At 54.0% G+C, this 57671-nt stretch carries 52 protein-coding genes, 1 tRNA gene and 1 pseudogene (1 of these 54 running past the window's edge); 15 read left to right on the forward strand and 39 right to left on the reverse strand.

Annotation, left to right across the window (positions count from 1 at the left end; all coding sequences use genetic code 11):
• Positions 1-79: 79 nt before the first annotated feature.
• A complete protein-coding gene (locus tag J7J49_RS12395; protein ID WP_064233024.1) occupies positions 80-844 on the forward strand; it encodes a DUF3750 domain-containing protein in 765 nt (254 codons plus the stop codon).
• 91 nt (positions 845-935) lie between these two features.
• Here the strand turns inward: J7J49_RS12395 and mntR are convergent, their stop codons facing one another.
• Positions 936-1415 carry a manganese-binding transcriptional regulator MntR gene (gene mntR, locus J7J49_RS12400; protein ID WP_064233023.1) on the reverse strand — a complete coding sequence of 160 codons (480 nt, stop codon included), beginning with the start codon at positions 1413-1415 and terminating at the stop codon, positions 936-938.
• A 197-nt stretch (positions 1416-1612) separates the two neighbouring features.
• Here mntR and J7J49_RS12405 point away from each other — a divergent pair, with 197 nt between their 5' ends.
• The 3 genes from J7J49_RS12405 to J7J49_RS12415 are packed head-to-tail and all read left to right on the forward strand — an operon-like array spanning position 1613 to position 4311.
• The gene (locus J7J49_RS12405) at positions 1613-2533 is read left to right on the forward strand and encodes a metal ABC transporter substrate-binding protein (protein WP_064233022.1); all 921 of its coding nucleotides are present in this window, start codon (positions 1613-1615) and stop codon (positions 2531-2533) included.
• 6 nt (positions 2534-2539) lie between these two features.
• Complete coding sequence (locus tag J7J49_RS12410; RefSeq protein WP_215092995.1) at positions 2540-3370, forward strand: metal ABC transporter ATP-binding protein; 831 nt, start codon at positions 2540-2542, stop codon at positions 3368-3370.
• A 17-nt stretch (positions 3371-3387) separates the two neighbouring features.
• Complete coding sequence (locus J7J49_RS12415; RefSeq protein ID WP_064233020.1) at positions 3388-4311, forward strand: metal ABC transporter permease; 924 nt, start codon at positions 3388-3390, stop codon at positions 4309-4311.
• Positions 4312-4313: 2 nt separating this feature from the next.
• On the opposite strand, the gene J7J49_RS22690 is transcribed toward J7J49_RS12415, so the two are convergent.
• The 3 genes from J7J49_RS22690 to J7J49_RS12425 form a co-directional block, all read right to left on the reverse strand.
• Entirely contained in the window at positions 4314-4442 is a 129-nt protein-coding gene (locus J7J49_RS22690; protein ID WP_276204768.1) for a hypothetical protein, read from the reverse strand.
• Positions 4439-5647 carry an MFS transporter gene (locus J7J49_RS12420; protein ID WP_215092997.1) on the reverse strand — a complete coding sequence of 403 codons (1209 nt, stop codon included), beginning with the start codon at positions 5645-5647 and terminating at the stop codon, positions 4439-4441. The genes J7J49_RS22690 and J7J49_RS12420 overlap by 4 nt, the downstream gene beginning before the upstream one ends.
• A gap of 61 nt (positions 5648-5708) precedes the next feature.
• Complete coding sequence (locus J7J49_RS12425; RefSeq protein WP_064233018.1) at positions 5709-7100, reverse strand: GntP family permease; 1392 nt, start codon at positions 7098-7100, stop codon at positions 5709-5711.
• A gap of 206 nt (positions 7101-7306) precedes the next feature.
• Between J7J49_RS12425 and J7J49_RS12430 the strand changes: the two genes are divergently transcribed.
• Positions 7307-8656 (forward strand): Na+/H+ antiporter family protein, encoded by a 1350-nt coding sequence (locus tag J7J49_RS12430; protein WP_215092999.1) that lies wholly within the window; start codon positions 7307-7309, stop codon positions 8654-8656.
• 53 nt (positions 8657-8709) lie between these two features.
• On the opposite strand, the gene J7J49_RS12435 is transcribed toward J7J49_RS12430, so the two are convergent.
• From J7J49_RS12435 to J7J49_RS12455, 5 genes are all read right to left on the reverse strand, one after another.
• A protein-coding gene (locus J7J49_RS12435) for an IS3 family transposase (protein WP_215093001.1) occupies positions 8710-10277 on the reverse strand; the annotation gives its coding sequence in 2 pieces (ribosomal slippage) (positions 8710-9812 and positions 9812-10277; 1569 coding nt in all).
• Positions 10278-10448: 171 nt separating this feature from the next.
• Positions 10449-11183 carry an RNA methyltransferase gene (locus tag J7J49_RS12440; RefSeq protein WP_215093003.1) on the reverse strand — a complete coding sequence of 245 codons (735 nt, stop codon included), beginning with the start codon at positions 11181-11183 and terminating at the stop codon, positions 10449-10451.
• A 194-nt stretch (positions 11184-11377) separates the two neighbouring features.
• The gene (groL, locus tag J7J49_RS12445) at positions 11378-13021 is read right to left on the reverse strand and encodes a chaperonin GroEL (RefSeq protein ID WP_215093005.1); all 1644 of its coding nucleotides are present in this window, start codon (positions 13019-13021) and stop codon (positions 11378-11380) included.
• 83 nt (positions 13022-13104) lie between these two features.
• Positions 13105-13398: a co-chaperone GroES gene (locus tag J7J49_RS12450; RefSeq protein WP_027959273.1), complete on the reverse strand. Its 294-nt coding sequence runs from the start codon at positions 13396-13398 to the stop codon at positions 13105-13107.
• Between the two features lie 235 nt (positions 13399-13633).
• On the reverse strand, positions 13634-14119 hold the full coding sequence (locus tag J7J49_RS12455; protein ID WP_215093007.1) for an FxsA family protein: 486 nt from the start codon (positions 14117-14119) through the stop codon (positions 13634-13636).
• A gap of 190 nt (positions 14120-14309) precedes the next feature.
• Here J7J49_RS12455 and J7J49_RS12460 point away from each other — a divergent pair, with 190 nt between their 5' ends.
• Positions 14310-15071, forward strand: a complete 762-nt coding sequence (locus tag J7J49_RS12460) for an SDR family oxidoreductase (RefSeq protein ID WP_215093009.1) — start codon at positions 14310-14312, stop codon at positions 15069-15071.
• A gap of 92 nt (positions 15072-15163) precedes the next feature.
• Here J7J49_RS12460 and J7J49_RS12465 read toward each other — a convergent pair whose 3' ends face one another.
• The 3 genes from J7J49_RS12465 to J7J49_RS12475 form a co-directional block, all read right to left on the reverse strand.
• Complete coding sequence (locus tag J7J49_RS12465; protein WP_215093011.1) at positions 15164-16150, reverse strand: hypothetical protein; 987 nt, start codon at positions 16148-16150, stop codon at positions 15164-15166.
• 51 nt (positions 16151-16201) lie between these two features.
• The gene (locus J7J49_RS12470; RefSeq protein WP_215093013.1) at positions 16202-16831 is read right to left on the reverse strand and encodes a hypothetical protein; all 630 of its coding nucleotides are present in this window, start codon (positions 16829-16831) and stop codon (positions 16202-16204) included.
• Positions 16832-17167: 336 nt separating this feature from the next.
• Positions 17168-17252, reverse strand: a tRNA-Leu gene (locus J7J49_RS12475).
• Positions 17253-17335: 83 nt separating this feature from the next.
• Between J7J49_RS12475 and J7J49_RS12480 the strand changes: the two genes are divergently transcribed.
• Positions 17336-18040 (forward strand): ComFC family protein, encoded by a 705-nt coding sequence (locus tag J7J49_RS12480; RefSeq protein WP_251048290.1) that lies wholly within the window; start codon positions 17336-17338, stop codon positions 18038-18040.
• A 54-nt stretch (positions 18041-18094) separates the two neighbouring features.
• Positions 18095-19069 carry a serine/threonine protein kinase gene (locus J7J49_RS12485; RefSeq protein ID WP_215093015.1) on the forward strand — a complete coding sequence of 325 codons (975 nt, stop codon included), beginning with the start codon at positions 18095-18097 and terminating at the stop codon, positions 19067-19069.
• 36 nt (positions 19070-19105) lie between these two features.
• Here J7J49_RS12485 and J7J49_RS12490 read toward each other — a convergent pair whose 3' ends face one another.
• The gene (locus J7J49_RS12490) at positions 19106-19672 is read right to left on the reverse strand and encodes a TraB/TrbI/VirB10 family type IV secretion system protein (RefSeq protein ID WP_215093017.1); all 567 of its coding nucleotides are present in this window, start codon (positions 19670-19672) and stop codon (positions 19106-19108) included.
• Between the two features lie 423 nt (positions 19673-20095).
• On the opposite strand from J7J49_RS12490, the gene folE reads away from it, so the two are divergent.
• Positions 20096-20647, forward strand: coding sequence for a GTP cyclohydrolase I FolE (folE, locus tag J7J49_RS12495; RefSeq protein WP_215093018.1), 552 nt, complete (start codon positions 20096-20098; stop codon positions 20645-20647).
• A gap of 120 nt (positions 20648-20767) precedes the next feature.
• Positions 20768-22225, forward strand: coding sequence for an NAD-dependent succinate-semialdehyde dehydrogenase (locus J7J49_RS12500; protein WP_064233006.1), 1458 nt, complete (start codon positions 20768-20770; stop codon positions 22223-22225).
• A 127-nt stretch (positions 22226-22352) separates the two neighbouring features.
• Here the strand turns inward: J7J49_RS12500 and purH are convergent, their stop codons facing one another.
• The 8 genes from purH to ppa form a co-directional block, all read right to left on the reverse strand.
• Positions 22353-23951: a bifunctional phosphoribosylaminoimidazolecarboxamide formyltransferase/IMP cyclohydrolase gene (purH, locus tag J7J49_RS12505; RefSeq protein ID WP_215093020.1), complete on the reverse strand. Its 1599-nt coding sequence runs from the start codon at positions 23949-23951 to the stop codon at positions 22353-22355.
• A gap of 62 nt (positions 23952-24013) precedes the next feature.
• Entirely contained in the window at positions 24014-24379 is a 366-nt protein-coding gene (fis, locus tag J7J49_RS12510) for a DNA-binding transcriptional regulator Fis (protein WP_064233004.1), read from the reverse strand.
• Positions 24376-25413: a tRNA dihydrouridine synthase DusB gene (dusB, locus tag J7J49_RS12515; RefSeq protein ID WP_215093022.1), complete on the reverse strand. Its 1038-nt coding sequence runs from the start codon at positions 25411-25413 to the stop codon at positions 24376-24378. The genes fis and dusB overlap by 4 nt, the downstream gene beginning before the upstream one ends.
• 127 nt (positions 25414-25540) lie before the next feature.
• Positions 25541-26455 carry a 50S ribosomal protein L11 methyltransferase gene (gene prmA / locus J7J49_RS12520; protein ID WP_064233002.1) on the reverse strand — a complete coding sequence of 305 codons (915 nt, stop codon included), beginning with the start codon at positions 26453-26455 and terminating at the stop codon, positions 25541-25543.
• Positions 26456-26612: 157 nt separating this feature from the next.
• Positions 26613-27953: an acetyl-CoA carboxylase biotin carboxylase subunit gene (accC, locus tag J7J49_RS12525; RefSeq protein WP_064233001.1), complete on the reverse strand. Its 1341-nt coding sequence runs from the start codon at positions 27951-27953 to the stop codon at positions 26613-26615.
• A 31-nt stretch (positions 27954-27984) separates the two neighbouring features.
• The gene (gene accB, locus J7J49_RS12530; protein WP_064233000.1) at positions 27985-28458 is read right to left on the reverse strand and encodes an acetyl-CoA carboxylase biotin carboxyl carrier protein; all 474 of its coding nucleotides are present in this window, start codon (positions 28456-28458) and stop codon (positions 27985-27987) included.
• A gap of 346 nt (positions 28459-28804) precedes the next feature.
• Complete coding sequence (gene dsbD, locus J7J49_RS12535; RefSeq protein ID WP_215093024.1) at positions 28805-30658, reverse strand: protein-disulfide reductase DsbD; 1854 nt, start codon at positions 30656-30658, stop codon at positions 28805-28807.
• A gap of 182 nt (positions 30659-30840) precedes the next feature.
• Positions 30841-31371, reverse strand: a complete 531-nt coding sequence (gene ppa / locus J7J49_RS12540; protein WP_064232998.1) for an inorganic diphosphatase — start codon at positions 31369-31371, stop codon at positions 30841-30843.
• 312 nt (positions 31372-31683) lie between these two features.
• Here ppa and J7J49_RS12545 point away from each other — a divergent pair, with 312 nt between their 5' ends.
• The gene (locus J7J49_RS12545) at positions 31684-33399 is read left to right on the forward strand and encodes a bifunctional protein-serine/threonine kinase/phosphatase (RefSeq protein WP_215093026.1); all 1716 of its coding nucleotides are present in this window, start codon (positions 31684-31686) and stop codon (positions 33397-33399) included.
• 91 nt (positions 33400-33490) lie between these two features.
• Here the strand turns inward: J7J49_RS12545 and J7J49_RS12550 are convergent, their stop codons facing one another.
• Both J7J49_RS12550 and rnt read right to left on the reverse strand, forming a co-directional pair.
• A complete protein-coding gene (locus J7J49_RS12550) occupies positions 33491-34750 on the reverse strand; it encodes a 6-phosphofructokinase (RefSeq protein ID WP_215093028.1) in 1260 nt (419 codons plus the stop codon).
• A gap of 163 nt (positions 34751-34913) precedes the next feature.
• Positions 34914-35582, reverse strand: a complete 669-nt coding sequence (rnt, locus tag J7J49_RS12555; RefSeq protein ID WP_064232995.1) for a ribonuclease T — start codon at positions 35580-35582, stop codon at positions 34914-34916.
• A 283-nt stretch (positions 35583-35865) separates the two neighbouring features.
• Here rnt and J7J49_RS12560 point away from each other — a divergent pair, with 283 nt between their 5' ends.
• The 3 genes from J7J49_RS12560 to J7J49_RS12570 all read left to right on the forward strand — a co-directional run bounded on the left by J7J49_RS12560 (position 35866) and on the right by J7J49_RS12570 (position 38685).
• Positions 35866-37086 carry an argininosuccinate synthase gene (locus tag J7J49_RS12560; protein ID WP_064232994.1) on the forward strand — a complete coding sequence of 407 codons (1221 nt, stop codon included), beginning with the start codon at positions 35866-35868 and terminating at the stop codon, positions 37084-37086.
• 90 nt (positions 37087-37176) lie between these two features.
• Positions 37177-37509, forward strand: coding sequence for an HlyU family transcriptional regulator (locus J7J49_RS12565; RefSeq protein WP_064232993.1), 333 nt, complete (start codon positions 37177-37179; stop codon positions 37507-37509).
• Between the two features lie 33 nt (positions 37510-37542).
• The gene (locus tag J7J49_RS12570) at positions 37543-38685 is read left to right on the forward strand and encodes a DUF294 nucleotidyltransferase-like domain-containing protein (protein WP_215093030.1); all 1143 of its coding nucleotides are present in this window, start codon (positions 37543-37545) and stop codon (positions 38683-38685) included.
• 6 nt (positions 38686-38691) lie between these two features.
• Here J7J49_RS12570 and J7J49_RS12575 read toward each other — a convergent pair whose 3' ends face one another.
• From J7J49_RS12575 to J7J49_RS12595, 5 genes are all read right to left on the reverse strand, one after another.
• Positions 38692-39918 (reverse strand): EAL and HDOD domain-containing protein, encoded by a 1227-nt coding sequence (locus J7J49_RS12575; RefSeq protein WP_240488148.1) that lies wholly within the window; start codon positions 39916-39918, stop codon positions 38692-38694.
• An 89-nt stretch (positions 39919-40007) separates the two neighbouring features.
• A complete protein-coding gene (locus J7J49_RS12580) occupies positions 40008-42761 on the reverse strand; it encodes a sensor histidine kinase (protein WP_215093032.1) in 2754 nt (917 codons plus the stop codon).
• Between the two features lie 2 nt (positions 42762-42763).
• Positions 42764-42973, reverse strand: a complete 210-nt coding sequence (locus J7J49_RS12585) for a hypothetical protein (RefSeq protein ID WP_064232989.1) — start codon at positions 42971-42973, stop codon at positions 42764-42766.
• Complete coding sequence (locus J7J49_RS12590; RefSeq protein WP_215093035.1) at positions 42973-45033, reverse strand: 3'-5' exonuclease; 2061 nt, start codon at positions 45031-45033, stop codon at positions 42973-42975. Before J7J49_RS12590 ends, J7J49_RS12585 begins: the two co-directional genes overlap by 1 nt.
• On the reverse strand, positions 45030-45404 hold the full coding sequence (locus tag J7J49_RS12595) for a response regulator transcription factor (protein ID WP_064232987.1): 375 nt from the start codon (positions 45402-45404) through the stop codon (positions 45030-45032). Before J7J49_RS12595 ends, J7J49_RS12590 begins: the two co-directional genes overlap by 4 nt.
• A 202-nt stretch (positions 45405-45606) precedes the next feature.
• Here J7J49_RS12595 and J7J49_RS12600 point away from each other — a divergent pair, with 202 nt between their 5' ends.
• The gene (locus tag J7J49_RS12600) at positions 45607-46671 is read left to right on the forward strand and encodes a tRNA-queuosine alpha-mannosyltransferase domain-containing protein (RefSeq protein ID WP_215093037.1); all 1065 of its coding nucleotides are present in this window, start codon (positions 45607-45609) and stop codon (positions 46669-46671) included.
• Here the strand turns inward: J7J49_RS12600 and J7J49_RS12605 are convergent.
• The 11 genes and pseudogenes from J7J49_RS12605 to J7J49_RS12655 all read right to left on the reverse strand — a co-directional run.
• Positions 46654-47724, reverse strand: a pseudogene (locus J7J49_RS12605) (hypothetical protein). The gene J7J49_RS12600 and the pseudogene J7J49_RS12605 overlap by 18 nt on opposite strands.
• 12 nt (positions 47725-47736) lie before the next feature.
• The gene (gene nth, locus J7J49_RS12610; protein ID WP_215093039.1) at positions 47737-48375 is read right to left on the reverse strand and encodes an endonuclease III; all 639 of its coding nucleotides are present in this window, start codon (positions 48373-48375) and stop codon (positions 47737-47739) included.
• A 56-nt stretch (positions 48376-48431) separates the two neighbouring features.
• Positions 48432-49133, reverse strand: a complete 702-nt coding sequence (locus tag J7J49_RS12615) for an electron transport complex subunit E (RefSeq protein ID WP_215093041.1) — start codon at positions 49131-49133, stop codon at positions 48432-48434.
• Positions 49130-49813, reverse strand: coding sequence for an RnfABCDGE type electron transport complex subunit G (locus J7J49_RS12620; RefSeq protein WP_215093042.1), 684 nt, complete (start codon positions 49811-49813; stop codon positions 49130-49132). Before J7J49_RS12620 ends, J7J49_RS12615 begins: the two co-directional genes overlap by 4 nt.
• Positions 49810-50859 carry an RnfABCDGE type electron transport complex subunit D gene (locus J7J49_RS12625; RefSeq protein WP_215093044.1) on the reverse strand — a complete coding sequence of 350 codons (1050 nt, stop codon included), beginning with the start codon at positions 50857-50859 and terminating at the stop codon, positions 49810-49812. Before J7J49_RS12625 ends, J7J49_RS12620 begins: the two co-directional genes overlap by 4 nt.
• On the reverse strand, positions 50856-52517 hold the full coding sequence (gene rsxC / locus J7J49_RS12630; protein WP_215093046.1) for an electron transport complex subunit RsxC: 1662 nt from the start codon (positions 52515-52517) through the stop codon (positions 50856-50858). Before rsxC ends, J7J49_RS12625 begins: the two co-directional genes overlap by 4 nt.
• A complete protein-coding gene (gene rsxB, locus J7J49_RS12635) occupies positions 52501-53112 on the reverse strand; it encodes an electron transport complex subunit RsxB (protein WP_215093048.1) in 612 nt (203 codons plus the stop codon). The genes rsxC and rsxB overlap by 17 nt, the downstream gene beginning before the upstream one ends.
• Before the next feature lie 5 nt (positions 53113-53117).
• A complete protein-coding gene (rsxA, locus tag J7J49_RS12640; RefSeq protein WP_215093050.1) occupies positions 53118-53699 on the reverse strand; it encodes an electron transport complex subunit RsxA in 582 nt (193 codons plus the stop codon).
• Positions 53696-55297, reverse strand: coding sequence for a sensor domain-containing diguanylate cyclase (locus J7J49_RS12645; RefSeq protein WP_215093052.1), 1602 nt, complete (start codon positions 55295-55297; stop codon positions 53696-53698). Before J7J49_RS12645 ends, rsxA begins: the two co-directional genes overlap by 4 nt.
• A 99-nt stretch (positions 55298-55396) precedes the next feature.
• Positions 55397-57433 carry a methionine--tRNA ligase gene (gene metG, locus J7J49_RS12650; protein WP_215093054.1) on the reverse strand — a complete coding sequence of 679 codons (2037 nt, stop codon included), beginning with the start codon at positions 57431-57433 and terminating at the stop codon, positions 55397-55399.
• 105 nt (positions 57434-57538) lie between these two features.
• Positions 57539-57671 carry the 3' end of a hypothetical protein gene (locus tag J7J49_RS12655; protein ID WP_064232975.1) on the reverse strand. The gene runs 149 nt beyond the window's last position, so only the last 133 of its 282 coding nucleotides appear in the window; the start codon falls outside the window, past its right edge; its stop codon occupies positions 57539-57541.

A 57671-nucleotide genomic window follows, 5' to 3' on the forward strand; every position in this document is an offset into this window, starting at 1 on the left:
CTGAGAACGGGGTGACGTCGCTTGCACCAAGTCAGCTATCGCGGTAACAAACAGATAACTTTCAGTTACGGATGATACGATGAGAATGCTACTGCGTTGGCTGCTTTTTCTAGTGGCGCTTTTGACGCTACTACTGGCGGGGCCTGTTTGGATTTTGGCGAGTAATCAAGTAGTGACTGATGGTCATTGGTCATCACTGGATCGTTCATCCGCGGGTATAGCGCCTGACCCCATGGTGAGTTTTGAAGCCGTGGTTCAGGTCTATTCCGCCCGTGCTTATAACTGGCGTGGTGCGTTTGGCGAACATATCTGGATTGCAACCAAGGCGGAAAGTGCCGATAGCTACCGACTCCATCAAGTGCTGAGCTGGCGCCGTCCCACAGTGGTATCTTCAATCGATACGCCTGATCGAGCCTGGTTTGGCAATCCACCCACACTATTAGCGGACTACCGCGGCGATGCGGCTACGCAGTTAATACCGCAGATAGAGGCTGCCGTCGCTGAGTACCCTCAAGCTGAGCTGTATCGAGTATGGCCTGGCCCGAACAGCAACAGCTTTATTGCTTGGGTAATACGCGAGGTGCCGGATTTCGAAGTGGCGCTCCCGGTAACGGCTATTGGCAAGGACTATATGTTCAATAGCGTGTTTGCGGCTGCGCCGAGTGGCACCGGTTATCAGCTCTCATTGGGCGGGGTGGTGGGCGTGATGCTGGCGCTGGAGGAGGGCATTGAACTCAACCTCCTCGGCTTAAGCTTTGGTGTCGACGTGATGCGACCTGCTCTGAAACTGCCAGGCGTCGGGCGGCTGGGGATGCCCGCTAAAGTAGTGGGAAGCTCATCATGACATTAAAAGCCGTGGCGTTTATTTTTATGCTGTAGCGTCTTTAATTCAGGTAAATCATCTGCACTTTGTCTACCGTTGTGCAGCCGCGGTTTTAGTTGTTTTGCTGCTGCTCAGTAAAGCGCTGCATGATAGCAAGGGTTTCGTCGCTAACATGGTGTTCCATGCCTTCAGCGTCAATTCTCGCAGTGGCATCTTTCACCCCCAGGGCACGTAAAAAGTGCAGCACGATATCGTGGCGTGCGCGTGACGTTTCCGCCATTTTTTGGCCCGCTTCGGTTAGAAACAGCGAGCGATAAGGCTTACTAGTAACCAACTCCAGCTCATTTAAACGCCGAATCATTTTTGAAACCGTCGCCTGGCTGACCGCCATACGGTTGGCAATGTCCGCCGCGCGTGCTTCGCCGCGGTGTGCCAGCAGGTCGCCAATTAGCTCAACGTAGTCTTCAATCAGTTCGGTTTCGTGGGCATTACGCACCGTTGCATACTGCTGAGCATGCTGCTCCACGGGCGGTAGGGCATCACCAGGAATGCTTGGGGCGGTCAATGCAGCGTTCGGATTAGAATCAGTCATTGGCAAATTATATCGGAAGCAGTGTTAATAATCATTGGATAGTAATTGGAACAGTATTTGTAATGGTACTAGGTGTAGCACTCGAAATAGTAGCGTATTTTTTTTGCAATATTGTTAGCCAAGGCTAAACTGTTTGCACAATGCTTTTTTGTTGAGCTACAGTCTACTTATCGGTCATGCACAAAAAAGGAGAGACAATGAGTAAGCGCAATCTGGGTATAGCCTTAAGCCTACCGCTATGGCTGAGCGCCGCGCTAACCAGCGCAGAAGCGCAAGAGAGTGCGACGTCTCCCTTGAATGTGGCCGTCACGTTTTCTGTGCTTGGCGATATAGTTGCTCGCGTGGCAGGGGAGAATGCCAATATCTCGGTATTAACCCCGGTTGGCGCTGAAGTCCACGAATGGGAATTAACCCCCAGTAATTTCGCTGCGTTAGAAACGGCAGACATAGTATTTTACAACGGCTACCAGTTAGAGCAGTGGATGCCCCAGGTCGAAGCAACGGTAGTTGATGGAACCCCGCTGGTGGCGGTTGCTGAAACCTCTGAATACCCGACTCAGACAATCATTACCGGCGACATGGAAGGCGATGTAGATCCCCATCTATGGATGGATCCACGTGCAGTGTCAGCCTATGTCCAGGTCGTCGCTAATGAGCTAGAGCATTTACTTCCCCAGCGAGCTGAAGAGTTTCAGCAGCGTGCTGAAGCGCTGAAAGAAGCGCTGCATGCGCTGCATGTTGAGCTACAAGAGCGCTTAGAAGCGATACCTGAAGGGCGCCGCGTGCTGCTCAGTAGCGAAGCCGCATTTTTATACTTCTCTGATGCCTACCATTTTGAACACGACGGTATCTGGGGTACCAACGCCGAAACCGAAGGTTCACCGCGTCAGCTTATGCGGGTAGTGGATATGATTAATGAACGCCAACCGGCGGCGCTGTTCTGGGAAAGCACGATTTCTGACCGCCACGTCACCAGCCTGGCACGGGATACCGGCGTTAAAGTCGCGGGGCCGCTATACGTGGACTCGCTTAGCGAGCCAGAGGGTGAAGCGGGTGATTATTTCACCATGATGCGCCACAACGTTGAGCTGTTGCGCCAAACGTTGGCAACTGAGTAAACGATTATGGCAACCACTTTTGGCGACGCCCCAGTGGCGATTAATATAAAAGGTCTTTACGCCGCCTATCAGCGTCAGCCGGTCTTGGAAGACATTAATTTGCAGTTCCCCGCGGGGAAATGGACGGCCATTGTGGGGCCGAATGGCGCAGGAAAATCCACCCTTTTCCATGTGCTTACCGGTAGCATGAAAGCGTTGCGCGGGAGTGTTCAGGCGTTTAATCAGCCGATTGAGATACACCGAAAAGCGGGACATATCGCCTACATGGCCCAGCGCGAAGCCATTGAGTGGGATTTCCCTGTTTCCGTATGGGAGACCGTTATGGGCGGTCGCTATGGGCATATGCGCAGTGATCCACTGTGGCGACGTTTGTTGCCTTCACGTTGGTACCATTCCCGCCATGGTGAGGCTGTGTGTGAAGCGCTGCGGGCAGTTGATATGTTGGCATTGGCGGAGCGTCCTATTGGCGCGCTCTCAGGAGGGCAGAAAAAACGTGTATTACTAGCCCGTGCTCTCGCCCAGCAGGCCAATATTTTGCTCCTTGATGAGCCGTTGGCAGGCGTGGATCCGCCCAGCGAGCGATTGATTTTAAGCGTACTTGCTCGGGAGCGAGAGGCAGGGCGTACGGTTATTATGGTGACTCACGATATGCCCGGTGCTCGCCGGCATGTTGATCATGTGGTGCTGATTAACCGCTTTATCCGTGGGGTAGGGACGCCTGACGACATGCTCAATGATGCCAAATTGGCTGAGCTGGCGGTGAGCTCGATTGAGCAGTCGGCGAACAATGTACGCGTCGCTGAAGCATCTTCTACCTTTATGGCGGCTCAGGGGTAAGTAACGTGACAGAACTAATGACGACACTGAGCCTGTTTGGCGACACCTTGGTGAGTGGGCTCATCGCTGCGTTGATGGTCATTGTCAATCTGCTGCCTAGCGCTGTTTCAGATGCATTCCAGTACGCCTTTATGCAGCGTGCCTTATTAACCTCGGTGCTGGTGGGTGCTATTTGCGGCATTTTATCCTGCTATGTGGTGCTTAAACGCTGGTCGCTGCTGGGGGATGCTATCTCTCATGCGGTGCTGCCCGGGGTGGCGATTGCCTACCTGTTGGGCTGGCCGTTCTTTATTGGCGCTTTTATTACCGGTGCGCTGACTTCGGTGGGTATTGGCGCTATTGAGCGACATACGCGGATTAAGTCTGATGCGGCCATGGGCCTGATGTTTACCGGCGCTTTTGCGCTGGGTATTGTGATCATCAGCAAGATCGCCTCCAGTACCCACCTCATGCATATCCTGTTTGGCAACGTGCTGGGTGTTCAGCAATCGGCGCTCTTGCTAACGTTAGTGTCCAGTGTGATTGCCCTGTTAGTCGTGTGGCTCGCCTATCGCCCGCTGCTGCTATACGCCTTTGACCCCCAGCAGGCTCAAGCATTGGGGTTTAATACCAGCATTATTCACTATGGTTTGATCTTGCTGTTAACACTCACCATCGTCGCGAGCTTGGAAACGGTGGGTATCATTTTAGTAGTTGCAATGCTGATTACCCCTGGTGCAACGGCGCACATGCTGACCGACCGCTTTAAAACCATGATGCTGATTTCAGTGGGCGTTGGGGTAAGCTCGGCGGTCATAGGGCTATGGCTTTCGGTAGTAATGGACGTTGCCTCTGGTGGCACCATTGTATTGGTTGCTACCAGTTGGTTCTTTCTTGCCCTACTATTCTCACCTAAACACGGTTTGATACTTCGCCAGTGGCGTCGCTGGCGTATGAGTTAGCGCTAACACAGCCGACTGCCCAATAGCAGCAGCGACGGGTCTAAACTGTGCCAACCCCACCAAGCTAATGCCAAGCTGGCAAGCAGGGCGACTGCTAAGAGCAGAATAGACAACGTTTTGGCAGCATTCATGGCCTTACCTTGGTTGGCGTTGCACGCTCAAGTGGTTTTTCACTTATAAAACAATGTAGCGCAGCTGCCACAACAGAGAGCACGATAGCCATTTGCCAGACCGTATTGTAGTTGCCAGTAAGGTCATAAAAATAGCCGCCCAGCCAGACGCCCATAAAAGAGCCAAGCTGGTGAAATAGAAATACGATGCCACCCAGCATGGAGAGGTGACGAACACCAAACACGGAAGCCACGATGCCGTTGGTTAGTGGCACGGTGGAGAGCCATAGCAACCCGATGACGATACCGAATAGGTAAGCGCTGATAGGGCTTAACGGCAAATAAACAAACGCGGTAATCACCACGCCACGAATCAAATAGAGCCAAGTGAGCAGCTTGGGTTTTGACCAGATGCCGCCCATCCAGCCCGCAGTATAAGTGCCAACAATATTAAACAGTCCCACTAACGCTAAAACCGTCGTGCCCACCTGCACCGCTAGGCCGTTATCGAATAAGTAGCCGGGTAGGTGCACGGCAATGAAAACCACCTGAAAGCCGCAGACAAAAAAGCCTAAACAGAGCAACCAGAACCCTTTTTGGCCTGCCGCTTCGTTGAGTGCATCTTTCAAGCTTAAATCGGAGGCCGTTTTGGCGGAGGGCTTATCGCGGAGCATTGCCCCCAGAGGAATGATGATGGTTGCGATAGCCGCCATCGCCATAAGCGCTGCCGCCCAGCCTAGCCACTCGAGCAGGCCAAGGGTGCCGGGCAGCATGGCGAACTGACCAAACGAGCCTGCCGCGCTGACAATACCCATAGCCATACTACGCTTTTCAGGCGCCACTGCGCGGCCCACTGCGCCTAAAATGACCGAGAATGTAGTGCCAGAGAGGCCAAGGCCAATCAATAGCCCGGCACTGACTGTCATGCCTAGCTCTGAAGTAGAGAGGCTCATAAACAGCAGTCCCAAGGCATACAGTGAACCGCCAGCAACAATAATTCTGGCTGCACCGAAGCGATCCGCCAGTGCCCCGGTAAAGGGTTGCGATAAGCCCCAAACCAGGTTTTGTAAGGCGAGGGCAAAGGCAAATACGCCACGTCCCCAGCCCAGCTCGCTGCTGAGTGGTTCCATAAAGAGCCCGAAGCCATGGCGTAAGCCCATGGCCGTCGAGATGACCAGGCTTCCTAATATAATCAACAGCAGTGAGTGGTTGCGAACGAATGCCATGGTGTTCTCTTTATTGGCAGGCTAACAGTTAGTTAGTCACTATCGCATGCGTTGTGAGCTTTTAGAAGCTACCAAAAAGTGTTCCTAGGATAATGACGCTAACCAGCGCGATGACGGGTAGAGCGATGGTCACCATGGCAACGTTGCCGTAGGACTGACGATGGTTTAGACCGCAAATAGCCAGCAGCGTGATAACGGCACCCGAGTGGGGCAGCGTATCCATGCCGCCTGCAGCAAGCGTCGCCACCCGGTGCATTAGCTCAGGGCTAATGCCAGCTTGTTGCGCCATGGCTAAGTATTCGCTGCCCAAGGTTTCTAGCGCAATTGATAGCCCGCCGGAAGAGGAGCCGGTGATCCCCGCCAGCACGCTCATCGCCATGGCTTCTGAAATCAATGGGTTGCCAGGTGAAGCCGTAAGCACCGCATCGCGAATGATGGCAAAGCCTGCCAAACTTGCGATGACCGCGCCGTAACCTACCTCGGAAGCAGTGTTAAAAATTGGTAGTAGCGAACCCAAGCAACCTTTATTCACGCTCTCCTTAAGATCCAGCCAGTGCTTCCAGCGGGTAATGATTAGCCATGCAGAAGCGCTCAGCAGGGCAATTAAAATAGCCCAAAGCCCGCTCTGACCCGACGGGGATACGTTTTCAAACTCGTCGCTGATAAAGCTTAAATCAAGGGCAGGAAACACACCGTAGGTAAACAGCGCATTCAAACCAATTACCATAATGATGGGTATCAGTGCCAGCCACAGGGGGAGGCTGGTAGTTGCTTGTTCTTCATTGGCAACTGCTTCGCGCTCAGTATGCTGGCCGTATCCTTCCCCATTGGATGCCGCTTTTTTTACCCGTGACTGAAGATAGAAAGTTCCCAGCCCAAGCATAATCAGCCCGGCGATAATACCCAGGCCAGGCGCTGCAAAGCTGTTGGTTTCATAATAAGGAATGGGGATCGCGTTCTGTATTGAAGGTGTACCCGGTAGAGCTGTCATGGTGAAGGTAAAAGAGCCAAGCGCAATAGAAGCCGGAATCAGCCGCTTCGGCACATTGGCGCTGCGAAACAGCTCGCGACTGATCGGATAAATGGCAAAGGCGACCACAAACAGCGATACGCCGCCATAGGTGAGCACCGCGCAGGCCATGACGACAGTGAGCACAACATGGTGAGTGCCCAGCTTTTTGACAATTCCGTTCGCAATCGATTGAGCGGCACCAGAATCGGCCATTAGCTGACCAAAGAGAGCCCCTAATAAAAACAGTGGAAAGAACTGAATAACATAGTTGCCCAGCGCGCCCATGAAGGTGTCGGTGTAGATCGGCAATAAAAACGCAGCATCGCCAGAGAGCAGCACCGCTAAACATGCCATGAGAGGCGCCAGCAGCAGCACTGAAATGCCTCGGTACGCGAGGAACATTAATAAAAGCAGTGAAATGACAATCGCAAGTATGCTCATGCGAGCTCCTAAGCAAACGGTAAAGTAGCCGACGCTGAAATTAAGCAGATGATCGATGGTAGGTAGTGTGGTGCAATGCAGCAATGGTGTCGCGACTAAAGTCGTAATGCGTGAAGCATTAAACGTGGCCTTAGGTTTACCTATTTAATCTGCTAAAATCCGCCACCTTCGCCGTTAATGACCTCTCAATAGCTCTAGGAATTTTCATGAATGCAGTAATTCTTGCGGTGCTGGTGATGGTGGCACTGTCGCTTGCACGTGTCTCGGTGGTATTTGCTCTTGTGGTGGGTGCTTTAGTTGGTGGTCTAGTGGGCGGATTGTCATTAGAACAAACTCTGGATGCCTTTAATCAAGGCGTTGGTGGCGGGGCGCAAGTGGCGCTGGCGTATGCCACCTTGGGCGCCTTCGCGGTGGCGATCTCCCGCTCCGGATTGCCGGATATGCTGGCGAATCGTTTGATTACGCTGCTGGGGAAAGAAGAGGCCACCGCCGCGCAACAGGCGAGGGTCAAAATGTTGCTGCTCACGGCGGTATTGCTGGTAGCGATTTCTTCACAGAATGCAATCCCGGTGCATATCGCCTTTATTCCCGTGTTAATTCCGCCGCTGTTAACCGTAATGAACCGCTTAAAGTTGGATCGCCGTGCGGTAGCGTGTGCACTCACCTTTGGTTTAACGGCGCCTTATATGCTGCTGCCAGTAGGGTTTGGGGCGATCTTTCTAAATGATATTCTCTTGGCCAACTTAAATACCGCCGGGGAGCCGTTAGGATTGGAAATTACCCGGGGTATGGTGCCTATGGCAATGGCGATACCCGTAGGCGGCATGGCGCTGGGGTTAATCGTTGCGCTGTTTTGGAGCTATCGCCGCCCGCGAGAATACCAGGCCCAAGATATGGCTAACGCCAACGTGACTGAAGGGCATACGCCTGCTCAGCCGCATATGCTGGGGTTGGTAATGTCAGGAATGGCCATCGTCGCGGCACTTGGTCTTCAACTTTATAGCGGTTCGATGATATTGGGTGGTTTGGTTGGGATTGGCCTGCTTTCAATGGGCGGGATCTTTAAATGGCGTGAAGCGGACGATCTGTTTACCAGTGGTATGCGGATGATGGCACTGATCGGTTTTATCATGATTTCTGCTGCGGGCTTCGCGGAAGTCATGAAAACCACCGGTGAGATTGACGCTTTGGTGTCAGGGGCCTTTGCGCTATTTGGCGATAACCGTGGTTTAGCAGCGTTGGTGATGCTGCTGGTAGGGCTATTTATTACCCTGGGGATTGGCTCATCGTTCTCAACGATTCCGATTATTGCCGCCATCTTTGTGCCCTTGGCGGTACAGTTTGGCTTCTCGCCCATGGCCACTGTTGTATTGGTGGGCACGGCGGCGGCATTGGGCGATGCGGGTTCACCAGCGTCTGATTCAACCTTGGGGCCCACTTCAGGCCTTAATGTTGACCGTCAGCATGATCATATGTGGGATAGCGTCGTGCCGACATTTTTGCACTACAACATTCCGTTAGTGGGCTTTGGCTGGTTAGCGGCGATGATGCTCTAAAAGCGTTGTTGGTAAACGGTAATCGTCAAGTAAGTTGTCGTCTCTGACTATATTTATGCAGCCTTCTTTTCTGATTCGTTTACCGTAACACTCAGCTCTCTTTCTGGGTTAAGTGATACTGTCTTCACAGGTGTCCAGTTTCGGGTGTTCCCGCTCCATCGCGCTGGGTTGGCGTTGCGCGCCGCTCGGTTGATTTGGTCGCGCTTAATCAGTATTTCCGTGTCCTGACTCGCGTGCCTCTGTGCGGGGGTGACGAGGCGGATTCCGCTATGGCGGTGCTCGTGGTTGTACCACTGAACGAAGCCAGCTACCCACTTCCGTGCAGCATCGACATGGGCGAAGCCATTGGTTGGATAACAGGGACGATACTTGCACGTACGAAACAGCAACTCCGAGTAGGGGTTGTCGTTGCTGACCCGTGGGCGACTGAACGAGGGGGTGATGCCTAGTTCATGTAGCTTCTCTAGTAACGTGGCCCCCTTAAACGGACTGCCATTATCGGCATGAAGTACCAAGGGTTGATCGACGACCTTCTCAGCCAGCACCGCACGTTCCAGAACCGTGCGGGAGTTATGGGCCGATTCCGCGAGGAAGACTTCCCAGCCGATGATTTTGCGGCTGTAAATATCGAGCATCATGACAAGATAGTAATACTCACCTTTGATGGGGCCACCCAGCCAGGTCGCGTCCCACGTCCAGACGCGGTTAGGTGCCGTCGCCTGATACGTCGTTGATCGGGCGTGACGCTTCGGCGACTTGGCACGACCCCGATGGATCACTTCTTTATGTTTATGCAACACGCGATAGAAGCTGGAAGGTGAGGCAAGGTAGCGCGCTTCCTCATCGAACAGCCTTACCACGATCTGTTCCGGTGGCAAGTGGGCATAGTCTGGCCGGTGGCAGGTGTCGAGAATTTCCTGCTCCTCTATCGGCGTGAGCGCATTCGCCGGTGTGGGCCGCTCAACCAAAGGCCGCTGATCTTCGCGAAGTCCACCGTCGCGTGTCCAGCGTTGATACGTCCGAGCACTCATGCCCAGTTCATGGCAGGCGGCTGCCAAACGTGCACCTTGAGCACGGGCATCATCGATCAGCGCAATGGCATGTCGGCGATCAGGGGTGCTAATCATTCGTCCTCGTCCCCCCAGATCGCCGCTGCTTTTTTTCGCAGCGTTAACAAGGCCGCTGTTTCGGCTAACGCACTGTTCTTGCGAGCCAGTTCTTTCTCCAGTGCTTTAATGCGTTTGCGCTGCTGTTTGAGCTCATCTGCCTCACGCTGGCGTTCTGACTGTGACAAGCTGGCCGCCTGTTCACAGTCATGGCGCCATTGCTCCAAGTGTTCCGGATAGAGGCCGCGACGGCGGCAATACTCAGCCACGTCGTGAGCATTCATTGAAGCCGTCTCAACAACAGCGCTAAATTTATCACGGGAAGACCAGCCATCAGCGCCTTTGCCCAAGGCATCTGGTAAGCATTTTCCATTAGCCCGCGCTTCTTTACGCCATTTATAAACAGTGGCTAACGAGATGCCTTCCTGTGCTGCAATCACATGGGGTGACAGATGATGGGGCGGCAGTAACTTGGCCACCACCGCTTGTCGACGTTCATCTGAATAGCGAGGCATGAGTGTCTCCTTTGGCCCCCTGATCAATGTTTAAGAAAGAATATCAGAGGGTGCGACACTTATCCTGACACTGGGGGTAAACAAGACACTGTTAAAACTAAAAAGGGGCAACCACGGGTGTTGTCCCTTATAGTTTTAGTAAATTAGTTTTAGTGAATTAGCTTTAGTGAATTATTTTTGAGGAATATGACTTTCAAACGCACTTAATAGCCCTCGCAAAAGCGAAAGCTCTTTGCGGCTGGGCTGAGCGCGGGCAAAGAGGGCTTGAAGCTGTTCTTCAGTGCGGGCGTGGGGCTGGGTTAAAAAGCCGCTCTCCTGCATCAAGCGGCCCAGATGTGCTTGAAAGTGTAGGAACTGTTCGCGGCTGGGCGGCGTTGCCTCCAGTGGGCGCTGATAAGCAAAGCCGCTCTCCTCACCTTTACGCCAGGCGCGGTGTACTTCGTAAGCCAGTATCTGTACCGCCTGGGATAAATTCAGAATGCCGTAATCAGGATTGGCGGGAATGCTGACTTGGTGCGTGCAGCAGCGGATCTCATCATTTGTCAGTCCCGAGCGTTCGCGCCCAAATACCAGCGCGACCTGTGCAGTCACAGCGTTTTGAATAACGTCCGCCGCCATCTCATCGGGTTCGTCAAAATGCGGTAAGGGCAGGCTGCGTAAGCGGGCACTAGCCCCCACGACTTGAACGCAGTCGCTGACAGCCTCTTCCAACGACGTAACCACCCGTGCGTTTTCGAGCACATCGGTAGCCCCAGCAGCAAGCCGGGTAGCCTCTTCATCCGGGAACATGCGTGGATTAACCAATACCAGCTCGGTTAAGCCCATGGTTTTCATGGCGCGCGCGGCTGCGCCAATGTTGCCAGGGTGGAAGGTCTGTACGAGTACGATACGAATATGCTGCAGCATGCGCTGATTTCGCCCTATAGCCTTAATAAAAATCGCGCTGATAGTACCATGTAAGCGCTAAGCAGTGGGTGGGGTATATAGTGCGTGGAGTCGTTAGTAGCGACCTATAAAAACGCAAGAACCCCGCACAAGGCGGGGTTCTTGGTGACAGCTAAAAGGCTAGCCGTCAATAGAGCAAAGAGCTCAGGGGTGCATCACATCATGCCGCCCATGCCACCCATTCCGCCCATGCCACCCATATCAGGTGCAGCGTCTTTCTCTTCCGGATCTTCTGCGATCATGCACTCGGTGGTGATCATTAAGCCAGCAACAGAACCAGCGGACTGCAGTGCAGTGCGGGTTACTTTAGCAGGATCCAGAACACCCATTTCGAACAGATCGCCGTACTCGCCGGTCTGTGCGTTGTAGCCGAAGTTGCCGGTTTCATCTTTCACACGGTTGATAACAACGGCGGGCTCTTCACCAGCGTTAGCAACGATCTGACGCAGCGGTGACTGCATAGCGCGTAGCGCCATGTTGATACCGTGGTTCTGGTCTTCGTTGTCGCCCGTCAGGCCTTGTACTTTCGCCATAACGCGAACCAGTGCGGTACCGCCACCAGGTACGACGCCTTCTTCAACGGCTGCACGAGTAGAGTGCAGGGCGTCTTCAACGCGGGCTTTCTTCTCTTTCATTTCCACTTCGGTGGCAGCACCGACGCGGATAACGGCAACACCGCCTGCCAGTTTGGCAACGCGCTCTTGCAGCTTCTCTTTGTCGTAGTCAGAAGAGGTGTCTTCGATTTGCGCGCGGATTTGGTTAACGCGTGCTTCGATATCGCCTTCTGCACCAGCGCCATCAATGATGGTGGTGTTTTCTTTCGACATGGTCATACGCTTAGCGGTACCCAGGTGATCCAGGTTCGCTTGCTCAAGCGTTAGGCCGACTTCTTCAGAGATGACCGTGCCGTTGGTCAGAATAGCGATATCCTGCAGCATGGATTTACGACGGTCACCGAAACCAGGCGCTTTAGCAGCGGCTACTTTAACGATACCGCGCATGTTGTTAACAACCAGCGTTGCCAGTGCTTCGCCTTCGATGTCTTCAGCGATGATGGCCAGCGGCTTGCCTTGCTTAGCAACGGCTTCTAATACCGGCAGCAGTTCACGGATGTTGGAGATCTTTTTATCCACTAACAGGATATAAGGATCTTCCAGTTCAACCGTCATGGTGTCCTGGTTGGTAACGAAGTAAGGAGACAGGTAGCCGCGATCAAACTGCATACCTTCAACCACTTCCAGCTCGTCTTCAAAACCACGGCCTTCATCAACAGTGATGACGCCTTCTTTGCCGACTTTTTCCATCGCTTCAGCGATGATTTCACCGATGCGCTTGTCACCGTTAGCAGAGATAGTACCTACCTGAGCAATCGACTTGGTGTCGGTGCACGGTACAGACATTGCTTTGATTTCTTTAACGGCAGCAGCAACGGCTTGGTCTATGCCGCGCTTAAGATCCATCGGGTTCATACCCGCTGTTACGCCTTTCAGGCCTTCTGCGATAATCGCCTGGGCAAGAACAGTAGCGGTGGTTGTGCCGTCACCTGCAGCATCAGAAGTCTGTGAAGCGACTTCTTTAACCATCTGAGCGCCCATGTTTTCAAACTTGTCTTTTAGTTCGACCTCTTTGGCGACCGAAACACCGTCTTTAGTCACGGTGGGGGAGCCGAAGGATTTTTCCAATACTACGTTACGGCCTTTCGGGCCGAGGGTAACTTTTACCGCGTTGGCAAGAACGTCGACACCGCGTGCCATACGTTTACGGGCATCATCTGAAAACTTAACTTGTTTAGCTGACATATCTGCTACTTCCTAAATTGAATGCAAAAACGTGAAAGTTATGATTCGAGGCGCCCACTAAAAATTGTGAGCAACAGCGATTATTAGCCTTCAACAACGGCAAGAATATCGGCTTCGCTCATGATCAAGACTTCTTCGCCGTCGATTTTTTGCTTTTCGACGCCATAGCCATCTTTAAAGATCACGTTATCGCCAACCTTAACGTCTAGCGGACGGACATCGCCATTTTCCAGAATGCGACCATTACCGACGGCGAGGATTTCGCCACGCGTCGGTTTTTCTGCTGCATTGCCCGGAAGCACGATGCCGCCTGCGGTTTTCTGCTCTTCTTCAACGCGACGGACGATGACACGATCGTGCAAAGGACGGATATTCATTCACGTTCTCCTGAGTATGGTTGAAGCCCTGACAAGGGCGGTTAGCTAAAAAGTGTTCTCGAGGGAGTAACCCGCGAGAAGCGAAGACCTCACAGTCTTCATTGTTAATGGCAGCTACCGTTTGGATTGCCACCGAATTTGTGTGCTGGATGAAAAATGGGGGCTACGGATGACCTTTCAAGGGGGGAGGGTAATAAAAAATTGCTTTTTCGCTGATTTTCTTTCGAAGGAAACCTTAACGACGGCGCGGGGGCTCATCTCTGCTTATAAAATCCCCCTCAATTGGGCCATCCTGTTGTGACGATTGACCGTTTTGATATTCATCAGGCCGAACTGATGAAGCACTTGGGCCTTGTTGTTGCCCGACAACTTTTTTAAGCCCCAGCCAGGTCAGGGCCTTGAGCATCAACTGGCGTGCGTTGGGAATTAAGCACGCCAAACCTAGCGCATCAGACAAAAAGCCTGGCGCCATTAATAAGGCACCGCCGAAAATAAGCGCAGCGCCGGTTAATAGCTCGCTGGAAGGGATTTCGCCAGCCTGCATGCGCTGGCGTGCTCGCGCAAAGGTGGAGACCCCCTGTTTGCGAATCAGGTGAAGCCCGACAAAACCGGTGCCAAGCACCAAAAGTAGCGTCGTGAGCAAGCCAATATGGCTACCAATAGAAAACAGAACCACAAAATCAAGTAGCGTAAACAGTGATATAAAAATAACAATAGGCATGGCTAACTCCCAAAAACGCCAGAAAGCGGCTCGATAACCGTCGTCATTACGTAATATGGTGGCATAAATATAAATAGCAAGCAGTACGCATTGTGCATTCCAGCGGGGGATGTAACTCGATTTATGCCAATAAATCTTCTATGCTGCAGTGCACAATGAAGCTGATTTCATCTGCTGTAAGGAGTCACAAATGGTACTTAACGATAAGGTAATTGCAGTCACGGGTGGGGCACGCGGGTTGGGCTACGCCATGGCGCTGCGTTTAGGCAAGCAGGGCGCACGTATGGCGCTCTTGGATATGAGCGCTGAAGCACTTGATCAAGCGGTATCTCAGCTTTCCGCTGAAGGTATCGATGCCCAGGCGTTTATTGTCAACGTCGCCGAGGAGACCTCCGTGACTCAGACGTTTGCGGATATCGCGCAACGTATGGGCCCGATCAGCGGCTGTGTTAATAATGCAGGCATCACCCAGGATGCGCTGCTGGTAAAGGCCAAAGAGGGGAAAGTGGAAAAACGCATGTCCTTGGATGCTTGGCAAAACGTTATTAATGTCAATTTAACCGGTGTTTTCCTATGTGGCCGCGAGGCCGCTACCCAGATGATTGAAGCTGGGCATGAGGGCGTGATTGTCAATATCTCCAGTATTTCTCGGGCGGGCAATATGGGGCAAAGTAACTACGCTGCCTCCAAATCGGGTGTGCATGCGCTGACGGTTACCTGGAGCCAGGAGTTGGCCCGCTATGGTATCCGTACCGGCACGGTAGCGCCGGGGTTTGTAGCAACCGAAATGACCGCTGCGATGCGCCCTGATATGTTGGAGCGTATTTCTTCAAGCGTACCGTTAAAGCGTTTGGGTGAGCCCGATAATATTGCCCAAAGTGTTGCCTTCATTATGGAGAACGACTACTTCACCGGACGCATCATTGAGTGCGATGGTGGGTTGCGGCTATAGGATTGTCGTTGGGGCCACGCGGTGTTTGCTGAATAGTTTGCTGAATAAGTAGGCGGCCCAATACGGCCGCCCACAAGGATGACTTTATTGACTTAAAAATAGTCGCGGCTAATTTTGCGCTGAAAGTACATCTCCAAGCGCAGTGTCATTGCCCAGCGAGAGTCGTAGCTAACATCGCGCTGGAAATGTAGCTCTGGAATCACATCGGCGAATAGAATGCCTTTATGAATATCGCGGCGGTAGCGTGTCTGCAGGTAGTAATTGGTCATGCGGGGGTTGGAGGCGCTTTCACCGATGGCTATGGCTGAGTAGCGCAGTGCGCTGCGCCGGTTGATGCGGTGATTGATTTCGGCAACTTCACTGTACTCCAGTTTATCTTCTTCCTCTCGCCACTGGACGGTAGTGATAAAGCGCAAGTGACGACGTTCGCTCAGCGGGCGGCCGATATCCCAGCGTGTGCGAGCTGAGTAGCCGTCATTGTTGAACCATGAAACACGGTTATTCGACTCAAGTTGCCACGGCCCTTCGCCCAGTTGCCACAGACGCTCGCTGGTAAAGCGCACATAGGGGTCAAGGGGGAGGCGCAGGCGAACACCGGCACCCACCCGATTGCTCCAGCTTTCGCGTTTGTCGCGGCTTTCTAGCCAATCCAGGCCGAGCGTAGAACTGCGACGGTCACGCTGGTCATTGGCAAGGCGTCCGGAGCCTTGCTCTTCTAGAGTGCCTTGTGACTCTTCGGGATCACTCTCGATGACCAGTCGCAGACGATCCTCTGAGGTAGGTAAATCAATACGGTAACGAAGGGTGGTATCGCCACGAGTGCCGTCGCCCTCCATCCAATCAATTTCTTGGCCAAAACGAAGATAGGACTCGTTGTTGACCTGCATATGATCGTCAGTGCCAAAGAATCCATCAATGCGGCGCGATGTGTTGTCTACCCAGTTGCCTACGCTCTCACGAAACGGCTCAATGCGCTCTTCCGCCCACTCGGGTAAGTCACTATCTTCCTCTTCGGCATACACATTTATCGATACCGTAGTGAGTATGCCAAGCCAACAGAGGGTTACTAGTTTATGCATCGTCGATAGTCTCGTTATTGGGGCGCGTCGCCGCTTAGCGATAGTGAGGTTTCAGCGTGCTTTGTGGGTTTCAATCTCTTTCGCCCACTCCAGTACACGCTTACGTTGACCACGGCTATTGAGTCGATCGGTATCGACACTAGCAGGAATCAATTGATGATTGGGTGGTGCGTGCAAGTCAAGGTTGAAGGTTCGCGCTGCCCCGGTCGGCATATCTTCGGACCCGTAAATGGCGATAACGCGAATTTCAAGTTGAATATTTTGCTCTTGCAGCAGGCTATCCTCAATTTCCCAATAGTCTCTGACCTGATTGACAATATCGCCAAAGGATTGAATGTTGAGATAATCCCCAGAAGCTAGTGGGCCTTGATGGGTGCGATAGTCGGCTTCTTGCTGTTTGCCACCATGCTGCTGATACTCCACTACATCCAGGGAGTAGCTGCGCTTTAGGGTATGCAGTACCGCTACCAGATGCTGAACGTAGATCGCTTCACTGCTCATATTGCTGATTAAGCAGACAGAGTTCATGCCAATACCTCTGCCACGATTAATGATCACGCGAGGTCGGCGTTGCCGCACATAGCCGTTATAAAGCAGTTGGGCATAAAATACCCATACAAAGAGCGTGCAAATACTTGCTACCGCCGAGATTGCTTGAGCGTTATTGTTGAGCCATTCCATTATTTGAGATCCTTCTCATCTATATGGACGATCATCCCCGAATATAGCGTTGGGTGATAGCCATTGAGAGAAATTTTGTAGCATTATTTAATGTAGAGATTAGCGGAAAAGCACGAGCAAGTCAGTCAAATTGGCTGCTGCTAGAAATAATTGTAGGTAAATGCCAGACATGCAAATGCATGGCGTTAAGCCATTCAAGTTTTCGAAGGAAGATTATGAGTCATGCGAAAAATGTTGGTCAAAAAAGTTATTCATAAAGCGCTAAATTTAAGCTGTATGAAAACCATTTGAGAAAAGAGAGGGGTAAAGCTAAAGGCTTGAAAAATAACAAGTAATTGGTGCGGATGGGGAGACTCGAACTCCCACACCTTACGGCACTAGAACCTAAATCTAGCGTGTCTACCAATTCCACCACATCCGCTAAGACGAGGAGTATATTATCAACTTTGTGCTGGAAGTCAATCAATGATTTGATCTTTATGTATATAATCTTAAGGAGATAGCATGGCGTTGAAGCAGTGGCTACAGCGCGGAGGACACTGGATCAAGCAGGCCATGCCTGGCTATTGCGCATTTTGCCTGGCACCGGCATTAGCGGGGCGAGGGTGGTGCGCGACCTGTTTGGACGAGCTGCCATGGAACTTACATGCCTGTCGCCAATGTGGTGACCCTGTTTCCCATGGCGAGAGCTTGTGTGGATACTGCTTAATTGACCCGCCGGCATTTTCGACCACCCAGGCGGGGCTGCTGTATCAAGGGGCGATTAAACAGCTGATGCATGATTTCAAATTTCATGCTTCGCCACGGGCAGGCATGCTACTGGCTGAATTGATGCTGCTGACCCCGCCGGATAAACTCGGCGATGCTTTTTTACCGGTGCCCATGACGCCTATGCACGCTCGTATCCGGGGGTTTAATCAGTCGCACTGGTTAGCCGAACGGCTTAACCGGCAGCTCGGAACTCCAATGGTGTCTGCCAGACGGATAAAAAACGCTCCATCTCAGCGTACCTTGAACCGCCGCCAACGGGCTGCCAACCTGACGGGCGCTTTTGTATTTGAAGCACCGCCTCCGGCGCATTTGTTAATAATTGATGATGTGGTGACCACTGGCTCCACAGGCCATGCATTGGCGCGTGCAGCGCTGGATGCAGGCGCCAAGCGTGTTGATATTTGGGCGGCCGCGCGTACACCGTTAGGCAAGGATTGATAGAATAGCGCTTTCGCTGATTCAAACGCCTTTTTGCCAACCCAGGAGTGACCGATGTCACACCCGTTTAGCTCTCTTTCGCCTGATTTAGTGATGTCTGCCGTAGAGTCGCTGGATATTTGGCCTGCAGGCGAGCCTTTTGCGTTAAATAGCTATGAAAACCGCGTGCTGATGTTTCGTGATGATGACGGCAAAAGCTGGATCGTTAAGTTTTATCGCCCTGACCGCTGGTCGGATAGTGTGATTCAGGAAGAGCACGATTTTCTGCAGGAACTGGTAGATCAGCAGGTGCCAGTAGTCGCGCCTTGGCGAAACGAGGCGGGGGCGTCGTTGCACTTTTTCAAGGATTTTCGATTTACGCTGTTTCCTCACTGCTCCGGCCAGGCACCGGAGTTGGATAAACCTTCGCATCTGTTTGCGATGGGGGAGTTGCTGGGGCGGTTGCACGACGTATCGGCTAAAAAAACCTTTCAGCACCGCCCGCGATTAGAGATGGCCAGCGGTATTCTCGATGCTCAGCAGCGGGTGCTGGCCAGTCATTGGATGAATAGCCATCAGCGGCGGGCCTATGACCGGGTGATTGAAAAGGTGCATCAGCAGCTTATAAAACATAACGTGCCCACCGGTAGCCTTATTCGCTGCCACGGCGATTGTCATTTGGGTAATGTGCTGGGGCGTGACGAGCAGTTCACCCTGGTCGATTTTGACGACTGCACCATGGCCCCTGCCATGCAAGATATCTGGATGCTACTACCCACCGATGACCCGCAGGGATGGCGATCCCAGTTAAGTGAAATTATCGAAGGGTATGAAGAGACGCGTTCATTTCCTAATGAGCAAATGGCGCTTATTGAGCCGCTAAGAAGTTATCGGCTGATAAGGCATTCGGCGTGGCTGGTGTCACGTTGGGATGACCCGGCTTTTCCTCGGGCGTTTCCCTGGCTGGCGGATAGCGGCTATTGGGATCAGCATATCCGCCAATTAGAGCAGCAATGCCTTCAGCTAGAGAACCCGCGCTGGTTGGCATAGCCGCTCATGGTATAGCAACAGAATACAATCAATGCACTACTCAACTTCAGGGTCAGCGGCTTCACGCGGTATGGGGTTGGCGACGCCTTCCCCATTGGCTTGCTGGCGCTGCTGATTAAGCTCTTCAGAGGGGTTGTCCAGTTCTTCAATTTCAACGGGTTGATCCAGCGTAAGCAGGAACGTCTGGCCAGGAGCAAGCGTGCATGGGCTGCCTTCGCAAGCGATACCGTATTGGCCATCTTCGCCATAAGCGCTGGCACTAAATTCGCCTGTGAAAATATCGCTGTTAGCGTCGTGGGTTTCAATACAGGTCGCTTCTTGGGTGGTCACGCGAATGCGCTCGTCGACCAATTGCGCACTGCCTACGATAACGCAGTATTCAGGTAAAGAGTGCGAGGCGCTGGCTGCTTGAGTGGGGTGTAACAAAATATCGTTGAGGCGCGCTTGGTTTGACTCAAACACAAGCTCTTCAACAACCTCGACGCCGACGGTTGCTTCATTGGGCAGCGATAGTGTGGCTTCGGAGGCTACAGCCAATAGCGGCGTAATAAAAAAGGGGGCCGCAAGGGCTGTTAACCAAAAAGGTGTTGGTTTAAATGACATGGCGAGCTCTCAATGTTGGCGTCTGCGATACAGGCAGTAAAATAAAACCGATTAATCATATCACAGGCCCCTCGGTTACAAAGTTAACGACGCGGCGCTCTGCCGCAGGTAAACGAGCCATAGGCAGCCCAGATGCGGTAAAATACACGTTTTGCTTAATACTCGTTGTGTGGACTTCAGTAAAAGTATACCTTTTGTACAATGTGTGTAGAGGGAGGCTGTTGTCTAGCATCGCTTCTACAACCATCTTGCTTTTCATGCGCCCAAGGGAATAGACCTTGATGACCGTTTGGACGCGATTGTGCATGGTTTTCAAGATAGTTGTTGAGATAGATTTTGAGATGGTTTTTGAGAAAGTTTTTGAGAAAGTTTTTGAAATGATTTTTAGAATGGTTTTTGAAACAGATTTTGATGAGGCTAAACATGTCCGATGATATCGCCGAGCACTACCGCCAGATAATCTCAGCACTTGGCGAAGACCCTGAACGCGAAGGGCTAAGAGATACGCCGAAGCGTGCGGCCAAGGCCATGCAGTTTCTCAATGCGGGCTACACTCAGTCATTGGAGGAAATTATTAATGGTGCGGTGTTTGAATCGCAAACGGATGAGATGGTGCTGGTGAAAGACATTGAGCTCTACTCAATGTGTGAGCATCATCTTTTGCCGTTTATCGGCAAATGCCATATCGCCTATCTGCCTAATGGCAAAGTGTTAGGGCTGTCTAAGTTTGCGCGAATTGTCGACATGTTTGCCCGTCGTATGCAGATTCAAGAGAACCTAACTCGCCAGATTGCCGAGGCAGTGCAGGACGTTACCCAGGCAAAGGGCGTTGCTGTGGTCATTGAAGCGCGACACCTCTGTATGATGATGCGAGGCGTGGAGAAGCAAAATTCCAGCATGACCTCGTCGGTAATGCTAGGTGGATTCCGCAAGAATCAAGCGACTCGGCAAGAGTTTTTAATGCTCATTAGCTAAATTTATCGATGGTCATTGGTCGGTAAAGCACGCCGCAAATTTGGTTTAAAGGGGTGTTTCGTCTTAGCATGAAGATGTTAATGAGCCTACGAGGCCATCATTTTTGGTCAGGAGCCTGTCATGGAAGCGCTTAAAGAAACACAGCTGTATTGCCCCTTTGCCTATATTGACGGTAGTTGGGTTGCGGCAGATAGCGGCGAGCAAATTACGGTATTAAACCCGGCCACCGGTGAATCGATTGGCGAGATTCCTCGCCTAGGTAAAGCTGAGACCGAGCGGGCCATTGATGCCGCAGATGCTGCGCTACCGGCCTGGCGAGCGCTGACTGCCCAAGAACGCGCTGATTTGCTGTTAAAGTGGCACGACCTGATGCTGGAGCACCAGCAGGATCTGGCCATGCTGATGACCTATGAGCAGGGCAAGCCACTTAAGGAAGCCGCGGGTGAAATCGCTTACGCGGCCAGCTTTTTACGCTGGTTTGCCGAGGAAGCGCGACGCGTCTACGGCGAAACGATTCCTGCCGCTAAAGCCAATCAACGTATTGTTGTTACCAAACAGCCGGTGGGGGTAGTTGGCGCGATAACGCCGTGGAATTTTCCCGCTGCGATGATTACCCGCAAAGCCGGGGCAGCATTGGCCGCTGGCTGCACAATAGTGGTTAAGCCCGCTAGTCAGACTCCTTTCTCTGCGACGGCTTTAGCGCTGTTGGCTGAACGGGCAGGCATCCCGCGCGGTGTCTTTAACGTAGTACCCGGAAGCGCTAGCGATATTGCCCAGGCGATGACTCAGTCGCCTAAGGTGCGCAAGATCACCTTTACCGGTTCGACCGAAGTAGGTCGCAAGCTGATGGCCCAAGCGGCGGAACATATCCAGAAAATCTCGCTAGAGCTAGGCGGCAATGCGCCCTTTATTGTGTTTGAGGATGCCGATTTAGACGCCGCCGTGGAAGGCGCCATGGCCGCTAAATTCCGCAATGCAGGGCAAACCTGTGTCTGTACTAACCGCTTCCTCGTTCAGTCGAGTGTGATTAACGCCTTTTGTGAAAAGCTTGCAGTCGCTATGAACAGCGAACTGCATGTGGGGGATGGCACCAAACCCAACATTAATATTGGCCCATTAATTGATGAAAACGCGGTTAAAAAAGTCAGCGAGCATGTACATGACGCTATTGATAATGGCGCTGAGCTACTGCTGGGCGGTCATCCGCATCCGCTAGGCGGCAATTTCTTCACGCCGACGTTGATCAGTTTTGCGACTGACAAGATGAAAGTGGCCCACGAAGAGACCTTCGGGCCACTGGCCGCTGTATTTCCGTTTGACGATGAAGAGACTGCGATTGAGATGGCCAATGACACCCAGTATGGCTTGGCCTCCTATTTCTACTCCCGTGATCTTGCCCGCGTATGGCGTGTAGCCGAGGCGCTAGATTACGGTATGGTGGGCATTAATACTGGCGCCATTTCCAACGCTGCCGCGCCTTTTGGGGGTGTAAAAGCGTCGGGTCTAGGCCGCGAGGGTGGTCATCAGGGCTTGGAAGAGTATTTGGAAACCAAGTATCTATGTATTGATCTTGGTTAAGTCCCATAGCATTGCTTATTGAACATAGCATTGCTTATTCATAGCAGTGAAAAAAAGAACGTAAAAAGCCCCACCGGCAAAGTGCCGGTGGGGCTTTGGCGTTTTTGTGGGTATTAAAAAAAGCGTTTTAGTGGCGGAAATGGCGCATACCGGTAAATACCATGGCTATGCCTGCTTCATTAGCGGCGTCGATCACTTCCTGATCACGCATGGAGCCACCAGGCTGAATAACCGCGGTAATACCTGCCGCCGCGGCTGCATCGATGCCATCGCGGAACGGGAAGAAGGCATCAGACGCCATCACTGAGCCGGGCACCGAAAGTCCTTCGTCAGCCGCTTTAATGCCAGCGATTTTTGCCGAGTATACACGGCTCATTTGGCCAGCGCCGACGCCTACGGTTTGGCCCTCTTTGGCGTAGACAATAGCGTTAGATTTAACAAATTTAGCCACGCGCCAGGCAAAAGCTAGATCACGCAATTCTTGCTCGCTGGGCGCGCGCTGGCTGACCACGGTCAAGTCGTCGCGGGTGACCATGCCGTCATCGCGCTGTTGTACCAGCAAGCCGCCGTTAACGCGCTTAAAATCAAGCGCTGGCTGCTGCTCACCGGGCCAGTGTGCGCTGACGTCCAACAAGCGTACGTTTTGCTTATTTGCCACAATGGCAGCAGCTTCGTCGCTGACGCCGGGGGCAATAATTACCTCGACAAACTGACGGTCAATAATCGCCTGGGCTGTTTCGGCATCCAGCGGCGTATTGAAAGCGATAATACCGCCAAACGCGCTGGTGGGGTCGGTGGCAAACGCTTTGTCGTAAGCTGCTAGGGGGGTGGCGCCAATGGCGACCCCGCAGGGGTTGGCGTGCTTTACGATAACGCAGGCCGTCTCGTTAAAGGCCTTGACGCACTCAAAGGCGGCGTCGGTATCGGCCACATTGTTATAAGAAAGCGGTTTGCCCTGGAGCATTTTCGCAGTGGCAACGCTGGGTTCGCTTGCCTGAGGGTCTACGTAGAAGGCCGCTTGCTGATGGGGGTTTTCGCCGTAACGCATATCCTGCTTTTTGGCTAGCTGCAGGTTAAAGGTGCGTGGGAAAGACTCATCGGCAGTGGTTACTTTGCGGCCTAGGTAGTCAGCAATGGCGCCATCGTAGCCAGCAGTATGCTCAAAAGCTTTCACTGCTAAATCGAAACGCGTGGCGCGACTGACGTGGCCATCTTGGGCGGCCAACTCGCCTAGCACGCGGGCATAATCACTGCTATTGACCACAATGGTGGTGTAAGCGTGGTTTTTGGCGCAGGCGCGAACCATGGTTGGGCCGCCGATATCGATATTCTCGATGGCATCTTCAAGCGTGCAGTCAGGCTTGGCAACGGTGGCGGCAAAGGGGTAGAGATTGACCACTACCATATCGATCGGCGTGATATCGTTCTCGGCCATGACCGCATCATCCTGACCGCGGCGGGCCAAAATGCCACCGTGAATTTTCGGGTGCAGCGTTTTAACCCGGCCATCCATAATCTCGGGGAAGCCGGTGTGCTCAGACACTTCTTTCACGGCAATCGCATTTTCTTGTAGCAGGCGGAAGGTACCACCCGTGGAGAGCAGTTCAACTCCGTGCTCAGTCAGGCCGCGGGCGAATTCCACGATACCGGTTTTATCAGAAACGCTCAGCAGGGCGCGGCGAACGGGAGTAGCGTTACGGTCAGTCTGGGGAGGATTATCAGCCATTAGAGTGCTCGTGTGCAGAGTCGAGAATTAAAAAACAGTTAAAAACAACAGCGCCCCTGGGGTTATGGGGCGTCACCTTCGATAAGTCCGTATAGCTTGAGTTTTTTGCGCAGAGTGCCTCGGTTTAGCCCCAGCACATCGGCAGCCCGGGTCTGGTTGCCATCGGTGTGCTCTAGGACGCAGGCAAGTAAAGGCGCCTCTACTTCAGCCATCACCATGGCGTAAAGATCGCTAGCCTGACTGCCGTCCAAATGCTCAAAGTAGCGGCGCATGGCCGTCTCAACGGCCTCGCGAAGTGGCTGTGGCGGTGCGTTAGCCTCAGGATCCGCGAGCGTGCCCGCTAAATGAGCGTTGCTCGAGTAAAAAGCATCGCTGGAATAGGCGTCGCTGGAGTAGCTGTCGCTAGAGAGAAGATCGCGTTCGGTCATGCAGCATAGCTTCCTTTGGCTAGCAAACGCGTGGCGGCGCCGGGGGCCATCGCGTCGTTGATCCAATCAAATTGCGTTTCAGGTGATGCTAACGCATTGAACTGCTGCTTAAGCACGCGCTGCTGGTGCGGCGTAAAGCGTTGGTCATCACTGAGATACCAGCCGACATGTTTGCGCGCGATACGCACACCCATGTTGGTGCCATAAAACTCATGCAACGCTTCTAGGTGCCCGTGAAGCACTTGGTGGCGCTCCGTAAGACTTGGCAGTGCCATCCGCTCTCCATGTTGGAGGAAGTGGTTAATCTGTTGAAAGATCCACGGGTTACCCTGAGCACCTCGGCCGACCATTACCGCATCAGCGCCAGTATACGCGAGTACCTCGGCGGCTTTTTCGGGACTTGTTATGTCGCCGTTGGCAATCACTGGAATCGATAGGCGAGACTTGATCTCAGCAATCGTGTCGTACTCTGCCTGTCCAGTATAGCGCTGTTGACGATGTCGGCCATGTACAGCGAGCGATTGAATACCCGCTGATTCGGCGAGACGGGCAATACGCAGGGCATTATTTGATTCGGCGCACCAGCCAGTGCGGATTTTCAGCGTTACGGGTATATCAACTGCAGCCACCACCGCCTCAAGAATCTCTGCCACCAAGGCCTCATCGCGAAGCAGCGCCGAACCGGCTGCTTTGTTACACACTTTTTTGGCCGGGCAGCCCATATTGATATCAATAATCTGCGCGCCCAGCTCGGCATTCAAGCGTGCCGCCTGAGCGAGCATTTGAGCGTCGCCACCGGCGATTTGCACCACTCGCGGGTCGGGCTCGCCGCGGTGATCCATGCGCAGCTGAGATTTACGAGTATGCCATAAGCTAGGGTCTGCAGTGACCATTTCACCCACTACCCAGCCAGCCCCTAGTCGTCGACATAGCTGGCGAAAAGGCCGGTCTGTGACGCCGGCCATTGGCGCAAGCATTACCCGGTTTGGTAATGCAAAGGCCCCAATGGTGGGTAATGTATCGATTGAGGTCATGGCGTCGGGCTTTGTCGGTTGTGAGCTGTGAGTGCTGGTCTGTAAATACGGGTCTGGCGGCGAGTAGGCGTTTCAAGGGTGCGTATGATACGCCTACTCGGTGATGGGGTGAAGGCCATTTGCCGCTTTAACGTGGACGCATGCCGCTAAGTCGCACCCATCCTTCACGTATTACTGGCTCATCCATAACGATGCCTTGCACTGCATAGGCGTCGTACACATCATCAGCCTGATTGGCCAAAATCCCCGATAGTGCAATGCGCCCGCCGGGCGCCACATGCCCAGCAATCATGGGCGCTAGTTCAACCAACGGGCCCGCTAAGATATTGGCAGTCACGATAGGGTAGTCGCCACAATCGCTTAACTGTTCAGGGTAGTAGAGAGAGAAATCCGACTCAGCAATAGCGTTACGCTCAGCATTGTCGCGGCTGGCTTGCAGTGCCTGGGGATCAATATCGGTGGCATCGGCGTGACGAGCCCCCAGCTTAAGTGCGGCAATGGCGAGAATGCCTGACCCGCAGCCCACATCCAAGACGGTTTGTTGGGCTAAGTGGCCTGCCACCGCCAGCTCATCTAACCACTCCAAGCACAGCGCCGTGGTCGGGTGCGTGCCGGTGCCAAAAGCAAGGCCAGGGTCGAGTATCAAATTAACGGCGTCGGCCTCGGGTGGTTCGTGCCAGCTGGGTACAATCCATAGGCGTTGCCCCATGCGTAGCGGCGTGAAGTCATCCATCCACTCACGCTCCCAATCCCGATCAGCTAGCAGCTCATATTCGATGGTTGGGCAGGGCTCGCCAGGCATCTGTTCAGACCATGCGGCCTCAATGCGCTCCAGCATGCTCTCGACGCCCTCAAGATCATCGTACAGACCGGTCAGTACGGTATCTTCCCACAACGGTGTGGTTCCGCGCTCAGGCTCAAATACCGGGTCGTCGTGAGCATCCTGAAGTCCAATGGCCGTCGCGCCCTCATCAAGCAATAGCTCTTCAAGGAGCTCTGCCTGTTCAGGTGCGACGTGGGCTTTGAGTTGCAGCCAGGGCATGGAGGTTCTCCGCAAGGCGAATTAAAGACACATTGATAAAAGCACATTCACTGAAGGCACATTCAGTCAAAATACCTTGAGTAAAAACAAGGACGGGGTGGACATGGCCACCCCGCTGGGCATCACACAGTGCGCTGGAAAGCGCTTGGCTGCTGTATTAGCTGCTGAGTTTCTTTTCCAGGTAGTGAATGTTGACCCCACCTTGACGGAAGTAGCTGTCGCGCACCAGATCTTTTTGCAGGTCGATATTGGTTTTAATACCTTCCACCAAAAGCTCGTCGAGGGCATTGCGCATTCGCGTCAGGGCTATTTCACGGTCAGCGCCCCAGGTGATCAGCTTGCCGATCAGTGAGTCATAATGCGGCGGCACGGTGTAGCCGGTATAGAGGTGAGAATCCATGCGCACGCCCAGGCCACCGGGGGCGTGGAACAGCGTTACCTTGCCGGGCGAAGGCATAAAGGTGCGCGAGTCTTCGGCGTTAATCCGGCACTCAAAAGCGTGGCCATTGAGCTTTACATCTTCCTGTCGAATTGACAGCGGCAGACCCGAGGCAATACGTAGCTGCTCTTTAACAATATCCACGCCAGTAACCATTTCGGTGACCGGGTGTTCAACCTGAACGCGGGTGTTCATCTCGATGAAGAAGTATTCACCGTCTTCGTAGAGGAACTCAAAGGTGCCTGCGCCACGGTAGTTGATTTTGATACATGCTTGACGGCACGCTTCAAGCACCTGGGCGCGGGCGTCTGGATCAAGACCTGGCGCCGGGGCTTCTTCGAGCACTTTCTGGTGACGCCGTTGCAGTGAGCAGTCGCGGTCATAAAGATGAATCGCGTTACCCTGGCCGTCAGCTAGCACCTGAACCTCGACGTGGCGCGGCTTCTCAAGGAATTTTTCCATGTAAACCGTGCCATCACCGAAGGCAGCGTGGGCTTCAGTGCGGGTAACGGTAATCGCCGACAACAAATGACCTTCAGTGTGCACCACGCGCATGCCGCGACCACCGCCACCGGAGGCAGCTTTAATGATGACCGGGTAACCAATACGGCGTGCGGTGGCTAGATTAGTCGCGTCATCGTCACCTAGGGGGCCGTCTGAGCCGGGAACCGTGGGAACGCCAGCTTCTTTCATCGACTGGATGGCGCTGACTTTGTCGCCCATTAGGCGAATCGTCTCGGCGCGAGGGCCAATAAAGGTAAAACCCGAGCGCTCAACCTGTTCGGCAAAATTGGCGTTTTCAGACAAAAAGCCATAACCAGGGTGAATAGCGGTCGAGTCAGTAACTTCAGCCGCGCTGATCAGGGCCGGAATATTTAAATAAGACTGCGCTGACGAAGCCGGGCCAATACACACGGCTTCATCCGCCAGGCGAACGTGCATAAGTTCACGATCAGCTTTGGAGTGTACCGCTACGGTTTTGATGCCCAGTTCTTTACAGGCTCGTAGGATACGAAGGGCAATCTCGCCGCGGTTGGCGATAAGTACCTTGTCCAGCATGGGAGAGTCCACCCGTGTTGAAAATGAAAGATTAAGCGATAACGATCATGGGTTGATCGAATTCCACTGGCTCGCCATCTTCCACCAGGATGGCTTCCACCACACCGTCGCGGTCAGCTTCAATCTGGTTCATCATTTTCATGGCTTCAATGATGCATATGGTATCGCCCTGCTTGACGCTATCGCCAACTTCTACAAACGATTTGGCGCCCGGTGCCGGGCTACGGTAGAAGGTGCCAACCATGGGCGAATTGACAGCTTCACCACGGTAGCTAGCGCCCTGAGGCTCTGCTTCGGCAGCAGGCGATGCCGCCGGAGCACCCGCCGCGGGAGCTGGTGGGTAGCCAGGATGTTGGGCATATTGCGGCATGGGCTGAGGCTGCCACGAGGCACCATTAGGGTGGCGGCTGATACGTACTGATTCTTCGCCTTCCTGAATTTCAATCTCGCTAATATTGGATTCTTCGAGCAGCTCAATCAGTTTCTTAACTTTGCGGATATCCATGGCATAGCCCCATCAATGTCATAACAGAAGATTATGAGAAATAGTCACAAGCTACCCCGGCCAGTGGGCGAGGGTGCTGTGCGGCACTTGTGTAAGCGCAGTAAACCAAAAGTAAAAATGAAGAGAACGCTGCATGTTAGCGAACGTTACCCCGTTCTCACCGTTAAAAAAGCAAGTTTTTAGCTAATATGGGAGCGGAGTTTGCCGAAAAAGTGCCAGGATGTCCAGCAACAGCCTAAGTCAACGTCCATACCTGCTTGTCGTTAAAAATTAAACAACTGTTTGAAGAAGTTCGCTGCAAAAAGCCGTTTTAGCGCCTCACGTGCTGCTATGACAGGTGTTGATATCAGCGGTTCACTAGCCATTGGCTGACTGTTTCGAGATGCTCGTGCAGTTGGTCGGCAGCCACTTCACCTTGGATGCGTGCAGGGCGGATCTCTTCACCCTGGCTAAAAAACAGCAGGCTGGGAGGGCCGAAGAGATCGAATTGCTCGAGTAACTCACGGCTCTGGGCGTCAGAGTGGGTGACATCGGCGGCGATCAAGGTGTAATTGCTTAGCGCGGCGGACACCTGTGGGTCGGGATAAACATCCCGTTCTAGCAATTTGCAGGAAATGCACCAGTCGGCAGTAAAGTGAACAAACACCGGCTGGTGAGCGCCATCAGCTTGAGCAATAGCCGCTTCAAGCTCGGTTAAGCTGGTTACCTCAGTAAAGTCGAGTGTTGCTGCTTGCGGCTTGCCGGAAAGGCTGGACGTTGCTGCAAGAGGGCGTAGGGGGTTGCTGCCACCTTGAGCGGCGCCAATTACCAGCGCTATCCCCCAGGCCAACAGCATCAGCCCCAACGTTTGGCGTGCCCGGGGCCACCCCTGTGGCTGATTGAAATTTAACGCCCCCAAGGCCAGCGCTGTACCAATCGCCAGTGCTGCCCATAGCAACAGCGCAATGGGTGCAGCCACTAAACGCTCAATCATCCAAATCGCGACGCCTAGCAGCAAAAGACCAAAGGCGATCTTCACCCCATTCATCCAGGCGCCCGAGCGGGGCAGCAGCGTGGTGCCAAAGGTGCCGACCAGAAGCAGCGGTACGCCCATCCCCATTCCCAACGCAAACAGCACCGCGCCGCCCATCGCCGCATCGCCAGTCGACGAGATAAACACCAGCGCACCTGCTAAGGGCGCTGTTACGCAGGGTGACACCACCAGCACCGAGAGGGCGCCTGCTAAGGCTAGCCCTGCTGGACCACTGCGTTGCGCGCGGGCCTGCCAAGCGTCGATACGGTTTGCTAAACGGGGCGACAGGTTAAGGTTAAAAGCCCCGAACATGGCCAGTGCAAAGAGCGTGAACAGCACGGCAAAGGTGATTAATACCGGGGCTGACTGTAGACGCGCCTGAAGATTAAGCCCGGCACCAAATAATCCCATTAACACCCCGACTAGCGCGTAGGTCAGTGCCATGCCGAGCACATAGCTTAGGGAGAGTGCAAACGCGCGGGGGCGGGTAGGGTTTTGGCCCACCACGATCGATGACAAAATCGGAATCATCGGCAGTACGCAGGGGGTAAAGGTAAGCCCTAGGCCGGCAATAAAAAACAGTCCCAGCGCTAGCGGCAAGCTAGCATTGCTGATCAAAGCACTAAAGCGGCTGTCTTCGCTTTGCGGCCCAGAGAAATCACTCTGCGAGGGAGTGGTTTGATTAGCGGCGCTATCACCTGCTTGCCAGTTTGCAAATTGAATGGGCGGCTCAGTTTCACTGGCTTGCAGTTGCGTGCGCTCTGGTGGGTAGCATAAGCCCGCATCTGCACAGCCTTGAAACGTAAGCTCTACGTTTAAGGGGCCTGAGTAGGTAGCATCCAGGGGGGCTTCAAATACTAACGAATCGCGAAATACATACACATCTCCCATGAACTCATCGTTGGTAAAGAGGCCCTGGGGGATGACGGGGTCGCCGAGGCTAACGCCCTCAGTTTGGCTGACAAGTGCAAGCTGGTGGCGATACAGATAGTACTCATCAGCGATATCGATGCCGATATAGAGCGTATCTCCATCATGCCAAGCGGTAGGCTGAAAGGCTTCCATCACCGGCAAAAATTCGTCTTGATTGCTCGACGATGAAAACCATTGAGCGTGCGCACTTAGCGGCAACAAGCCGAGAAAAAAAACCAATAACGACAATAGGCTCAGGCGTTTAACAGATAACACGGTGCGTCCTTAATCAATGGCAGCGCAATGAAAGGCAAACAGCATACCGCAACCCTTAACCCTTGGCGTATACGCTGCGGTGACGTGACGCGGACAGTTAATTCTTCTAACGCAATAAGGCCGCCCGAAGGCGGCCTTATTGCTACTAACGGCGCATCATAATAAACGCTGCAACGTCACTATTACGCCTTCTGATAGGCGGCAACAGACTTCTCAATCGCCTTGCGGGCAGCGTCAGCGCCTTCCCATGACTCTACTTTTACCCATTTGCCTTTTTCGAGATCTTTGTAGTTCTCGAAAAAGTGGGCAATTTGCTGGCGCAGTAGTTCAGGTAGATCAGTCACTTCATGGACATCGTCGTAGAGCGAGCTCAGCTTGGCGTGGGGCACGCAGATCAACTTGGCATCTTCACCCGCTTCGTCGGTCATGTTCAGAATGCCCACCGGGCGTGCGCGAACAATGCTGCCAGGCTGAACCGGGTGCGGGGTAACCACCAAGGCATCCAGGGCATCGCCATCGTCGGCCAGCGTATGTGGGATAAAGCCGTAGTTAGCGGGGTAGAACATGGGAGTGGCCATAAAGCGGTCAACGAGAAGTGCGCCCATGTCCTTGTCAATTTCATACTTAATGGGATCGTGGTTTGCTGGAATTTCGATCACCACGTAAACGTCGTTGGGGAGATCCTTTCCAGCGGGGATATTATCGAAGTTCATCGTTGATTCCTTGGTAGTTCAGTGACTAAAGTCGTGCTGTGGCTAAAGTCGTGCAGTGGTTAGGCAATCGTTTCAAAGTCGTTTATGGCGAAGAATTATACGAACATGGCTGCCCGATTACCAATGCGACATAGGTTGGCCGTAAGCGATCACCCCTGAGCCCTTAAATCGGATGAAAACGATAGAGACGTTTGGTGGGCATCGTTTCTGCTCTGCTGCGTGTATCATAGGCAGCGTTTATTGACAGTATTGGTTGAAAGTATTGGTTGACAGTGATGTCCCTCGATCGAGTCGGCAGCCTAGGAGGATGACTTGTCGCACGCCCAGTTGCTCATCAGTTTTGGTCAAGCGTTTGTCGCGCCCGATAGGCGCCTGCACCGCAGTTCAATGTCGGTTCGCTTTCCTGAAGCGCCACTGCTGCGCGCCAAAGGCGGCTGTGCGGTGATTAGCGACTCCATTTCGCGCAATACCATGGCCAAACAGGCGGGGGATATTAGCGTACGGGGCTTCCTGGCCGACTATTTTTCCACCCCCGACCACTGGGATGTTAAAACCTCGGCCACTCGCGTACTGCGCGCGCTCAACAGCTGGTGCTACAGTCAAAGCCAGCATGTCAAAGAGGGCAGTTTTGTTTCATCCATGTCGGCGATGGTGTTTCGTGGTCGCGAAGCCCACCTGTTTCATATGGGCGATACGTTGGTGTTTCGTTTGCGCGGTGCGGAGTTTGAACAATTAAGCCGTGACCATGTGACTGATTTAGGCGGCTATCGCTACCCCTCACGGGCGCTTGGCATGGATGGCAGTGTCGATATCGACTATACCCATATTGCACTTAAGCAAGGCGATCTTTTTCTGTTTACCACCCAGGGTGTGCGCGGCACACTGCTGCCATCGGACTATGTGCGCTTGATTCGTCAGGACGCCAGTGACCTGGATGCCGCCTGCGAGCGGTTAGCTGATGAAGCCAAGCAGCGCGCCCAGGAGCGCGGCTATGGTGGTGATCAGTTCTGTTTCCAACTGGTACGTATCGACGAATTACCCGAAGAGATCACCGAGCACCCGGGGCAGCTATACGGCGATCTGCCTATTCCGCCTGAGCTGACGCCGGGTGAGCGTTTAGACGGCTTGGAGATTCTCGCCGTGCTATCGAGAACGGCCCAGTCGCGGGTTTATCGTGTTCGCGATGTGCATAGCGAGCGGGAAATGGTCATGAAAGCGCCCAGCCCTGAACTTTCGCTACGCAATGCATATCTTGAGCATTTCCTGCTTCAACAGTGGGTAGTGGAGCGTGTTAACTCGCCGTTTGTGGTTAAAGTGATGGAGCCATCCCGGCCACGCCGCTACCTGTATTATTTGATGCAACATATTGAAGGCGAAACGCTGCGGCAATGGGCGGAGCGCCATCCTCAAGCGAGCCTGACCCAGCGCTTGGATATTGCCAATCAGCTAGGGAAAGCGGTGCAGGCGCTGCATCATCGGGACATTATTCATCAGCAGATCAATCCCGATAACATCTTGATTGACCCCCACGGCAAGCTAGTGCTCACCGATTTTAGTGCTTGCCATATGCGCGATGGAGAAGGGCATCGCCACTCCGGTGAATTGCTCCGCCAAATTGGCTTTAACGAGCACACCGCCCCTGAATATGCTTTGGGCGACAGTATTGGCCGGCGCAGCGATCAGTTCTCGCTAGCCTCGACAACGTATTGGCTGTTAACCGGCGCTTTGCCCTATACGTTGACACCGAATAGATTGCGTAGTCATACCGACCTTGAAGAGTTGACTTACTGCGGGGCGCGTACCACTAACCCGGAAATCTCTCCAGAATTAGACGATGCGCTTCGTCGCGCCTTGGATCCTCAAAGGGCGCTGCGGTTTAGACGCATGTCCGAGTTTTTGCATGCGTTGAGGGTGCCGCTTGGGCGACTACCTAATCGGGAAGAGAGTAGTCAGGAGCCGCGGCGTTTTTGGCAGGGGGTGGCGGGAATACTGTTATTGCTGCTAGTGCTTTCCTGGTTGCTGCGCTAAACCTAACCAGCGCACTACATATAAAACGGGCGATGAATCACTTCATCGCCCGTTTTTATTGCCGCTATCTTAGTTGCTCTGCGTTAGCTGCTTACAGCGTGAAAATAGGCAGCTTGCGCTCGGCTTTGGCCAGTTTCAGCTTAGCCACTTTAGGCAGGCCGTTCTCAAACGGTGGGAAATCCTCGCCCTGGATCAGCGGTGAGAGATAGTCCCGGCAGGTTTGGGTAATGGCAAAGCCGTTTTCGCTGATAAAGTCTCGGGGCATGAATTTCTCTTGATTGGCCACCTGGGCGAGCGGGGCGGAGATGACATCCCACTGATAGGGCGACTGAGAAATACGGCGAATGGCGGGCATCATGGCGTTTTTACCTGCCAGCGCCAAGGTGACCGCTTCGCGGCCCACCGCATAGGCTTGTTCAACGTCGGTTTTAGACGCCAGGTGACGTGCTGCCCGCTGAAGGTAATCAGCCACCGCCCAGTGATACTTGTAGCCTAAATCCTGCTTGATCATACCGGCAAGTGTTGGGGCTACGCCGCCAAGCTGACGGTGGCCAAACGCATCGGTATTGCCCGCGTCGGCTAGGAAGGTGCCATCTTCGTAGCGCGCGCCTTCAGAAACCACGATAACGCAGTAGCCATACTGCTTAACACTCTCTTCAACCCGCGCCATGGCCGCTTTACGATTGAAGGGGATTTCCGGGAAGATAATCATATGCGGTGGCTCGCCTTCGGCTTCGCCAGCTAAACCACCGGCGGCGGCGATCCAGCCCGCGTGGCGGCCCATGACTTCAAGCACAAATACCTTGGTGGAGGTGGCGCACATGGAGGCGATATCCAGCGAAGCTTCCAGGGTCGAGGTGGCAATATACTTGGCCACACTGCCAAAGCCTGGGCTGTTATCGGTAATCGGCAGGTCGTTGTCCACGGTTTTAGGCACGTGGATAGCGGTCAGCGGATAACCCAGCTTCTCTGAAAGTTGCGAGACCTTTAAGCAGGTGTCGGCGCTGTCACCGCCACCGTTGTAAAAGAAGTAGCGAATATCGTGGGCCTTGAATACCTCGATCAAGCGCTCGTACTGGGCGCGGTGGGTATCAATGTCTTTCAGCTTATAGCGGCAGGAACCGAAAGCGCCGCCCGGCGTATGGCGTAGCGCCGCAATCGCTTCATCGCTCTCCTGGGTAACGTCGATCAGGTCTTCTGTTAGGGCACCGATAATGCCGTTATGACCGGCGTAAACCTTGCCAATCTGATCGGGTGCTTGACGGCAGGCTTCGATAACGCCACAGGCGCTGGCGTTGATCACGGCGGTGACGCCACCGGATTGGGCGTAAAAGGCATTATGCTGGGCCATGGAAACGTCTCATCTCCTGAAAACGGTTGAGTAAATCGGCAACAATCTCCCACTGCTTGGTATGCGCTGGTTACAGGCGGCAGTGGGGATACAAAATGGCGCTACTGCAATGTTGCAAAGTTTAGCGTAAAGCCTTGTTGACTGCATTAGCTGCGGCGGTCTGTTAATCCCCGCCGTCCATCTCCTGTTCACGCTGGGCGAGCTGCCAGCCACCCAGATCTTTATAGCGATTGACCATGGCGCAAAATAACTCGGCGGTGCGCTCGGTGTCATAGCGAGCGGAGTGGGCGGCCTTGTTGTCAAACTCAATGCCCGCGGCACGACAGGCCCGGGCAAGCACTGTTTGGCCATAGATCAGACCTGCAAGTGTGGCGGTATCAAAGCTTGAGAACGGATGAAAAGGATTGCGCTTAATACCGCAGCGATTGACCGCTGCGTTCAAAAATCCCTGGTCGAACGCCGCATTATGGCCGACTAAAATAGCTCGGGTGCAGTCGTGGGCCTTAATCGATTTTCGGATCGGGCGGAAAATTTCCCCCAAGGCTTCCGATTCACTCAGCGCTACCTGACGGCGCAGGGGGTCGTCCAGGTTAATGCCGGTAAAATCGAGCGCGGACTGCTCAACGTTCGCCCCTTCAAAGGGCTGAATGTGGTAAGCATAGGTAGCATCAGGAAGCAGGTTGCCCTCCGGATCCATGGTCAGCGTGACGGCGGCAATCTCAAGTACAGCGTCGCCTTGGGCATTAAATCCCCCGGTTTCTAAATCAACGACCACGGGCAGGTAACTGCGAAAACGTTGGGCCATTAATTCGCGGGCAATTGCCTCGCTCATGCAGCTCTCCTTTCTTCAAGCGAGTAATAGTTAAAGCGAGTAATCAGTCAACATCAGCGGCAAACCACCGCTTTGAGTGGTGTGATTCTAGCAGCTTTAGCCCCCAGGCGTCGTTGACGGTATTCGCTGGGCATTGAGAACGCTATACTCAAGGTCTGTTTCAAAGGGCTATCTCAAAGGTCTATCTCAAAGGTCTAGCCCCGAGAGCGATCGCATTAGCCGAGCGCTAATGGCAGATGTGGTTTTTACTCATGAATTTCTTATGGTCAACGAGGAGCAAAGAATGTCCGATGTCAAAAAGGTTGTGCTGGCTTATTCAGGCGGCCTGGACACATCCGTAATCGTTAAGTGGTTGCAAGAGACCTACAACTGCGAGGTAGTGACTTTTACTGCCGACATCGGTCAGGGCGAAGAAGTCGAACCGGCGCGAACTAAAGCACAAGCGCTTGGCGTAAAAGAGATTTACATCGAAGACCTGCGCGAAGAGTTTGTGCGCGACTACGTCTACCCGATGTTCCGCGCCAACACTATCTATGAAGGCGAATATTTGCTGGGCACTTCTATCGCTCGCCCGCTAATTGCCAAGCGCTTGATCGAAATTGCCAATGAAACCGGTGCCGACGCTATTTCCCACGGTGCTACGGGTAAAGGCAACGATCAGGTACGCTTTGAACTTGGTGGCTATGCCCTGAAGCCCGGTGTAAAAGTGATCGCTCCTTGGCGCGAGTGGGACTTAACTTCTCGTGAAAAGCTAATGGCTTACTGCGAAGAGCATAAGATCCCGGTCGACTTTGCCAATAAAAAGAAAAAATCGCCTTACTCAATGGATGCCAACCTGCTGCACATCTCCTACGAGGGCGGCATTTTGGAAGATCCCTGGGCCGAAGCCGAAGACGATATGTGGCGCTGGAGCGTTTCTCCTGAAGCCGCCCCCGATACCCCCACTTACGTTGAACTGACGTACGAAAAGGGCGATATCGTGGCCATCGACGGTGAGCCGTTGAAAGCGCATGAAGTGCTCGAAAAACTCAACAAACTAGGTGGTGACAACGGCATTGGCCGGTTGGATATTGTTGAAAACCGCTATGTAGGCATGAAATCCCGTGGCTGTTATGAAACGCCAGGGGGCACCATTATGTTGCGCGCCCACCGTGCCATTGAGTCGCTAACCCTAGACCGCGAAGAAGCCCACCTGAAAGATCAACTAATGCCAAAATACGCGGAAGTGATCTACAACGGATATTGGTGGAGCCCAGAGCGTCGCATGCTGCAGGCTGCGATTGACGAGACCCAGAAGAATGTATCGGGTGTCGTGCGTATGAAGCTCTATAAAGGCAACGCTATCGTGGTGGGGCGTAAATCTGATGATTCGCTATTTGATGAATCCATCGCTACCTTCGAAGATGATGCAGGCGCTTACGACCAGAAAGATGCGGAAGGCTTTATTAAGCTGAACGCGCTGCGGTTGCGCATTGCCGCGGGTAAAGGGCGTAAACAGAGCTAATTAAAAGAGCACCGCAAACCTTGCTAGGGCGGCAGGCTGTTACTGCCGCTCTACAAGAAAAGGAGCCGCTGTGTATAAAAAGGAGTCATCATGCTAAAAAAAATACTTTCCGGTCTCTTTGGTAGTGATCGTCAGGCTGAGCCAGGCGCTACCACCAAAGCAGCTGAACCAGTGGAATACAAGGGCTACGAGATTGTCTCTCAGCCAGATGATAAGAGCGGTCAGTACCGCGTCAGCGGCTGGATTCGTAAGGCGGATGCCAGCGGTGAAACCCTTGAACACCGCTTTGAGCGTTCCGATATGCTACCAGGGCGAGATGCCTGCGATACCATGATGGTCACCAAAGCGCAGCGCTATATTGATGAAGTGGGTGATGCGATGTTCACGCCAGACCCACGCCGGGCAGGCGATAGCGAGCAGTAATGCCGTCAAATCATTCAGTCGAAGGAGAGGCGTATGCGTTTAGTACACCAAGCCTCACCCTGGCGCTCTCTATTCCATGAGAATGGAACGCTTAATACCTCGGCGCTCAACGCGCCGTTAGATCATCTCTTCGCTAAGCTCTTCGCAAATCACTCCTCGCCTTACACCTCTTTAGCTGAATTCTACGCGTGGCAACTGCCGCTAGTGGAAACACTGGTGCATTATGACCTGCCCGCTTGGCGGATAAGCCAAATTATCAGTGACCACAATGCCCATCTCTATCGGCAAGCTATTGGACTATCCCTGGACGAAATGCAGGCGCAAGGGTGGGGCGTACCGCCAGTCAACTACTGCGTACTGCTGCTAGGTTCCGCGGCGCGCTTTGAGAGCCTGCTAGGCCCCGACCAGGATAATGCGCTGATTATTGACGACTACCCGGATCACCGCCATGTGGAGATCGACGGCTATTTTCAAGCGCTAGGCGAACGGTTTACTCAACGCCTGGATGAAGCAGGGATCCCACTCTGCCATGGCCATGTCATGGCGCGCTGGCCGATGTGGCGCAAACGGCTTAGCGAATGGCAAGCACAGCTTGAGATATGGAGCGCCGACCGGCAGGTAAAGCGCGTGCAGCAGACCAATATCTTGCTCGATTTTGCCCCAGTAGCGGGCAATTCAGTGTTTGCCGAGCGATTGGGTTATAGCATTGCTGCCACACTTCCCAAAGCGTCACTGTTTATGAATGAAATGGCGGCGCTGTTAGATGAACTGCCGGTGGCGCTGGATCGGTTTGGACGCCTTGCCTCAAGCCCAGGCCTGGAGGCCCCCCACGATCACGCCATTAACCTTAAGCATCAAGGCTTACTGCCATTAATCAGCGCTACGCGCTTGCTTTGTCTGCGCTATGGGCTAGCCAACATAGCGACTCGCGAACGATTGATCGCGCTCAGTCATAGGGCAGATGTACTAACCTCGGCTGAATCAGAGCTGCTGGTGGCGGCTTTTGAGCGTCTGCAGCAGCGCCTATTGGATCAGCAGCGGTATAACAAAACCCGTGGTCAAGCTGTGGATGGCTGGGTTGATCTGAGACGCCTACGCGAAGATGAACGCCTGCTGTTGAAGTTTGATTTACAGCAGATCAAACGTTTGAATTCTACTGCTCAGAGTGGGTTGTAAAACAAATCATTTTACATCGGTATACACAAGTGAGCGTGCTTTAGAGGCCGCTTGCAGCATGATGTCGGATGGGAAATCAACGGGAGAAAATTGACTTTCAGCTGCCTCCACATCATTGAGCAACTTACCTAATGAACCAGCGCGTTGATTGATGGCATCTTCAATAAGTCGCCCAAGCCTGATTTCATTCTTCATTAGCTCTGCACTAATACCGAGAATGGTAGGCATTAGCGAGAATAAACCGGCAATAAAGCTTTCTTGCTCATCAAGTCGGCGTTGGTCGGCCATCATTTCACAGGCAAATGCACGAGTTAAGCCTTTGATAAGGTTTAGTTTGCTAACAGGGCTATTGTTGGCGAGCATCACAATGGTGACCAGAGTGCGTAGCTCCCTAAGCCCTATAATATGTAAACAATCAATCAGCTTAGTCGTGGGGCGACGTGAACCCTTCTCCGCGGAATTTGCGCGCTTGAATATTGCGCTTAGCAAGTAAGGATCCCTAGCCACTAACGTACTGATTTCAGAGAGGCGTACGTTGTCGCTATACAGTGCGGAGAGTAACTGCATTTGGTTGGCGCGTGACGTTGAGAGACGAGCCGTTTGCGTTGGTTGAGTTTTGGGGCGTTCATAAAAATAGCCCTGGAAAAGAGTAAAACCAAGCGCTTTACACTGGTTAAACTCTTCTTGCGTTTCCACTCGTTCTGCCAGAAGCGTAACCCCTTCTTTATGAAGCTTTTTTATAAGTTTTTTAGGTATGCTATTGGAAATATCAAACTTGACGATGTCACAGAAGGGCAGGAAAGCATGGTTATGTTCATCTAAAACGAAATCATCTAGCGCTAATGTATAGCCTTGGCTTTTAATGTAGTGCAAGGCATCAATCACTTCTTTCGTGGGCGGGGTATCCTCAAGAACCTCAATGACTATTTGTTGGCTAGGCAGCCCAGTCAGGTCTGGATTAGTGAGCCATTCCGCGGAAGCATTAATAAATAGCTGACGTGAACCGCAAAGTTTATCCAGGCCAATTTCATAAACAGCAATTGCACATGCTCTAGCGGTGGCTTGGACATTATCAATAACATTGGCAGTCTGGTTTGTTCCATTAGCACGATAAAGAAGTTCATCGGCGACATGGCGTAGCTGAGCATCAACTATTGGCTGAATCGCAATAGTATACTCATTGGTGTTGGCTTGTTGAGGAGGGGGACACTCATTATTCATCGGCTCATCCACGGCATGCTGCTTTAGGCGAAAGTAGAATTCTGAAATAAAGAATAACTTAGTTTAAGTGAGCAAAGCTAGCCGTTGTAACCAATATGTGATCAACGCTTCACGTCATCCGGCGCGGCGGGGAGTTCCAGTGTTAAGCAGGCGCCACCTAAGGTTTTGGCATCCTCGACCCACAGCCTTCCCCCCAGGTGGGCGATAATGCCCCGACTAATCGGCAATCCTAAGCCGCTGCCTCTCGGTCGACCTCGCGGAATATCATCGTCCTGTTGAATTTGGTGAAACTTTTCAAACACCCTTTCACGCTCATCTTCACTAATACCCGCACCGTTATCCTCTACGCTTAGCCGGAAATGACGGCGATGGCGGTAAAGCGTGAGGCGTACTTTTGGCTGCTCTCGGTCGGCAAACTTGCCTGCGTTATCAAGCAGATTAATAATCACCTGTTCTAAGCGGTCATGGTCGCCGACTACCATGGCAGGGTCAGCTGCTAAGCTAACGTCTAGCGCAATGCCGCGCTCTTCATGGAGGTGCGCAATCGCGTCAATGCTATGCCGAGTTAGGGCAGCAAGGTCGAGGGGCACGGGGTTAAGCGTTAAACGACCACTCTCCAGGCGGGCAAGATCGAGGATCTCCTCAATTAAGCGCGAAAGCCGCTGGCTTTCGTGAACAATGACACCCAGAAAATGCTGGCGCTTCTCGTCAGGTAGCTGTCCGCTATCGCGCAAAATTTCCGCAAAGGCACGGATGGAGGTGAGCGGCGTGCGCAGCTCGTGGCTGACCATGGCGACAAACTCATCTTTCAAGCGATCCAGCTCGCGTAGCCGCTCGTTGGCGCTACGCAGCTCTTCGCCGATTTTCACCAGCTCCTGGGACTTCTGCTCCAAACGGCGGTTGTACTCCAGGGTTTGTGAGGTCGTATCCAAAATGCTCAGAATCGACTCAATATCCAGTGCTTCACCGCGCACCACCGAGTTAATCAATACTCGCGCAGAGGAACTGCCCAGCGCCCCTGCCAACGCCTGTTCGGCACGGTTGATCAGCTCGGCAGTGGCGGGTTGATCAGCTGCATAAGCACTTTTGGTTCCGCTATGACTGAATACACGACGAGTGGTCTGGGTACCCAAATAGCGAACAAGCAGCTCTTTGAGTGCCCCCTGAGTCGTTTGCCCGCGCCATAGTGACGTCGAAAGCGAAGAGGTTTGCAGGTTAGGGTGCATCGCTTCAGTGAACAGCGCTGCCTGGGTTTGCTCAAGGGGTGTCGGGCGTGTAAACAGCGAGACACCTACCAATAACCCCACATTGGCCAACATGCTCCAGAGCAGCGAATGGGTGTATATATCCCAATTTTCGAGCCCGAATAAGCCGTAGGGCATTAGCCAGGCAATTCCCCAGGGGCCTTCAGTGAGCAGAGAAGCATCCAACCAGCCAGACTGGGCAAACCCAGGTAGCAGTAGCGTGTAGCACCAGATTAAGAACCCGGCGATTAAGCCAACGGTGGCGCCTTGGCGCGTCGCGCCGCGCCAATATAGGCCAATCAACAGCGCTGGTGCGAACTGGGCCGCTCCGGCAAACGAGACCAGCCCAATCGTCACTAAACTGTAGGAGTCACCAATCAGCGCATGGTAGAGATAGCCGAGTAGCAGAATCAGCACGATAGCGATGCGACGAATACCTAACAGCCAACCGGCAAGCTCGCCTTTGGTACTTAGGTGCAGCCGCCGTGAGCGCAGTAGCAGGGGCATTACCAGCTGATTGCTGACCATGGTGGAGAGCGCGATGGTTTCTACAATCACCATACCTGTCGCCGCCGACAGGCCGCCAATAAACACCAGTAGCGGCAGGCCTTCTAAACCGGCTGAAAGCGGTAGTGTTAGCACAAAGCTGTCCGGGTCGCCTGCGCTGACGCCTAGTAGCAGCCCAGCCAAGGCAATGGGAATAACGAACAGATTAATCAGCAGCATATAGAGGGGAAATAGCCAGCTTGCGCGAGCCAAGTGCTGCTCGTCGACATTCTCGACCACCAATACCTGAAATTGCCGGGGTAGGGTTAAAAAGGCCAGAAAGGCCAGCACCAACATTCCTACCCAGCCCGTGACGCCACCGGGAACGCTGTCCAAACGCATGCTATCGATAAGGGCTGGCGTGGCTGCTACCTGGGCAAACAGTGCGGCCGGGCCTTCAAACATCACAAATACGACAAAAATGCCAACAGCCATAAAGGCGACTAGTTTGACGATGGATTCCACCGCGATGGCCGCTACCATGCCTTCATGGCGCTCGCTGGCATCCAGGTGGCGTGTGCCAAACAGAATAATAAACACCGCCAATACCAGGGCGACCCAGAGGGATTTGTCCATCCAGAAGTGTTCATCCACCAAGGTAGTGTCGGCTGCGCGGGGATAATTGATCAGTACCGCGTGGCTGACGGTAATCGCTTTTAACTGCAGGGCGATGTAGGGAGTGATACTAATCAGCGCCATCAGCGCCACAAGCGCGCCTAAACTGGTGCTTTTGCCATAGCGGGCGCTGATAAAGTCGGCAATCGAGGTGATCCGCTGACGCGCGGCGATGCGCACCATCTTGCGGATGACAAAGGGAGCCAACAGCATCGCCAGCGTTGGCCCCAGGTAGATCAGTAAAAAGCTGGGGCCATATTCGGCGGCGCGGCCAACGCTGCCGTAGAACGTCCAGGCTGTGCAGTAAACGGCAATAGAAAGGGCATATACCGTAGGCGAGCCAATGATCGAGCGACCCTGTTCCGCCCGGCGGTCGCCCCAGGCGGCAACCACAAACAGCAGCGCCAGGTAGCCAAAGGCGGTGCCGAGGATCATCGCCTCGCTACGCATGGTTAGCGGCCTGCTCGCTGTTCCATCAGCCAGGCGGTTAAGCCAATCACCACTGCCCAGGCGATAAATAGATACAACGGTAGCCAGCCCACGCTAAAAGCAGGCAAACGATCGACGACAATAATCAGCGGCGGACAGAACAGCAGCAGGGCGATGGCCACTAACGCCATCAGGCGCTCTGTTTGGCGTGATTTAACACCGAACGGTTTCATCAGGCACTGGCATCCTGTCGGTCGAAGGCGTTGGCTTGCAGCGCTAACAATTGCTCAAGCGTATCGACGCCGCGGGCTTCTAAGCGTGGCAGCAGGGCTAGCCATAGCTCGGCGGTCACGCGGGCATCGCCTAATGCAGTGTGGCGGGTGCCCGGTGGAAAAGCCAGATCATAGCGCTGGGCCAGGCTGTCCAGGTCATGACCATCCAGCGCTTCGTCCAGTGCCCGGGAAATCAGCAGGGTGTCAATCACGGGGATATCAAAGACAACCCCTTTGTGGCTGATGGCGAGTAGATCAAAGGCGGCGTTATGGGCCAGCAGTATCGCTTCGCCGACATAGTCACGAAAGCGGGTAAGCACAATATCCAGCGGCGGTGCGCCGACCACATCGGCATCGGTCAAGCCGTGAATCGCGGTGCTAGCGGGAGGGATAGGCCGCTGGGGGTCGACTTTTTGATCGAAGGCTTCGCTGGCCAATAAACGCGCGTTGACCACGCGGCAGGCGCCAAGGCTGATCACTGTATCGCCCCGGCGCAGCTCAAGCCCGGTGGTTTCCGTATCAAAGGCGACGATTTCCAGGCTGCGCAGCGTTCGGCTGGCCAGCGCTTCATCCGGCGGGGGCAGGTCGGCGATGCCAAAGTCATGGAATTCAGGGCGTGGCGGGGCGGTTTCCCGTGGGGCGCCGACGCGCTCCATGGAGGGCAGGGGGAGCCGCAAGCGTGAATAAATGCCATTATCGTCGGCCAGGCTCCAGATGTCGCTGGCGTGTTGGCGCAGCACATCAGCGACGCTGGGGGTCAACGGCAGTGAGTTGAGCGGCTGCTGGCGCCACTCCGCCAGTTCATGCTCGGGGATCGCCTTACCTCGCCAAATAAGGTCGAGATAGACGCGTTTGTTACCCAGGCATATCTCACCTTCAAAGCCACTGTCAGGCAGCTGGACATTGAGGTGTTTCACCAACGAGTCAAACAGTGCGATCAAAGCGGGGGCGTCGCCTTTAAACCAGGCGGGCATGCCCACCGGAGTAATTAAGCGGTGCGCCGGGTCAAGGCGCTCATCAAGCGCCTGCCAGAAGTCGTTTGACCACATCGGCGTTAAGCGCTCGCCCTGGTGCTGCATATCGTCGAGCAGTTGGCCGATTTTCGCCACGTTGTCGCCGAGCGTAGCGCCCTCTTCTTGAATAACCCGCTCAAAACGCTGGCGTAAAGTAGACGTACTGGCGTCGTTTTGGTTACGCAGTTGAATCAGGGCATCGGCGGCACTGGTCAGGCTGGCGGTATGCTGACGCAGCGGTGTGAGCATATCGGCCAGTTCCGCCCTAACGCCCATTTCGCTCGACCAGGAGGCAGTGGCGTCGCTAAATGTCAGCAGTGTTTCGCCATCGCTACCCGGCACGCGACGTAAAATCACCTTGAGCCAGCGGTCGTCGCAGGGGGCGAGTAGTTCGCGCGGTGAGCCGTCGTTAGGCAGTTGGCCGAGCATTTGTTGTAGGCTCGCCACCGGAAGCAGCGCTTCAAGGCGTTTACCCAGCCCTAGCCCGGTGTTACCCGCAAAAAAGTCCTCGGCCGCCTGATTGAACAGCATGAGACGGCGGTGGTGATCGCACAGTAGCAGCGGTGTTTCGAGTACTTGCAGCAAGGTTTCCAACTCTTGGCGAATGCGTGCTGCGCTTCGCGCACCGTCAGCGTGAGCAGTGGTAAGGCGACTGCGATCTGATCGCCAGCTTTCGCGTACCCGGCGTAGGTCGGGGCCCAACCCTTTGAGCCAGCCTTCGGGTGGGTGTTCGTCTCGGGCATCGGGGTTGGCGACTAAGCGCGCCAACTGCACCTGCAAATGGCGCAGTGGGGTAAACAGCATGCGCTCAAGCAGCAAACCGACTAAAAAAATCGTTGCGCCACCGGAAAAGCTGCCTAGCCAGAGGGCAATGCGCGTTACGCCAGTGGGGGCAAGCTTGGCATCCAGCCAGGCGGCAAAAATGGCCCCGCCCAGCAGGCTGATGCCGCTAAGTAGCAGCCACAGACCCATCAGACGCTGACGTTTGGGTAGCCCGGCCCGGGTCATGGCTGCTCCTCGATCAGTAGCGCTTTGACTTTTTCCACCAGCGACTGGGTTGAGAAGGGCTTGGTGATGTAATCATCGGCGCCCAGTGCCATGCCTTTCTCCCGCTCAACATCTCGCCCGTGAGCAGTCAGCATGATAATCGGCAGTTGGGCGGTGGCCGCCTCGCCACGCAACCGCTCTAAGACGTCAAAGCCGCTAATCCCCGGTAGGCTAATATCGAGTAGCAGCAGATCGGGGTGGCTGTCATTCACTCTTGCCAGGGCCTGTTCACCATCTTCGGCAGTGACGACCTCAAACCCTGCTTGCTCCATCAGGAACTCTAGCGATAAAACAATGTTGGGTTCGTCATCGACAACGAGCACTTTAGCCATGGAGCTCTCCTGCTTTTAGTTGTTTTAACCTTGCCTGGAGTCTAGATAGATCTAACGGGTCAGCCAAGACGACCTTGGCCGAATGCAGGTAAGACAGGAGCTTCTGCAAAAGAGCTTTCAAGCGCGCTTTGTTACACTGCCTGCCACGTGGCCATAGCTAGGGTGTTATGGCTTCCACTGATTTGGTTGCTGGGGCTTGTTAATGCGCGTTCTTCTGTTATCTGCCTATGAAGCGGTGAGTCATCGTTACTGGGCACAAAGTTTGATGGCGCAGCTAGATGAGGTGTCATGGACGCTGTTGAGTCTGCCTCCACGCCATTTCGCCTGGCGTATCCGCGGTAACCCGCTGAGCTGGATGCTAAAAGAGCATGACACCCTTAGCCAGCATTTCGATGTGGTCTTGGCCACTTCGATGGTTGATTTGGCAACGCTGGTGGGGCTTTTCCCCCACTTGGGGCAAGCTAGAAAAATCGTCTATTTCCATGAAAACCAGTTTTCCTATCCGGAATCGAGCGATCAGATGCCGCAAGTAGAGGCCAAGATGGTCAATCTTTATGCGGCGTTGGCGGCGGATAGCGTGGTGTTTAACAGCGCCTATAATCGCGACTCTTTTATCGATGGCGCACGGGCTTTCCTGAAAAAAATGCCGGAAAATCTTCCCGCAGTTAAGCCTCTTGAAGCGCTGCGTGCGCGAGCCCAGGTGTTGCCGGTTCCCATCCCTGTTAGCAATAAAACGTCTCGCGATGCAACGATGCCTCATCTTATCGTTTGGAATCATCGCTGGGAATACGACAAAAATCCTGACGACTTTTTTGCGGTGCTGTTTGCCTTAAGCGACGCCGGGGTCTCGTTTGAGCTAGCGGTAATGGGTCAGCGTTTTCGTCAAGCCCCGGCTATTTTTGCCGAGGCCGAGCAGCGCTTAGCCAAGCACATTGTGGCTTGGGGGCCACAGCCGGAAGAGGCGTATCGCGAACTGCTAGATAGTGCCGGTATTGTGGTATCGACGACATGGCATGAGTTTCAGGGCTTGGCGATTATGGAGGCAGCCCAGCGCGGGGCGCTGCCGCTGGTGCCTGATCGGCTCTGTTTCCCCGCTCTCTACCCGCCAGACTATCGTTACGACGGCACGCGGGAGGGGCTTTATGAGCGGCTTAATACTTGGCTAACCGACCCGGCAGCTCGTCCTGAACGCCTTGATGCCACCGCGTGGGAGTGGTCTGCTTGGCGTGAGGCATACCGCCAGCTTTTATCAGACGAGCGGGTCTAGTCGGCGGGTAGGCCAGTGAACCACGGCGGTATGGCGACGCATCTTTTGCGCAAGTGTTGGGTGTTCTCTATGAATCACCTGCTCTGCAAACTCGGATAGGAAATGTGATTTCAGCTCTGCCCGGGCACGGTCGACGCCGCTATGCTGGTAGGGTGTTGACGCCAACAGCATAAACCCATCGTCTGGAATGCGTCCGGCGCGCATGTTGGCGTCAATGATAGTGGCCGCGGTGCCAATGGGTACCGCTAAATCAGGTCCGTAAGGCCCTATGATCAAGGCAGTATTGGGTAGGTGCAAAAAATCAAAGCCCCGGCCAATGCAGATCACCCACTCCCGGTGCTCAATATCCAGCTCTCACTCGACACCCTGGAGTTCGCTAACGTGGGCAAGATTGCCTTCCAGCAGCGGCAGCAGATCTCGTTGCATATCATGATGCATATCCGGGCAAATAGCGTTCAGTTGACTGCTCAACCCCTCAGGAGCACTCTCCACCCAGTCGCTTACATCCAGGGTCGCACCCTCTTTCCCGTGAATAATTAGCGCATCACTGTCGGTTTCAAATCCACACACCAGTGGGTAAACCTGCTGGTGATCGTGGCCGAACAGCTTGCCCGCCTGTTTGGCAATCGCATAAGCGTGGGCTTTAGCGGCCTGTGTATCGCAATTAAAACCGGCGCAGCCACGGGCCTGGTTGCCTCGCGAAAAGTGATAGGTGATCAGCATCAGTGTGGCGCGCCCCGCCTGAGCCGCATCGACTACCGTGTCGGTCAGTAGCTCACCCAAGTAGGGCCAGCCCAAATCAAAAATGCCGCCGAGATTACGAAATGGGGTAATAATCCCTAACGGCGTACGTGTAGCATGGGGAATATGAATCCGCCCATCCATACACTTCATCACCACGATGGAGGTGGGGTGCTGGGCCATATAGCGTTGCCGTGCCAGCCATGCCCCAGGGCTACAGAATTGCTCGGCATGTTGCTTTGAGAGATCCAGCAGCGCGTCGATACGCCTTGAGATGGGCTGGTCGTGGAGTAGCATGGCGGGGGTAGGCATGTAGCACTCCGTCTAAGCGAGTTCAGTTTTATCTTTATAGTCGCACAGATCCTCGATAATGCAGCTACCGCAGCGGGGTTTACGGGCAATACAGGTGTAACGGCCGTGCAGAATCAGCCAGTGGTGAGCATCGTGAAGGAAGGCTCTGGGTACGTGGCGCAGCAGTTTTTGCTCAACCTCTAAGACATCTTTGCCTTTGGCGATGCCGGTGCGGTTGGATACCCGGAAAATATGCGTATCCACCGCCATAGTGGGTTGGCCAAAGGCGGTATTAAGTATCACGTTGGCAGTTTTACGACCTACCCCCGGCAAGGCCTCTAACGCTTGGCGGGTGTCGGGCACCTCACCGCCGTGCTGATTGACCAGCATGTGGCAGGTCTTCATCAGGTTTTCGGCTTTGGTGTTGTAGAGGCCGATGGTTTTGATATGCGCTTTAAGCTCATCGATACCTAAATCAATAATCGCCTGGGGCGTGTTGGCTACTGGGTAGAGTCGCGCCGTGGCTTTATTAACGCCCACGTCGGTGGCTTGAGCAGACAGCAGCACGGCGGCCAACAGCTCAAACGGCGTGTTCCAATTAAGCTCGGTGGTTGGGTGCGGGTTCTCTGCCTGGAGGCGAGTGAAGATTTCATGACGCTTTTGGGCATTCATGGCGGTTCTCTTGGTTTGATTGTCCCCGTTATTTACTTAACGGCTATTTATATTGGCTATTTAATCGTTCCGGTGACCCGCACGCGGCGATCGGCGCGCGGAGTGGCAGCCACTGGCCGGGCACGGGCCGCGCTGCGTTGGTCGATGACGTTTTTCAGGGCGATTAAGATACCCGCCACAAAAAACGCCCCCGGCGGCAGCACGAAAAACAGGAACTGGTAGTCGTCGGCAATGGTGAGTTGCCAATGGGCCGCACCAGGCCCAAACAGTAGTGCCATACCGCTAAATAGTGTGCCCTGGCCGAGTAGTTCGCGTAGCGCGCCAAGCACGACCAGTACCGCACCAAAACCAAGCCCCATCATAAAGCCGTCTATGGCCGCTGGAAGCACCGGCTGGCGGGAGGCAAAGGCATCCGCGCGACCGAGGATGGCGCAGTTGGTGACGATCAGCGGAATAAAAATTCCCAATACCTGGTAGAGCGGGTAGGCGTAGGCGGCCATCAGCAGCTCGGCGCAGGTAACAAAGGCGGCAATCACCATCACAAACGCGGGCAGGCGCACTGCACTGGGCACCTGGTGACGAATCAGCGAAATCGCCGTGCTGGCGCCCACCATAACCAGCAGCGTGGCCAGCGCCAGCCCCAGCGCGTTGACGACGCTGCCGCTGACTGCCAGCAGTGGGCATAGTCCCAGCAATTGAACCAGTGCGGGGTTGTTTGACCAAAGGCCGCTGCGGGCGAGTTCGCGCCACTGACTCATAAGGCGGGCTCCTCAAATGACATTGGTAGTGGTGTATCGGCGGCGTATTGAAGCGCTTTATGCACCGCGTTCACCACGGCCCTGGGGGTAATCGTCGCACCGGTAAAGGCATCAAACTGACCGCCGTCTTTAGCCACTGCCCAGCCGCCCTGCGGTAAGCTATCTAATCCTAGACCGTTAAAGTTAGTGATCCAGTCGCTGCGGCTGCGCTCAATATCATCGCCCAGGCCGGGGGTTTCCTGGTGCTGAGTAACGCGCACGCCGGTAATACGCTGTTGTTTATCAATGCCTACCAGTAGGCGGATTTCACCGTTATACCCCTGCCGCGTGATGACCGGAAAAATCACTGCGCTGCTCTCGTTACTGTTCTCGTTACTGCTCTTGTTAATGTTGTTGTTACTGCTCTTGCTATCACTCACCCACCAGCCTTGGCTATCGCTCTGAAGTCCTAGCGAGTCTGGATTGGGAAGCGTAAAGGTGCTTTCCAGTACTTGGGTAACGGGCGTATTCGCCAGCGACTGGGGCAGCACTTCTTGAAGCTGGCGGTGCTGGTAAGCCAACTGATGCGTTTCTATACGTTCGGCGGTAAGCGCGCGGGTAAGCGCGACACTGCCCGCGGTGACCAGCGCAAAGGCCCCCAGCGCAAAGGCGCCGCGCTGCATGGCCTGGAAGAGAGTCATAGTCGCTCTCCTGGCTTTCCTGATGTGGCTTTTGGCTGACCGGTGGGGCGCGGTACGCTATACAGGTCGAGTAGCGGCACGCACAGGTTCATTAACAGCACCGCAAAGGCCACCGCATCGGGGTAGCCGCCAAAGGTGCGGATAGTGATCACCAGCGCGCCAATGCCCACGCCATAGAGTAGCTTACCGCGTCGACTGGTGGCGGCGGAAACCGGATCGGTGGCAATAAAAAAAGCCCCAAATAGCGTTGCCCCGGTAAGCAGGTGAAATAGCGGCGAGGCAAAGTGGCTGGGGTCGCTGAGGTAAAATAGCGTGGCAAGTACCACCAGGCTTCCCACCATCGCCACCGGGATATGCCAGCTAATAATCCGCTTCGCCAGCAACAATACGCCACCCGCTAACCACGCAAGGCCCACCCATCGCCAGGCATTCAGGGTGCCATCGGGTAATGGATTGGTCGCCCAGAATTCGCTGGCAAGCACCGCGTCGCCTTTGTGTTTAAAGGCATCAAGCGGCGTGGCACCGCTCAAACTATCCAGCTGGGCGGTCGGCAGCGTTCCTGCGATTTGCGCCCATAGGCCATCCGTTATGAGTTCTTGAGGCGGTGCCCATAGCGTCATATAGGTAGGAAAAGACACCAGCAGCAGCGCATAGCCCACCATGGCAGGGTTGAAAGGGTTATGGCCCAAGCCGCCGTATAGCTGCTTGGCGACCACGATGGCCGCGACCATACCCACGCCGATAAGCCACCAGGGGCTGGCAGGGGGCAGTGACGCGCCCAGTAAAACGCCGGTAAGTAGGGCGCTTGAGTCATTCAACGTTACGCGAATGGGCCGCCTGCGTAGGCGCAGCACGGCGGCTTCAAGGGCGACTCCAAATGCCGCAGCCAGTAGCACATTGCTGATGACACCGAGGCCAAAGAAGTAGCTCATGGTGGCGATACCAGGCAGCGTCGCAATGATCACCCAGCGCATTAGGCTCGCTGTTGGCGGCCCGTTAGTTGCCTTCACGGCATCGTTAACGCCAGCGGCGTGCATCATGCTCATGGTGACTCCTCACTAGACTGCTCTTCACGCGCCTGGGCAAGTTGTAACTCGGCTGCCTTTAAGTTCTCTTGGGCGGTGGCAAGCTGCATTTCTAAATCATCCAGGGATTGTTTGGGATCTTCCTGGGCCACCCGCGCCAGGGTCTTTTCCGCTTTCTTGACCGATGCTTTGGCGGCGGCATGGGCGATCCGCAGGCCGCGTAAATCGACCTTGTCGCTGCTGGTGCTGGGTGTGACCGTGTTAGAGGGGCGCCGTTGTTGCGCCTGCCGGGCTTGCTTGCGTGCCTGTTTCTCAGCCTCTTCCCGAGCGAGCCGCGCCTGGCGGAACTCAAAACGGTGCTTGGCGTGCTCGGCTTTTGTGGCTTCAATCCGCTGCAGGCGTATCCGGCTTTTGGCTTCGCGGTAATCCACAACTAACGGAATATGGCTGGGGCACACATAGCTGCAGGCGCCGCACTCAATGCAGTCAAACAGGTGATAGCGCTCCAGCTTGGTATCATCTTGAGCGCGGGCGTACCAATGCAACTGCTGTGGCAGCAGCGCCACAGGGCAAACACTTTCGCACTCACCGCAGCGTATGCAGGGCGATTCTGCTGGGGGCGGTGGTAGCTCATCAAGGGTGGCGGCGATCAAGCAGTTAGTCAGCTTGGTAACCGGCGTATCCAGCGTCAGCAGCGGCTTGCCCATCATGGGGCCGCCCTGAATCACTTGGTTTAGCGCCGAGTGATTCACTCCCGCTTCCTCAAGCAGTTCCATAACCGAAGTGCCCAGGCGTACCCAGCGGTTGCCGGGCTGGGCAATCGCTTCCCCAGTGAGCGTGACGATTCTTGAAACCAGCGGCTGGCCATCGCGCACCGCATGTCGTATCGCCAGCAGGGTGCCGGGGTTATGGCACAGTACCCCCACATCCGCGGGTAGCCCGCCACTGGGTACATTAAGATCTAACAGCTTTTTAATTAGCTGGCGCTCGCCGCCGCTGGGGTAGCGGGTGGGGATGACTGTTAGCTCGACCGGCACTGGTTGACTATCAGCCAGGGCTTGCTGCAGCGCTTCAATGGCCTCGGGTTTGTTATCTTCAATGCCAATAACGATATGCTGCGCGTCGCACAGTTTGGCGATGATCTGCGCGCCTTCGATTACCTCGCCAGGGTAGTGGCGTAACGTAAGGTCATCGGCGGTGATATAGGGTTCGCACTCGGCGGCGTTGATCACCAAGGTGTCAATCGCATGCCGTTCGACCACCCGCGCTTTGATATGGCTAGGAAACCCCGCTCCGCCTAAGCCGACAATGCCACTTTCGTTTAAACGCTCAAGCAACTCTTGGCGCCCGGCACTGCGCCAGTCGAGGCTAGGCAGCCGGAACAACTCATCTTGCCCATCGCCCTCAATGGTGATTTGGGCTGTGGTGACCTCGGTGACTGTGCCGCTGATGCTGGCGTGCAGGTTGCTGGAGATCATGCCTTCACGATTGGCAATCACGCTGCCGACTTTTACTCTATCTCCCGATGCCACACAGGGCGTGGCGGGTTGGCCGCTGTGCTGCTGTAGCGGCAGCGTCACTCGACTGGGCAGCGGCGCTTCAATCAGCGTTGCCTGGCTAGAGCGCTGTTTCCGTTCAGGAGGATAAATGCCACCAGGAAAGTCATAGGCGCTCGGCATGAAGATCCCCTGGGGCAGGTTGGCGGTCGCTGACAATTAATTCCGGCGAAGGCGTTACGATCGGCTGCCACTGGGTGAGCGGTGCTGAGCGAGGCAGCATATCAATACAGTCGACGGGGCAAGGGTCAAGACAAAGATCGCAGCCGGTGCATTCGTCTTCAATCACGGTGTGCATCAATTTAGCCGCGCCGATAATCGCATCCACCGGGCAGGCCTGGATGCATTTGGTGCAGCCGATGCACTCCTCTTCACGAATAAACGCTACCTTGGCTTCGCTCTGGGCGTCGCCGTCAAGTGGCTCAGCTTCGCGACCGAGAAGATCAGCCAGGGCGTGAATCGTCGCTTCGCCGCCCGGTGGGCATTTATTCAGCGCATCGCCCTGATTGATGGCTTCAGCGTAAGGGCGGCAGCCAGGGTAGCCGCACTGGCCGCACTGGGTTTGTGGCAGTAGCGCATCAATCTGCTCAACTAATGGATTATCTTCGCGTTTGAAGCGCTCGCTAACCACGCCTAACAGCGCTCCGAAAATAATCCCCAGTCCGGTAAGCACTCCCACCGTACTGAGAATGCCCCACCACGAAAAGGTGTCACTCATGGCGGTTACCCCTGTACTAGCCCAGAAAAACCCAGAAACGCCAATGACATTAGACTGGCGGTGACCATGGCAATGGCAGCACCCTGGAAGGGTTTGGGGATATCCGCTCCCGCTAGCCGTTCCCGCATTGCCGCGAATAGCACCAAGATAAGCGAGAAGCCCAGCGCCGCCCCTAACCCGTAAAGGGTGGTGTGAAAAAAGCTTAATTCACGATTTAGCGACAGTAGCGCGACGCCCAACACTGCGCAGTTGGTGGTGATCAGCGGTAGAAATATCCCCAGTACTTGATGCAGCAGCGGACTCAGTTGGCGCACCATGATTTCGGTAAACTGCACCACGGCGGCGATCACCACAATAAAGCTGATGGTGCGCAGGTAGGTAATATCCAGCGGCACAAGCAGCCCGTGATACACCACAAAGCTCGCTGCAGATGCCAGGGTCAGCACAAAGGTGGTGGCCAGGGACATGCCCATGGCCGACTCCAGTTTATTGGAGACGCCCATAAAGGGGCACAGGCCCAGAAACTGCACCAGCACGAAGTTATTGACCAGCGCAGTGCTGATCAAAATGATAAATAGCTCACTCATGGCGTCGTATTGTGCGAAGAAAATGGGCTATTGGCTAGCAACGGCTTATAAATCTTGGCGCAGTGCCGGCCTGCTGCTTTAGCTGCATAAAGTGCTTGATCAGCGGCCGACATTAATCCGCTGGGCGTCAAGGCGCCTTCTATATTCAACTGGCTAATGCCAATGCTAACGGTGACATATGAAGCCACGGGTGACGTTTGGTGGGGATGTCTTAATTGGTCTATGGCATAACTAAGTGCTTGGCTTTTATCCATCGCCTGGGCGGCGCAAGTAGCAGGCAGCATGGCACTGAATTCTTCACCGCCTGTGCGCGCTATAAAAAAGCCATGGACGGTGGCGACGTCATGCATCGTTTGCGCTATCCGTTGCAAACACACATCCCCTTCAGGGTGCCCATAATGATCGTTAAACAGTTTGAAATGATCAATATCAATCATCATGACAGAGAGGGGCTGCCCAGTAGACAGGGCCATACTGACCACCTCTTGTAGGCGCTGATCGAATAAACGGCGGTTGGGTAAGTTGGTCAAAGGGTCGTGGGTAGAAAGCACGATTAGCTCGGCATTGAGTTGCTGTTGGCGCTTAAGCTGCTTTTGAAAGGCGCGCGCGAGTATTCCGATTTCATCACCACGTTGCAATAATCTTTTTGACCCTCCCTCAAAGTCATCACTGGTTTGCTGGGTGAAACGGGTTAAAACTTTAAGCGGCTTAAGGATTATTCGCTCTAAAAGCAGCAGTACTAGGCCGATCACCAACAGCATTAAGCAGGCGGTCCACAGCAGTACGTAACGGAAGGTCTCTAAACTGGCCAAATAACTGGTGCGATTAAGCTGAGTACCTAACGCTAACTGCTCATTGAGTGGGTATGTAGCTAAATAGCGCAAAGCCACAATGGTATTACCACTGATGGTAATAGCAATATCGTTATCCTCACTGCTATCAACCATCGAAAGCGTCGTGGGTAGCCCTGTATAATCTTCTATTAAAGCAAGCCACGCATCATCCATGGGTCGCACTTTAAACAGCCAGCCCTGAGGCGGGCCGCTTTCGTCGGTACGAAAAATAGGATTGGAGGCCACCATTAGCGGTGGTGACCCTGCATACAGGTCGCTTTTTCCTTGTTTTGGATCTTCTTTAATAGACACCTGCATAGTCCGAATCAACCCTGCCATCCAACGGCATTCGCGCTCTGCGCTATAGCAGGTGTGGTATTGACCGGTAGCGGGATTAATGCCCGCTAAAAAATGCACATCTCCCTCCGCGTTGAAAAAAGCCATTAACTGGTAGCGCATCTCTTCAAACATCTGCTGACTAAAATTGGTATCGGTATAGCCAGGATAGCTACCTTGGACAAATTCGTACGTATCGTCCCAAATTGCCCAGTCGCGTACTTGGGCCAATAAGTTTTGCTGGCTGATCTGCAGAGTGCGTTCAATTTTTTTCAGCTCTTGTGTGACTACCGCACGCTCTTCTTTATGCAACGCCGGAAATATTACCCACTTGCTCAATACAACTAATGAAATAAGCGCGAGGAGTAAAACGCCACCCAAGGCAGCTAGAAAACGAAAGCGCAGAGATCGGGAGTAGCGTTGAACCATAAGGTGTGCCTGAGCAAAGCGAGCGAAATGACGACAAAAATAAAAAACAAAAGGGGCAAAGGTGGTTAGCCTCTGCCCCTCATTAGCGACATAGGTTGATTACGTTACCCGTTGGCCCGGTTCTGCACCCGTGTCTGGGGAAAGCAAATAGATGCCATCTTCATTGGCAGAGGCTAACACCATGCCTTCCGATACGCCAAAGCGCATTTTGCGAGGAGCCAGATTGGCGACCATCACCGTTAAGCGGCCTTCCAGGGCTTCTGGCGCATAGGCGGAGCGAATGCCGGAGAACACGTTGCGGGTTTCGCCGCCCAGGTCGAGGGTCAACTGTAATAGTTTGTCGGCGCCTTCTACGTACTCGGCTTTGGCGATGCGTGCAATGCGCAGATCAACTTTGGCGAAGGCGGCAAAATCGATTTCTTCGGCGATAGGATCTTCCGCTAGTGGGCCTTTCGGTGCCTCTTTGAGTTTTTGCTCTTCCACGAGATCTTCCTTTGACGCTTCAATCATGGCATCGATCTTGTCGCGTTCAACACGGGTCATCAGCGGCTTAAATTTGTTGATCGAGTGCTCGGTGAGTACGCTTTGACGAGTGTGCCAGTCCAGCGACTCAACGTTAAGAAACTCCCGCGCTTGCTCAGCCATCGCAGGTACCACGGGGGCTAGATAGACCATCAGTTGGCGGAACAGGTTAATACCGACCGAGCATATGTCTAAGACTTCAGCATCACGGCCATCCTGCTTGGCCAGTGCCCAGGGCTCTTTGTCAGCAATATAGGTGTTGGCTTCGTCTGCCAGCTCCATAATTTTGCGCATTGCCCGGCTAAATTCGCGGGCTTCAAAGTCGTCGGCGATATCGTCACCGGCGGCAATAAAACGCGCCACCATCTGAGGCTCCGAGCAGTGGCTTGACAGAGTTCCACCGCCTAGCTTTTTAACAAACCCGGCGCAGCGGCTGGCAATATTGACCACTTTGCCGACCAAGTCAGCGTTTACCCGCGCGGCAAAGTCTTCCAAATTCAGATCCAGGTCATCGACCTTGGAAGTGAGCTTAGCGGCAAAATAGTAGCGCAAGTATTCTGGGTTAAGGTGATCGGCGTAGGTGGCGGCTTTAATAAAGGTGCCGCGGGATTTCGACATCTTGGCGCCGTCTACCGTCAGGAAGCCATGGCAGTTGACCGCGGTGGGTGTACGCAGGTCAGCGCCATGCAGCATGGCGGGCCAGAACAGTGCATGGAAGTAGACGATATCCTTGCCGATAAAGTGATATACCTCGGCATCGGAGTCTTTGTTCCAGTAGCTGTCGAAGTCGATACCTTCCCGGTCACAGAGGTTCTTAAAACTGGCCAAGTAACCAATTGGCGCATCCAGCCAGACATAAAAGTACTTGCCGGGGGCGTCAGGAATTTCGAAGCCGAAATAGGGCGCGTCGCGGGAGATATCCCACTCGTTAAAGCCGGATTCAAACCACTCCATCAGCTTATTGCGGATCTGCGGCTGCACATGGCCGTCGTCAATCCAGCGCTGTAAGAAGTCGGCAAAGTCGGGGAGCTTAAAGAAGTAGTGGGTCGAAGTGCGTACTTCGGGGGTGGCGCCGGAAATTGCTGAGACCGGGTTGATCAAGTCGGCGGGGGTATAGGTAGCGCCACACTTTTCACAATTGTCGCCATACTGGTCGTCGGCGCCGCACTTGGGGCAGGTACCTTTTATAAATCGATCTGCCAGAAATAGACCTTTTTGCGGGTCGAACATCTGCTCAATATCGCGGGTGGCGATATGGCCTTTGTCGCGCAGGCGCTTATAAATCATTTCGCTGAAGTGGCGGTTTTCAGCGGAGTGGGTGGAGTGGTAATTGTCGAACCCAACGCCGAAACGCGAAAAATCTGTTTGGTGGTCGTTGGAAACCCGCTCAATGAGCGCCTCAGAGGTAATACCTTCCTGCTCGGCACGCAGCATAATTGCGGTGCCATGGGCGTCATCGGCACATACGTAGTAGCACTGCTGGCCACGGCTTTTCTGGAAACGCACCCAGATATCAGTCTGGATATACTCAAGCAAGTGACCGAGGTGAATAGCTCCGTTGGCATAAGGGAGCGCGCTAGTCACCAAAATGTTGCGCGTGGCGGTAGTAGACATGGTGAAGATTAATTCCGAGTGAATAGGGGTGCCGGGCAGGCAGTAGCAAAAAAAACACGGCGAAGCTTCAAAAGACTTCGCCGCTGACGCGGTTGGCGATACTGACTAGTAGAGTGCTTGCTCTTCTTGAACGACTTCGCGTAGTAGTTCTAAAAAAAGTTTATCAGCTTCAGAGTGCTCGGCCGGGTCTTCCGGGATATGCACACTGGTAGTATCGGAAATTTCGTTGGCAATTCGC

It is taken from the genome of Halomonas sp. ISL-56 (assembly GCF_018612805.1).
Classification (GTDB): Bacteria; Pseudomonadota; Gammaproteobacteria; order Pseudomonadales; family Halomonadaceae; genus Vreelandella.

Bases quoted from the DNA above. Each gene is read 5' to 3' on its own strand.
- J7J49_RS12395 (WP_064233024.1), top strand. From the start codon at position 80: ATGAGAATGCTACTGCGTTGGCTGCTTTTTCTAGTGGCGCTTTTGACG.
- mntR (WP_064233023.1), bottom strand. From the start codon at position 1,415: ATGACTGATTCTAATCCGAACGCTGCATTGACCGCCCCAAGCATTCCT.
- J7J49_RS12405 (WP_064233022.1), top strand. From the start codon at position 1,613: ATGAGTAAGCGCAATCTGGGTATAGCCTTAAGCCTACCGCTATGGCTG.
- J7J49_RS12410 (WP_215092995.1), top strand. From the start codon at position 2,540: ATGGCAACCACTTTTGGCGACGCCCCAGTGGCGATTAATATAAAAGGT.
- J7J49_RS12415 (WP_064233020.1), top strand. From the start codon at position 3,388: ATGACGACACTGAGCCTGTTTGGCGACACCTTGGTGAGTGGGCTCATC.
- J7J49_RS22690 (WP_276204768.1), bottom strand. From the start codon at position 4,442: ATGAATGCTGCCAAAACGTTGTCTATTCTGCTCTTAGCAGTCGCCCTG.
- J7J49_RS12420 (WP_215092997.1), bottom strand. From the start codon at position 5,647: ATGGCATTCGTTCGCAACCACTCACTGCTGTTGATTATATTAGGAAGC.
- J7J49_RS12425 (WP_064233018.1), bottom strand. From the start codon at position 7,100: ATGAGCATACTTGCGATTGTCATTTCACTGCTTTTATTAATGTTCCTC.
- J7J49_RS12430 (WP_215092999.1), top strand. From the start codon at position 7,307: ATGAATGCAGTAATTCTTGCGGTGCTGGTGATGGTGGCACTGTCGCTT.
- J7J49_RS12440 (WP_215093003.1), bottom strand. From the start codon at position 11,183: ATGCTGCAGCATATTCGTATCGTACTCGTACAGACCTTCCACCCTGGC.
- groL (WP_215093005.1), bottom strand. From the start codon at position 13,021: ATGTCAGCTAAACAAGTTAAGTTTTCAGATGATGCCCGTAAACGTATG.
- J7J49_RS12450 (WP_027959273.1), bottom strand. From the start codon at position 13,398: ATGAATATCCGTCCTTTGCACGATCGTGTCATCGTCCGTCGCGTTGAA.
- J7J49_RS12455 (WP_215093007.1), bottom strand. From the start codon at position 14,119: ATGCCTATTGTTATTTTTATATCACTGTTTACGCTACTTGATTTTGTG.
- J7J49_RS12460 (WP_215093009.1), top strand. From the start codon at position 14,310: ATGGTACTTAACGATAAGGTAATTGCAGTCACGGGTGGGGCACGCGGG.
- J7J49_RS12465 (WP_215093011.1), bottom strand. From the start codon at position 16,150: ATGCATAAACTAGTAACCCTCTGTTGGCTTGGCATACTCACTACGGTA.
- J7J49_RS12470 (WP_215093013.1), bottom strand. From the start codon at position 16,831: ATGGAATGGCTCAACAATAACGCTCAAGCAATCTCGGCGGTAGCAAGT.
- J7J49_RS12480 (WP_251048290.1), top strand. From the start codon at position 17,336: ATGGCGTTGAAGCAGTGGCTACAGCGCGGAGGACACTGGATCAAGCAG.
- J7J49_RS12485 (WP_215093015.1), top strand. From the start codon at position 18,095: ATGTCACACCCGTTTAGCTCTCTTTCGCCTGATTTAGTGATGTCTGCC.
- J7J49_RS12490 (WP_215093017.1), bottom strand. From the start codon at position 19,672: ATGTCATTTAAACCAACACCTTTTTGGTTAACAGCCCTTGCGGCCCCC.
- folE (WP_215093018.1), top strand. From the start codon at position 20,096: ATGTCCGATGATATCGCCGAGCACTACCGCCAGATAATCTCAGCACTT.
- J7J49_RS12500 (WP_064233006.1), top strand. From the start codon at position 20,768: ATGGAAGCGCTTAAAGAAACACAGCTGTATTGCCCCTTTGCCTATATT.
- purH (WP_215093020.1), bottom strand. From the start codon at position 23,951: ATGGCTGATAATCCTCCCCAGACTGACCGTAACGCTACTCCCGTTCGC.
- fis (WP_064233004.1), bottom strand. From the start codon at position 24,379: ATGACCGAACGCGATCTTCTCTCTAGCGACAGCTACTCCAGCGACGCC.
- dusB (WP_215093022.1), bottom strand. From the start codon at position 25,413: ATGACCTCAATCGATACATTACCCACCATTGGGGCCTTTGCATTACCA.
- prmA (WP_064233002.1), bottom strand. From the start codon at position 26,455: ATGCCCTGGCTGCAACTCAAAGCCCACGTCGCACCTGAACAGGCAGAG.
- accC (WP_064233001.1), bottom strand. From the start codon at position 27,953: ATGCTGGACAAGGTACTTATCGCCAACCGCGGCGAGATTGCCCTTCGT.
- accB (WP_064233000.1), bottom strand. From the start codon at position 28,458: ATGGATATCCGCAAAGTTAAGAAACTGATTGAGCTGCTCGAAGAATCC.
- ppa (WP_064232998.1), bottom strand. From the start codon at position 31,371: ATGAACTTCGATAATATCCCCGCTGGAAAGGATCTCCCCAACGACGTT.
- J7J49_RS12550 (WP_215093028.1), bottom strand. From the start codon at position 34,750: ATGGCCCAGCATAATGCCTTTTACGCCCAATCCGGTGGCGTCACCGCC.
- rnt (WP_064232995.1), bottom strand. From the start codon at position 35,582: ATGAGCGAGGCAATTGCCCGCGAATTAATGGCCCAACGTTTTCGCAGT.
- J7J49_RS12560 (WP_064232994.1), top strand. From the start codon at position 35,866: ATGTCCGATGTCAAAAAGGTTGTGCTGGCTTATTCAGGCGGCCTGGAC.
- J7J49_RS12565 (WP_064232993.1), top strand. From the start codon at position 37,177: ATGCTAAAAAAAATACTTTCCGGTCTCTTTGGTAGTGATCGTCAGGCT.
- J7J49_RS12570 (WP_215093030.1), top strand. From the start codon at position 37,543: ATGCGTTTAGTACACCAAGCCTCACCCTGGCGCTCTCTATTCCATGAG.
- J7J49_RS12580 (WP_215093032.1), bottom strand. From the start codon at position 42,761: ATGCGTAGCGAGGCGATGATCCTCGGCACCGCCTTTGGCTACCTGGCG.
- J7J49_RS12585 (WP_064232989.1), bottom strand. From the start codon at position 42,973: ATGAAACCGTTCGGTGTTAAATCACGCCAAACAGAGCGCCTGATGGCG.
- J7J49_RS12590 (WP_215093035.1), bottom strand. From the start codon at position 45,033: ATGACCCGGGCCGGGCTACCCAAACGTCAGCGTCTGATGGGTCTGTGG.
- J7J49_RS12595 (WP_064232987.1), bottom strand. From the start codon at position 45,404: ATGGCTAAAGTGCTCGTTGTCGATGACGAACCCAACATTGTTTTATCG.
- J7J49_RS12600 (WP_215093037.1), top strand. From the start codon at position 45,607: ATGCGCGTTCTTCTGTTATCTGCCTATGAAGCGGTGAGTCATCGTTAC.
- nth (WP_215093039.1), bottom strand. From the start codon at position 48,375: ATGAATGCCCAAAAGCGTCATGAAATCTTCACTCGCCTCCAGGCAGAG.
- J7J49_RS12615 (WP_215093041.1), bottom strand. From the start codon at position 49,133: ATGAGTCAGTGGCGCGAACTCGCCCGCAGCGGCCTTTGGTCAAACAAC.
- J7J49_RS12620 (WP_215093042.1), bottom strand. From the start codon at position 49,813: ATGACTCTCTTCCAGGCCATGCAGCGCGGCGCCTTTGCGCTGGGGGCC.
- J7J49_RS12625 (WP_215093044.1), bottom strand. From the start codon at position 50,859: ATGAGCATGATGCACGCCGCTGGCGTTAACGATGCCGTGAAGGCAACT.
- rsxC (WP_215093046.1), bottom strand. From the start codon at position 52,517: ATGCCGAGCGCCTATGACTTTCCTGGTGGCATTTATCCTCCTGAACGG.
- rsxB (WP_215093048.1), bottom strand. From the start codon at position 53,112: ATGAGTGACACCTTTTCGTGGTGGGGCATTCTCAGTACGGTGGGAGTG.
- rsxA (WP_215093050.1), bottom strand. From the start codon at position 53,699: ATGAGTGAGCTATTTATCATTTTGATCAGCACTGCGCTGGTCAATAAC.
- J7J49_RS12645 (WP_215093052.1), bottom strand. From the start codon at position 55,297: ATGGTTCAACGCTACTCCCGATCTCTGCGCTTTCGTTTTCTAGCTGCC.
- metG (WP_215093054.1), bottom strand. From the start codon at position 57,433: ATGTCTACTACCGCCACGCGCAACATTTTGGTGACTAGCGCGCTCCCT.